Origin of the sequence: Lactobacillus amylolyticus DSM 11664 (genome assembly GCF_000178475.1) — a bacterium.
In the GTDB taxonomy this organism is placed as follows: domain Bacteria; phylum Bacillota; class Bacilli; order Lactobacillales; family Lactobacillaceae; genus Lactobacillus; species Lactobacillus amylolyticus.
In genome coordinates, this window is the sequence record NZ_ADNY01000010.1 from 1 (window position 1) to 46553 (window position 46553).

The window sequence follows — 46553 nt, forward strand, 5'->3', positions numbered from 1 at the left end:
CTAATATAATTAGAAGATTAGGAACCGGAAATATTTATTTAGGCATGAATTTATATTCAGGAGAGCAAGTTATTATTAAGGAAGCCAGATTGGGTTCTACTCCTACTACAACTAATTGTAGGTATAGATTATGGGATTTGAAAAAGAATGAATTTAACTTGCTTAATAATAGATATTTCCAAAAAAATATTAATCTTCCGAAACCTGAAGATATTTTTCACTACAAGGATTCATTCTTTATTATTGAGAAAAAAATTAATGGTATTACACTTAGAAAGTTTATATCTCAAAATCCACTTTTAGTTACTAAAAAGTATAAAGGAAACTTTTCAAACTATAATAGACATTTGAAAAATATTATTGAAAATATTTTGCTGCTTATTTTTTCGATACATCAAGCAGGATATATTATGAATGACATATCTGATGATAATTTTTTAATAGATTTAACTACAGATAAAGTAAGCGTAATTGATATTGAGTCAATTTCAAAGATGGAAGAAAACAAATATAGGGATGTAGAAACAGCAAGATATATTCTAAGAAAGCCAGAAAACTTGACAGACATAAATGCGGACTATTATAAATTATCGTTATTATTTTTATATTTAATATTTGGTAAAATTAATGAATTTCTTGTTGATGAGCACTTCTTTGAAAAAAGATTCCAGCTATTAAAAGATAAAATGTCAACAATTCAAAAAGATGTTGTAAATTTTTCTCTTTGGTTATATAAAAAATCAAAAAATAATTTTGTAGATCTTAATACTGAAAAAATAATTATTAATAAATTTAAATTTAGAAAATTTGATGAAGAAGCTTTAGATAATAGAAATTTATCAACGTCTGAAATTTTAACGCAAATAAAAAAGTATTATATACATAAATTTAATCTAAAATTTGATGATAAGTTTAAAGGTACAAATTATCTAGGTGATTTAACTAAATATACTTTAACTTACGGAATATTAGGCTCAATGATTTTGGGTAAGAAGCTGGCTTGGATTAGTGAAGTTAATTTAAAAGAGTTAATTCAAAAAGTTCATATAGAAATAAATAAAAATGTTGAAAAAAATCAATTAAATAATGGCCTCTTTTTTGGTTTGGCAGGGGCTGCCTTATTTGACTATTATATGGATATACCTTTTGAAGATAATGTGTATTTATTTAAATTAATTAATAGAATAAATAGCGAAACTAATACTTCTTTTGCCAATGGACTAGCTGGTATTATATATGCATTGCAAGAAATGAGTAAAAATAAAGGATATCCAGACTTTAAAGAAATAATAGATTCTATTAGTTTGAGCCATAAAGAGCCTAATAATAATGATGAAGGATTCGAATATGGAGATATTGGATGGGCATATATTTTATTGCGTGAATATAAGGTTAGTTCAAAAACTTTTTATTTGAATGTAGCAAGCAAAATTTTAAAACGATCAACTAGTAAATACCTAAATGAGAAGCCTTTTATGGGAATTTCCTATAACTCTAAATTGTGGCCAAATATTCGCTGTCCATATTTTATGTATGGATCTGCTGGTTTAATTTATGTTTTATCACTATTTTACAATATGACTGGCCAATTTAATTGGAAGATAATGGAAAAATATTTAACCTCGTTAAATCAACCATACGCCTATAATTATGGATTTAATAACGGTGCTGCAGGAATATTATACGTGTTAATAAAAATAAAGGAACAAAAGGATATTCCTGGAAATATTAGTCAAAAAATTAATAGTATGATTTTAAATTATAAAAGAATGCTATTATTTCACTATCAAAATAAAAATGAAGTATTAGGTTGGCCTACAGATGGACAAATAGATTTTGCAGATGATATTGGTTCTGGCACACTAGGAATATATCTAGTATTAAGAAAATTAATATAGAAAAGGGGGGCAGTTTCAATGAGACTTAACTTCTTTAAATATCTTTATCCACATAAGAAATTACTATGGTTTGGCATTATTATTGCTGGTGGATTGACTTCATTAGATGGGATTGTCTCTCCATACATTATTGGGACTTTAACCAATATTTTAATGGCAAAACACTTTAATCGAGTTCCGCAAATTTTAGTATTGTACTTGGTTTTGTTTTTAATAATTACAATTAGTTATTGGATTTGGCAATTATTATGGGCTAAGGCGAGGCAAGCTGCTAATTTACGAATGCGCGCAGATGTTTTCGACCACTTTTTAGATAGTCCTAGTACTGAACGAATCGAAAAGGTAAATAACTTCGTTAATGTTGATGTTAAACAAATTGAAGGACAATATGTCAATTCAGTTGTTAATTTAGTTTATTGTATCGAACAAGCTGTCTTTTCGTTAATCTACGTTATTAGTATTAATGGTATTGTTTCTATGGCATTTCTGATTTGTGGGTTATTGCCTTTTTTGGTTCCGCGGTTTACCCGTAATTGGGTTGAAGGTAGTTCCGAAATTTGGAACAAGAGCTATGAGGATTATAATTTAACTTTAAATGAAGCCTTACGAGGATTTCCAGTAATTAAGCATTTTAATGTTAGTGATATTTTTAAAAAACGTGTTAATCAAAAATTAGCTAGAGAAGAAAACAAATACTGGCAAATGTCTTATTGCTCAAGTACTGCCAGTTTTTGCTCACAGCTTAGTTATGCTCTTTCTTCAATTGCAGCATTAAGCGTAGGAGTACTTTTTGTAGTAAATGGTCAAGTAAATGTTGGAGAATTAATTTCACTATTTCTTGCTTCAGATCGCTTAACTAGTCCAATTATTACTATTTCACAGGTTTTTAATCAGCTGAATACAACTACACCATTGATAAAAGAAAACAGTATACTTAATAGCAAACAGATTGCGATTAATAATTTAACTATTGCTAGCCAAAACAGCATTATTAATTTTCAAAATTGTCAATTGGGTTACCAAAATCAGGCCTTATTAAAAAATGTTGATTTTACAATTAATCCCCATGAAAAAGTCCTAATTGTAGGTCGTTCAGGTATTGGGAAATCTACCTTATTTAAAACTTTATTAAATGAAATTCCATTAATAAGTGGGACAATTAAGGTAGCACCTAATGTTGCAAATAATTTTGGCGTGGTAGGACAGGAGAGTTATATTTTTTCTGATACTTTGCGGTTTAACTTAACTTTAGGCCGTAAAATAGCGGATGAAAAGTTGATTACAATATTAAAAAAAGTTGATTTAGAAAAATTTGCTAGACTAAAGGCACTAGATCAAAAACTAGGAAAAAGTGGTCTTAGTCTGTCTGGTGGTGAGCGAAGAAAAATTGAATTGGCGAGAGCTTTACTTGCTAAAAAAGAAATTCTGCTAGTTGATGAAGGCTTATCTGGACTTGATAAAAAAAGCAGTCAAAAGATTTTTGACTTAATTATGACTTTTCCAGGCACAGTTTTGGAAATTGAACATATAATTGGAAAAGAGCAGAGCATGCAGTATGATCAGTTAATTGATCTGAATCAAAAGCAGTATCAAGTAGAGTAGAGCTATTGATGAAGGTAAAAGTGCAAGTTATGACAATTGGTGAGGCTTTAAGAAGAAAACGCAAGCAGCTTGGCTTAAGCCAAACTGAAATGGCATCAAATGTAATCTCAACAGCTTTTTATTCTAAAGTTGAGCGTGATGAATACGATCTTGATACGATGAAATTGATTAAGATGTTGATGATTCATCAAATTGATCCAATCGAATTCATGAAAGAAATTATTCCAAAGAAGAAGGATGATGATCTTTATAGTCATGATGATCTGCATCGAAGAATTCTAGAAGCGTTTGCTGATCAAGATCTTAAAAGAATCAAAGCAATCCAAAATTATTGTGAAATGCATAAGATAGAAGATTTGTATGATCAAACGGTTTTTTTAGAAGCTGCTTTAAAAAAGGATCTTAAAATTATTTCAGATGAAATGAAGGAGAAAGTCAAAAATTCACTTTTCCAAAAAGAAAACTGGAATGATGATTATTTGTTTACGCTGACAAATTCTTTGGCAGCGTTTGATATTGAAACTTCCAGTGAACTAGTTCATAAGGCTCTAAAAAAATACTCTAAGAAAGAACAATTAACAAAAAAATATTGTCTATTTGCTATCATCAATTTGTGTTAATTATCTTTCATTAGTTTATTTTAATCATAGTCGAACGGCTGTAAGGGATGAAGCAATTTCTTTCTTGCAAGCGCTTCCTGAGCAGCCAGAAAATTGTTTTGCAAAAATTATGGCGAATTATTATGAAGCGATGTTTAATAATGATCAGTTAAAGATAAATTCAATTTTAACTTTTATGGAAAAGAATAATTTGAAGAAATTAGCTAAGCGTATAACTATTGATTAGAGTAAAATTTGAAAAGAGATGCTAATTACTATGATTCCATGGCCAACAACTTATTAAATAGAAAATATATAATATTTTCTCTGTTTTTTAACAAATGATAAAAGAGGACTACGTCCTCTTTTTTGGAATAAAAAACTGTTAACAACTTATCATAGAGATAAGGCATCAACAGGAAAAATTATAGAGCCATAATTATTTGATTTAAACAGTAATTATCCGCTTTTTTAATTAACAACCTTAAAGGTATATCGGCAATTGAAAACTGTCAAATAGTTTGTGTAAATAGATCTTTGATTTATTTGTTAGTCAAAGTAAGATTCCAATGTATCCTACACTTGGCCAAAGCCCTTATGGATTCGGTTGAAGTAGTTGTAGCTCATTACCTGAATACTAATAAAAGTATTAAGCAACTGATTAACTGTAGTTTGAATTTCAAACACATTAACTTTGTCTTGATTAAATAGTGCTTGAGTAATATTTTGGGTAAAATCATTCATCTTTGCCCAAACTATTTTACGGTCTCAGAATACCTAATATAATAGGTATATATTTTATAAAAACTTTAATGATAATTAATGTATTTGCCATTGTTTTACTTTTTGGATATAATTATTGACGAAAGGATAAATCCTAATGAGCGGTCGACTCATAGTCAATCTGATATTTCAATAGGACATAAGGGCCTAACGGGTTGCAAGAACCAAAGCAATCTTGATACATATATTGGACATAAGGGCCAAGCGGGTGGCAGACACCAAAATAAACCGACCAAAATGAGCTTGCACTTAGTGCAAGCTCATTTTTTTTGGAGAGAATAATGAAAAGAAATTATAGAAAATTAAAATCAACAGAATATATTTCTGTAAAACGTCATATGAATGATATTTATGAAGTAGCTGAATTTTATAAAAAATATTCATTAATAAAAAAGTTACTTTTTATTCAAAAAATACAACTATTACAGTAATTGCATCTGCATCTAATTTTATGCATTTATGTGGACTTCTTTATTCAAGAGGAAGCAAAAATTTCTTTAAAGATGTAATAGACAGAAAAGTTGATTTATCAAAAATTTTAGTAAAAACAGACGGTACGACGTTTCAAAAATCAAAAGTTTTAAATTCGTTCCCTGAATTAATTAGTAACAATGCCAGATTAACCAAAAGGGGCAAGTTTTTATTTCTCGACTACAATCAATTTTAAATTTACATAGAATGAAAAAATTTGATAAGGGAAAGACCATTATAAAAATAGTATCTCAAGAATTTAACTCTGATAAATCTATAGTGTTATTTAGCAGAAAATAATTTAAAGTGCAACTCGAAAGAAAAAATCTATTTTATAAATACTTTAATCCTAGTGTTAATCATTTTTGTAATGTTTAAAGTAGAATGTTACTAAAATTTTAAAACCTACCACATAAATACACATACTCTAATCGAGTATGTGTATTAAAATCAATAAAAATATTTATCTGTAAATACTGGTCTATAAAACAAGGAAGGTATAGTTAAAAGATATTTTATTAATTCAAACCAAGTTAAGTATGGTTAATATTAATAATTTTCCTGTAAAATTTTGGTCTGGGCAAATAGGGAAAACAGACCAAATTGCTTTTAAAATAAAGATAAGGAAGGTAAATATATGAACAATTATTCTACTCATCGTTCAGATGTCTTTATTAGCAAAAAAATGTCTTACTGTTTGCGCCATAATCCAGAAAAATATGGCCTAAAGCTTGATGAATACGGTTCTGTTGATTTACAAAAATTCTTGAATGCAATGAACAAGATGCACCATTTTCAGCCAAAATTAACTGAGATGAAAATTCGGGAAATTATGAATTTTAGTGATAAAGAACGATTTGAAATAAAAAATGGGAAAATCTGTGCTTTATATGGCCATTCTATTCCTATCAAAAGAAAGCAGGCAATACCGCCAGATATTTTATATCATGGTACGACGCATTCCTTTTTGTCTAGCATTATGAAAGAGGGACTTTTACCAATGGGCAGACAATATGTTAATTTGTCGACTGATATTGAAATGGCCGAGTCTGTTGGTAAAAGACGCGATAACCATCCGGTTATTTTAAAAATTAATGCTAAACAAGCAGTGAAAGATGGAATTAAATTTTATATTGGCAATAATGAAGTGTGGCTTTGTGATCATGTGCCGACCAAGTATTTAACTCTGTAAAATTCAATAAGAAGAATTAAGAAGTAGGAATAATTAATGAAAATAATTTATCGTACAGTAAAAAAAGCCGATTTACCAACGATTATTGATCTTGAATCAGCAGCTTTTCATATGAATAAAGAAATGACTGAAAAAGACATGATCGGCAGAATTGAGAACTATCCTGATACTTTTTTAGTTGCAGAAGATGAAGAGACTGGAAAAATTGTTGGTCATACTTTTGGTCCAGCTTTTGCCAAGCGTTACATCGAAGATAAGCTTTATTTTAAAAATCATCCTAATCGCGCTGAAGACAAATACCAAATGATCTTGTCAATTGTAGTTGCTCCCGAATATCGCCATCGGGGAATTGCTTCACATTTGTTGGATAAAATGACGGAAATTGCTAAGAGTCAGGGTAGAGTGGCAATTTCTTTAACTTGTTACCGTGAACTTTTTCCATTTTATGAGAGCAATGGTTTTGTCAATGAAGGTAAAACACATGATTTGCCTGATCCTGATGGAAAACAAAGTTACAATATGTTGAGAGAAGTTTAAAGAAAAAGGATAAGCTTATGTTTCCAGATTAATTTCACTGCCACAAACACAGACAATTATTGATGGGATGAGTGCTGCTGGAGTTTCGATTGATGATACCAATGTGATTGTTCAATTAAAACGCGGATGGCAGTATATTCTACAAGGATCCAAGCCGTCACTATTCACTTAGCAAAATGAGAAAGATTGATAATTATGTTGCCAAACACAGATTGCTCTCAGTAAGTGAATCACAAAAGAATGGCTTTTCATTTGATCAATCATTTTATTGGGAATATGAAAATTCAAGAACAGGCGGTTTGACCCGCAAAGGCAATACTTTGACTTTCAGCAATGTTTACTGCATCGAACAATTTAGAAAATAAAACAATTAGAAGAAAGAAGCAGCTCAACTAAATAAAGTTGAACTGCTTCTTTTGACCATTGCATGTGAGCAAAAGATTTATGTTTGTCAATATCATCAAATTAAATATGTTTCGCTCTTCAAATACCACTTCTTAACTACAGCCGTGAGCAGAATGTAAAGCATTAATAAAATCGCAACGATCCCTAAATAGTAAACAGGAATAGCTCCAAATTTCATCGCATGTGCAATTGAATTAATGAATGGCAAAACTGTTCCAATAAGGGCCGCGCCAATCGTAGCAAAAGTAACCACAGGAGCAGCATGCTGACTAATGAATGGAACCTTAGGATCTCTCAAAGCGTGAATGACCATTTCCTGCGTCCAAAGAGATTCAATAAACCATCCAGTCCAGAAGATGGAACTGAAAATTATTTTCTGCATTGCATTCGCATTTGCAAAACTTGTTCCAACAGCGTGCGGACAAACCACAAAGAATAGTAAAGCGAAGGTAATAATATCAAAAATTGAAGAGGTAGGGCCGAAGAAAAACATAAATTTAAGCAGCGTCTTCGTGCTCCATTTTCGTGGAACAGACAAGTATTTTTCATTCATCGTGTCAAACGGAATAGCTAAACAACTTGTTCCGTAGATCAAGTCCAAAATTAACAATTGCAGTGGCAACATTGGCAAAAATGGCAAGAGTGATGATGCAACCAAAATGGATAAAATATTGCCGAAATTGGAGGAAAGGGTAATCTTAATATATTTCATGGTGTTGCCAAAGATCTGCCGGCCAATGCGGACTCCTTTTTCAAGAATTCGTAAATCCTTGTGCAGCAAAATAATATCAGCTGACTGCTTAGCAATGTCGACTGCAGTATCAACAGAAATAGCAACATCGGCTGACTTCATTGCTGGAGCATCATTGATGCCATCGCCCATATATGCAACTGTGTGGCCATTTTCTTTGAGTAAATCAATAATCTTAGCCTTTAGTTCAGGTGCCAGCTTAACGAAGATATTGCATTCTTCCACCATCTTTTTCATTTCTTCATCGGTTTTATTTTCAAAATCGCTACCTTGATAAACTTTATCAACATTGAGTCCAACTTTTGAACCGACATTGCGAGTTACTTCTTGGTTATCACCTGTTAAAATTTTGACAGTGATACCGTCATTTTTGAGATTAGTCAATGCTTCTTTAGCCGTTTCCTTAGGTGGATCAAGGAAAGCTAAGAATCCTGCTAAAGTTAAATTGTTTTCATCTTCAACGCTAAATTCGCCAACTGGAGCGGGATTTTTCTTATAACCGAGCATGACAACGCGCAAGCCATCATTATTGAGATCTTTGATTTTTTGCAAAATATCTTGACGAATTTTGTCATTTAATGGTTTGATTTGGTTATCGATTTCAACTTGGCTTGAACAAGCAAGCATTTCTTCGGCAGCGCCTTTAGTAACTAATAAATGTTCATGATCTTTATTCATCACCACAACACTCATCCGACGACGCTTGAAATCAAATGGAATTTCATCAATCTTTTGGTAGTTTGCTTTAATTTTTGCGGTATCGATTTCGTTTTTGGCCGCATCGATAATTGCTTTATCGATCAGATCTTTCATCCCTGTTTGATAATGACTGTTCAAATAGGAAAGACCTAGGACCTTTTTAGTCTCTTTTAAACTAAGATCATAGTGTCGCTCTAGGACAACCTTATCTTGAGTCAAAGTACCAGTTTTATCGGTACAAAGAATGTCTGCGGAACCGAAGTTCTGAATTGAATTCATTCTTTTAACAATCGTGCCGTGCTTGGACATTTCGATTGAACCCTTGACCAAGTTGCTGGTAACAATAACAGGCAACATTTCTGGAGTAAGGCCAACAGCAATAGCAATCGCAAAAATTAAAGCGTTGAGCCAATTTCCTTTAGTTAAAACGTTAATAATAAAAACTAACGGAGCGATTATTGCCGTCATTAGCAGCAAAATTTTTGAAATGTTTTTAATGCCGACGTCAAAAGTAGTCTCTTTAACTTTATTGTTGGAAATGCTTTTGGCTAATTTACCAAAAACGGTCTGTTCTCCTGTAGCAAACACAACGCCGGTGCCAGAACCTGAAACGATGACAGTTCCTTCGTATAAAATATTTGGATAATCTAAATAAGTTTTAGAATCAGGCTTTGGCTTTTTATCGGCCATTTTTTCAACCGGATTTGATTCACCGTTCAAAGAACTTGATGAACAAAAGAGATCTTTGCTGCGAATTAAGCGCATGTCAGCAGGAACCAAATCGCCCGCAGCTAAGTTGATCACATCGCCGATAACGACATCCTTTGTAGGTAATTCTTGATTCTTCCCATCACGGCGAATATTAGTCGTGACGGAAATCATCTTGAGCAAGGATTCAACAGCGTTATTGGTTTTGACATTTTGAATAAAACTCGTCAAACCGGAAATAACAATCATGGTTAGCATGATGATAACAGTGCTTAAGTCTTTTTGATCATTTGGAACTAAGAGATAATTAGTGAAAAAAGACAAAGTTGCAAGAATCACTAACACGATAGTGAATGGGGTTAGAAATGATTCGACTAGATAATGAAGGGTCGTATGCTTTTGTTTATTAGCAATTTCATTAGGGCCATACTTTTCTAATCGCGCTCTCGCTTCACTAGATGTAAGGCCGTTAACAGATGTATGCAGTTTAGTTAAAACAGTATTTTTGTCTGCTAATGACATTTCTTGCATAAACTTGGTATCCGGAGTTATTTTTCTGGATTGGTTGATCTTTAACATTATCAATTCTCCTTATAAAAAATACTCGGCAAATAAACAAAAAAGCTGGTGCATGCACTGCACCAGCTTCACCAAGCGATTTTTACTCGTCGTTCAGTTTTAACACTACGTGACGTAAATTGGTTAAATTAGCTGACTGAGAAAAGCCTTGTATCGACCATTCTTGTTTTACTCGTTGGCATCTCTAGATGTTGCTGGGCATCAGCATATGTTCACGTAGGAGTCTCACCTAACAGTTCATTTGCTTTGCTATTCAATTTTCAGTGACTATCCTAAAGCTCTGAATTTAGTGTGTTAATTTACTTAACACACTCATATATTTTATATCGATTTGGTAAAGATTAAGTAAAGATTAAGTAAAGAATAAGTAAAGACTGTGAAACGATTGAGTGAATAGGCACTATTTTTTGTCATCGTTGCTTTATTCTTTTGTCACTCCTGCCTTGACAATTCTACTTCCAAAAGTTGCACAAGAATTTAAAAATGCGACTTTTTATAGTGCTTTTTATATCTGCTTTATAATTGGTTTTATAGCTGGTTCGATTATGACAGAAAAAATGAAAGTGAAAGTAAAGACAATAAGTATTACTTGGTTACTAAGTGCTTTACCGGTTTTATTGATGCTTTTTTTAACTAAAAATTGGTTTGGATTTAGTTTATTGATTTTTTCTTTTGGTTTTATTACAAACATTCATAATATTTTATCCGAATCTATGATTCAAATAGTTTCAGATGATCAAATATTAGGTAGAATTTTAACTACAATTCGAACAAGTACATCTATTGGTGGCCCAATAGAATAAAAAAGCATATTGAATATGAACTGAGACCTAAAAGTGAGACACTTTATATGTTTAAAATAAACTTGAGTAAGTTTATATGAATAGCGTCAGGAGAAAATCACATGAAAACAAATGATCAATTTACTGACTGGGCTGTTGAGTTACAGAGTATTGCGCAGAATGGTCTTAAGTACAGCCATGATGTTTTTGATCGTGAACGTTATCAGCAAGTTCGTGAAATTGCCGCGCAAATGATGGAAATCAAAACAGGGATGTCGATCAAGCAAGTCAAAACTTTGTTTTGTGGTGATGAAGGATATCAAACACCCAAAATTGAAACACGGGCGGCTATTTTTAAAGATGATAAAATTCTGCTTGTGCATGAAAAACTTACGGACGATTGGTCAATGCCAGGAGGGTGGTGTGAAGCTAATCTTTCGACTGAGGAAAATTGCATTAAAGAAGCAAAGGAAGAATCAGGCAGGGATGTTAAACCTGTTTTGTTGATTGCTTTGCAGGATAGAAATAAGCATAATAAACCAATTCTAGCTACAGGAATAATGAAGGCCTTTTATTTGTGCCAAGTAATAGGTGGAGAGTTTGAAGAAAATGATGAGACAAGTGATTGCCGTTATTTTGCTTTAGATAATTTGCCTAAACTTTCGATTGATCGTAATACTCCTGAACAAATAAAGATGTGCTATGAAGCGTCTAAGGATAATCATTGGAGAACAAAATTTGATTAAGAAACAAAAATGCAAGCATTTTATTGCTTGCATTTTTAATTATTTATCTGTTTTTTGCTTGTGTCGGCCCATTTTTTCGTTTCATTTAATCTACGTTGTAATTCTTTTTGGATGAAATTCAATGCATCGCTGCCTAACAAAAGCTGCTTTGGATAATCATCTTTTTGAATTTCTTCATAGATGACTTCGCCGGCCTTCATTGGATCACCAGGAACGTTTAAATCTGCAGGAATATTCTTCTTGCAATCCAATTCATTATCGCCAGAATACTTTTGCTGATCGTAATCTTTAACTTTGTCCTTTGTTTCTTCCAAGCTAGCATAAAAGTCAGTTTGGAAACCGCCAGGTTCAACGATCATCACCTTAATGTTAAATGGAGCAATTTCTCTTTCCAAAGCATCAGAAATTGACTCTAAAGCTGCCTTGGTAGCTGCGTAAAAACTGGAGCCCGTGCTGCCGCGAACAGCATCGACAGATGAAATATTGATAATCGCACCTTTTTTAAGAGTCCACATTTTTGGCAGAACTGCTTGAGTTAAGTCGACTGGCCCAAAGAGGTTGGTATCAAAAACCTTTCTGATTTCGTGATATTTTCCTTCTTCTACGGCGGCGAGGTAGCCATAACCTGCGTTGTTGACCAAAATATCAATGTGATCCAGGTCTTGAACATAAGTCATAAACTTTTTCATCGAGTCCGTGTCGGTTAGATCCAATTGCTTGGGGATGCAACGATCTGGGTATTGGTCAACGAGACTTTGCAATTTCTCTGTCTTGCGGGAAGTTACAATCACCTTTTCACCGTGCTTCAATGCGGCTAATGCGATTCCAGTTGATGCTCCAGTAATAATTCATGTTTTCATATTTATACGTTTTCTATTTTTTATCGAATCCAGCTATATCACTATAAGAAAAATGATAGTCCAGTTTTATGTTAAATGCTCGTTCAAATGCCTGCTTTTTTTGTAAATAATCCTTTTCTCTCATATCTTTTGCATTTTGAATGATCGATTTGTTAGCGTCGGGATAAATGGTTGGCAGAATATGCACGATTTTTTCGGTTTTATAAAAGTCGCGGTGGAACCATTCTTTTGACTTGCGTGGACGAATCTCGACAAAACAGGAGATAATAGGTACCTGCAGCTTAGCAGCATAATAGTAGGCTCCTTTTTGAAGAGGGCGGGGCTTGCAGTAGTTGAACCACATTTCCTGTTCTGGATAAACGAGCACCCATGCTTTTTTCTGAAAAACTTCTTTGATTTTGTTCGGCAAAGTGTGTCCCAAATAGTGCAGATCATGATTGATCGGAATAGTATCGGCATTGCGAACAATCAGTCCTATCGGGAAAAGCATGACTAAGTTGGTATCATTGATAATAAAAAACAAACGCCGATGCTGCCTCATGGCTAATTTTTTGATGGGCAACACGTCAAGTTGGTTGTAATGATTGCTAGTAATAAAGGCGTGCTCAGAGTGTGGCAAATTTTCTAAACCGCGAAATTGTACATCAGTAGAAAAAATGGGGGTGATCAAATTGAAAACTCCACGCAGCAAATAATTAAAGAAAAGATAAGGCGCCTTGTCCTTATTTGCCCAAAACTTGCGAATCAGGGCGTTGCTCTGTTCTTTGCTTAAAACCGGGTCGCCTATTTCCGCTTTTTTATGAAATTTTTTCTGCTCGGCGTTGCTTTTTATTTTCTCAATTACTTGTCGTCGATGACGGGCGATAATCATGCATTTCTACCTTCTTACTAAACTTATAATCATTATAGCGTATTTACTGTAAACATTTTGCTAATAGCGCTTTCATGATAAAATGAAAACCATAGGAAGAGGGAAATCTATGAAAGAAAATATTGAAAAATGTTGGCAGGACAGCCTTATCGTCCTGGAAAAGATGAAAGAATGTGATGTGTGGTCCGAATGTTTCCTTAATTACACCACTCCATCCCTTGATGTATCAACAACGCAATCCAAGAATGCAAGCTGATGGTAAGGTCGATACTGTTGAATATGGTGCGCCGATTACGATTGGCGATAACTGCTGGCTTGCAAGCAACATAACTGTTTGTCCAGGAGTAACGATTGGCAATGGCTGCGTTATTGGCGCAGGTGCCTTGGTTACTAAAGATGTACCGGATAATTCTTTGGTTGTTGGCGTGCCAGGCAGAGTGGTTAGAAAAATAACCGAAAAAGATCGGTTGAATAATTATCCATATTAATTTTTATAAAACATACTTTATAAAAATGCCTAAAAATGGAAAACATTAAAGTATGTTTTAAAGAATTTAACCAAAAAACGTCTTAGCTTATGCTAAGGCGTTTATTTTTTTAATTTTAGTATTAATCCAAATCAAGTTGAACGGTCCAACCATATTTGTCAGGCAAATCCCCAACTTGAATTCCAAATAGAGTGTTATAAAGCTTTTGAGTCAATGGACCAGCTTCCGTTTCACTGTGGAAGATATGCTTTTTACCCTTATAAGTTAAAGAACCAACTGGTGAAATAACTGCGGCTGTCCCCATCGCACCAGCTTCTTCGAATTTATCTACTTCATCTACTGGAATCTTGGTTTCAATTGGATTCATCCCAAGGTCTTTGGCTACCTTCAAAATTGAGTATTTCGTGATTGAAGGCAAAATTGAATCAGATTTTGGAGTTTGGAATTGACCATCCTTAGTAATGCCATAGAAGTTAGCACCACCAAATTCATCAATGTACTTGTGCTGAGCTGGATCCAAATACAAACAATCAGCGAAGCCTTCTTTTTTAGCTAAAAGAGAAGGCAACAAACTTCCCGCATAGTTGCCGGCCGTCTTGGCTTGACCAGTTCCAAATGGAGCGGCACGGTCGTATTCGCTTACTGTGTAAGGCATTGGCTTCAAGCCTTTAACATAGGAACCAACTGGCGTTGCATAAACACGGAAAATATAATTTTCGGCAGGAGCTACACCTGTCAAAGGTGAAACACCCATCATGAATGGACGAATATACAAAGTTGCTCCTGTTCCATAAGGCGGAATGAATTCTTGGTTGGCCTTAACGACAGCTTTGACTGCTTTCAAAAATTCTTCTTCTGGATAAGGTTCCATCAACAATCTCTTAGCGGAATTCACCATTCGTTTGGCGTTTTGGTCTGGACGGAACAAGTTAACGCCGCCGTCTTTTCTGCGATAAGCTTTAAGGCCTTCGAATACTTCTTGGCCATAGTGCAGCTCTTCGGCCGCCTCGTTAAAAGTTAAAGTAGAATCTTGGGTCAAATGACCGCCTTGCCATTTTCCGTCCTTAAAAGTATCAGTCCAGCGATAGGGCAAGTCATGGTAATGAAAGCCTAAGTTATTCCAATCAAGATCTGATAATTTTGTTTTAGTCATAATAAGACCTCCTTAATGCGTTTTAGAATTTGATAAAATCAATAGTTAAAAATATATGATTTGTCAATTAAATTTATAACCAGATAAAATAGTAAAAATATAATATATGTGTTGAAATACGTTACTATATGCTATTGTAAAGCAATAAAATAGAATTAAAGTCTTAAATACACACTTAAGAAAAGAGTTCTAATTATGAAAATAGCATGTTATGGCGTTCGACCATTGGAAAAACCATATTTTGAAAATTTAAATAAAATAAAACTACCAATTGAAATTAATCGAAGAATATTTAACCCGAGATGATGCGGAAATGGCGCAAGATTGCGATGCCGTTCTCATACGGGGAAATTGTCTGTGTGATGCTGAGAATTTGAAGAAATTCAAGTCTTACGGTATAAATTGGGTCTTCACCAGAACTGTAGGCTACAACCATTTTGATCTGCAAGCGGCCAAGAAACTTGGCATTTCCATTGCACGTGTTCCTAATTATTCACCGTTTGCTGTAGCAAATCTGGCCTTTACTTTGGGTGAGAATCTGGTACACCATGTTGCTGAAGCTAGTTATGAGGTACATTTGGGCGATTTCATAATGCATCCCCAATATTTTGCGACAGAATTTAATCGTCTAACAATCGGTATCTTCGGCGCTGGCAAAATCGGTGTCGCAGAAGCTAAATTATGGGACGGAATTGGGTACTTGCATATGATCCATTTCCATCTGATCATGCTAAGCAGTACGTTAATTTTGTCTCTCAGGATGAATTGCTCCAAAAGAGCGATGTTGTCTCTGTTCATGTGTCATATTTTCTTAAAAAGATGAAAACATCGGCTTATTTGGTTAATACCGCGCGTGGCGAACTAGCTGATACCCAAGCAATCGCTGATGCGATTAGAAGTGGCGAAATTGCGGGCTATGGCGGCGATGTAATTGTTGATGAAAAGCACCTCGTTGGCAAAAAGTTTGAGTCAATCGGACAGGAACCTGATGCGGCAGTTAGAGAATTAATGAGTCTTTATCCTAAAGTTTTGATGACACCGCATATGGGTTCATTTACTAAACCAGCACTCGAAGATATGATTTCTATTTCATACGAAAACTTTCATGAAATGCAGACAAAAGGCAATTGTAAATTTTTACTTAAATAATCAGATTCTTTGGTGATAAGAGTGGTATTTGCTACTATAAATGTCTTATAATGTGATTAATGAAAGTGATTTAAAAGAGGTGCAAATATTATGAAAAAGAACAAATGGATCTTAGGTGCTGGAATTGGCACTCTTGCTTTGGCAGCTTGTGCTGTAGTAAAAGGAGTTCTTGATAAACACAAAGACGAAGGTTTAAACGATCAAGAAGTTCCTAGCATTGAAGCTGGAGATGAAACAGAAGATCGTGGTGTAGCTCCAGTTGAAGATGTTTCTGCTCAAAACGATGATGAAGTTAAGAATCTTAAGGCAGATGCAATTAATCACGGTTATCAACCAATTAAGTATTAATCAGAATTAATATATAAAAAGCAGTCAGGAGAAGGCTTGAGCGCCTCTTTTGGCTGCTTATTTTGTTACCGATAACAATGATTTTTGTGTTGAAAGCGTTTAACAAAGGTCTATTATTTTACACTGTAAGCGCTTGAAGGTTAAAGGAGATAAAATGACGTAAAAACAGAAGAAGGCAGGCGTCAAACATGAAGATCTTTTTGTCAGCACGAAACTTTGGCCTTCTTCATATGGTGATCCAAACGCTGTTGATTCTGCACTTGACCGTTTAGGCCTCGACTACATTGATTTGCTTTTCCTTCACCAACCATCAGACGATTGGAAGATAGCTTACCGTAAAGAAATAATGTATCTTTCATCTATGAGTCTTTATCATAATTACCTTCATAACAAAGGCATGGTTCGTGAGAATCATGCCTTTATTTTGGGCTTAAGTTAATTAAAAAGACTAGCAAACCGAATTGTTAAATTCCGTTGTAAAAAATTTTATGACAATTGTAAATGCAGTTCTTTATGCAGTTTCTCAACCAGACACTGTTGATGTTTCTGAATTAGCCGTTAGACCTGCAGTCGAAGATTAAAAATTGCTGTACATTCTGCGTATAGCTCCATGCTCTTTTTCTAATTTATTCTAGATAAAATCCACCATATACTAACTATGTAATCGGATGAAGGAAAACAAAAAAGGAGCGAAAACTTATGAAACACAAAACTTTTAAAAAGTTTTTGGTAGCAGGTTTAGGAGTGCTAGCTGCTGCTTCATTATTTAGTTTTGGCAAGAGTCCAAATCAAGTTCAAGCAGCAAAGAAATCATCAAGCAGTTTGGTAATTTAATTTTCAAAAACTGGTAATACTGAACGTGCTGCTAAAAGAATTCAAAAGGAGACAGATGCAAGAATTTTAAGAATCACACCGAAGATACCTTATCCTAATGATTATGACGAAACTACTCGTGTGGCCCAACGTCAAATTCAACAAAACATTCACCCAGCAATTAAAACCAAGTTGCCAAGTATCAAGCGTTACAAGCACATTTACATTGACTTTCCAACCTGGTGGATGCAACCACTAATGATCATTCACACTTTGTTTGATCGCTATAACTTCCGTGGTAAGACAATTGTCCCATTTACTACTAGCATGTCTACTCCAATGCTTTACATTCGTCAAATGGCTCAACCATACAATGCAACAGTATTGAACGGATACAGATATACTGGCAGCAACACTGGTTTAAGAAATTGGCTGCAAGGCTTAAACTTAATTAAGTAATATTAAATATGAAAAATAGTTCAGTTCTATTGATTTGTTAGAGCTGAACTATTTTTCATAAATAAAAAGGCATCGAATGCATAATGTTATAATTTATAAAAAGAAGTCAGGTGAAAAGTATTATTCGTGATTTGAACCGTTTATCAATTGCAAAACTGGTTTGATGATGATAATTTAGGTGACTGGAAAAAAGAATAAGAGGGTACTCACATGTTCCCTGGGAACAAAAAAGTGCCGTCTTCACAAACTTTCATAGTACTTGTATTATTTGAAGTGTAAAGAATAACAAGTATATTATGAAAGGCTTTTATTATGAAAGAAACAAAATTAGGAAAAACTACTTTAAATATTTCTGCTATGGGTTTGGGTATCATGCGGATGTGTGATAAAACCCCAGAAGAAGCTGCCGCAGCTATTGATACTGCTTACGAAAATGGCATTAATTTTATCGATTCTGCTGACATTTATGGCCAAGGCAAGTCGGAAGAGGTTTTTGATCAAGCATTGAAATTAAGCAAGGTTAACCGCGAAGATCTTTTTATCCAATCAAAGGTTGGAATTGTTGTAAGTCCAGAAAGAAGCCATGGCTCAAGAGTTTTTGGTGGCAGATATGAGTTTACTAAAGACTATATTTTGAATGCTGTTGATGGCGTCTTGGATAGAATGGATATAGATTACCTTGATTCATTGCTTCTTCACCGTCCTGATTTTTTGATGGATTTGGAAGGAGTCAAAGAAGCATTTGATATTTTGCAAGCAGAGGGTAAAGTAAGATTCTTCGGTGTTTCTAACTTCAATGTTGAACAATTCAAGATGATGCAAGATGTTGTGAGCCAACCTTTAATGTTTGACCAATTGCAATTTGGATTGATGCACACAGGGATGATTGACACTGGTTTTAATACCAATGTGACAGGAACAGTTGATGCAAACCATGCCCAAGGCTTGATGGAATTCTTAAGAAGAAAGCATGTTACTCTGCAAGCTTGGTCACCATTCCAATATGGTCAATTCGAAGGTACCTTCATTAATAATCCTAAATTCCCAGAATTAAATGATGAATTAGAAAACTTAGCTAATAAATATCGAGTAGGTAAAAATGCAATTGCTGCCGCTTGGATTTTGGCATGGCCTGGTCAAGTACAAATGATCATGGGAACAATGACACCTGCACATATTGCGGATTCCGCAAAGGGTGCTGATATCAAACTGACTCGTCAAGAATGGTATGACTTATACATGGCTGCAGGACATAAATTGCCATAAATAACTAAAAGTTATGGTCTTGCCTATAATCTAAATATTTTCTCTTCAAATCTTTCTGATTTAAAATAAGTAACTGAAAAGAAAAATAGTTGAAAGGAGCCATTTATGAATCAACATCCAGACTTTTTATTAAACAAAATCAATGGTCCAAAAGATTTGAAAAAGTTAAATCTTGATCAAATGAATCAACTGGCTAAAGAAATTCGAACTTTGATTCTTGAAAAAGATGCTGCTGAAGGTGGACACCTTGGACCAGACTTGGGAATTGTTGAAGCTACCATTGCTTATCATTACGTCTTCGACGCACCAAAAGATAAGATCATTTGGGATGTTTCTCACCAAACTTATCCGCACAAGATGTTGACAGGCAGGGCCCTTGCTTGGCTTGATCCTGATCATTATCAAGATGTAACACCATACAGCAATCCTGACGAAAGCCCATATGATTACTATGCTGTTGGTCATACTTCAACTTCAATTTCGCTTGCTACAGGAATGGCAAAAGCGCGCGATTTAATGGGCAAGCATGAAAATATTATGGCATTAATCGGTGATGGCTCAATGACAGGTGGTATGGCATACGAAGGCTTGAACAACGCCGCCATTGAAAAACACAATCTTGTCGTTGTGGTTAATGACAACCAAATGTCCATCGATAAAAACGTTGGTGGTTTGGTTACCGCTTTAAAGAAATTGCGCGATTCTAATGGTGAAACCAAAGAAAATCCGTTCACTGCAATGGGCTTTGACTACCGCTATGTCGCAGATGGCAACAATATCAAGGATATGATTGATGCTTTCAAAGCTGTTAAAGATGTTGATCATCCAATTTTGCTTCATATTAATACCTTGAAGGGTAAGGGCTATCAACCTGCAATCGATAACGAAGAAGCGCACCACTGGGTAATGCCATTTGACTTGAAAACTGATAAGCCAACAAGTCCTGCGCCAGAGGGACCAACTGCAAATTCAGTTGCCCTTGACGAAGTAATTAAACATATTAATAGTGGTGAAAATATTATGGCCATCAATGCCGCTATTCCAGGTGTTTTTGGCCTTGATAAGATCAAAAACGAATATCCTGATCACTACACTGATGTTGGAATTGCGGAACAAGAGTCTGTTGGCTTTGCTGCTGGTGCTGCTAAAGAAGGAGCAACCCCTGTTTTATTTGAGAACTCAACCTTCTTACAACGTGCGTTTGACCAATTATCACACGATGTTGCTGCCAACGATTTGCCTGTTGTCATGATGGTTGCCGGCGGTGGAATTTCTGGTACTTCCAAGACCCACTTAGGAATATTCGATCAAGTCATGATTTCCAATTTGCCAAACTGGATTTATTTAGCCCCAACAACTTTAAATGAAGAAAAGGCTATGATGGAATGGGCAATTAAGCAGCGCAAGCATCCGGTTGCAATTAAAATGCCGACAAAAGCAGTGCCTGAAGGCAAACAAGTTGAAGCAAATTATGATGAAATTAAATACCAAGTTAAGAAAGGCAAAGATGTTGCAATTCTTGCTTTGGGTGATTTCTATAGTTTAGGTGAAAAAGTTGCCGACAAGCTTGGTGCTACCTTAGTAAATCCTGTTTCCGCCAATATTTTAGATATGAACACTTTGGATCAATTAGCAGCTGATCATGAGGTTATCGTAACTTTTGAAGATAATTCTCTTGATGGTGGTTTTGGTGAAAAAGTTGCTAGTTACCTAGGAGCTAAGACCAAGGTATTAAACTTTGGACAAAAACGCGTTTATACTGATCAAATTCCACTCGAACAAATCTATAAAGATAATCATTTAACAGTTGATCAAATTGTAGAAGATATCAAGAATGTTCTCTAAATAATTACAAGATCCCTGACAGGCATTGTCAGGGATCTTTTGTATCTAATAAGACTTTTTCAAAAATGCCCTTACATAAAATAACTTATGTTATATAATAAAAGCGTCAAGAGGGATAGGATCCCAAGAGATAAATTGATATAAATGATTAATAGATATAGAGGTATTTAAAATGAGAAAGTTAGTTAAGATTGTTTCCAGCGTTGTTGTAGCATTAAGTTTCGCAAGTTTGGGTGCCCAAACAGTAAACGCTGACACGGTTGCGGGTAATTTAACTGATCGAATTTCTAAATATACCTTAACTTTTATTGGCGGAGTCTTGAGTTTAATAGGTATTTTAGGTTATGTTTTTTCTCCAAATCCCAACTTATTGATGCTATTTCGTTTAATTAATGGTTCTGGTTTTGTCTTGTGTACTGTCTGCATGGCTACTTGGCTCCATTTGTTTCTATTAACGTCTATCAGATAATTGGCTATCGAATGACCTTGTGCTTATCAGCTGCTGCCAATTTGCTGATGATAATTTTAATTCAATTTATTGGCAATCGCGCCAAACCCGTTGTTAACGTAAAGAATAACAAGCATTCCCTTAAGATTATTCAAAAAGATGCTTTGCCGGTAGCTGCAATTATTTGTTTAATGTCAATTCCTTACTTTGCTACTCAAGCAGATATCGTTTCTTGTGTAGCAGAAAGACATTTGCATATTGCCATCGGTTCTTACTTCTTAATTTATGCGATTGTCTTGTTCATTATTAGAATTTCTCTTAAAAGTCTTTTTTTGGCGGCCTTATTGCCGACTACTTACCATTAAGCTGGTTTTATCCCATTATGTTGGTTTTAATTCCATTCATTATTATTTTGTATTTGATTAACGAAGAAAAATTAAATGAAGCAGTTAAAAAGCACTAGTCTGGTCAAAAAGATAGGTTTCGCCATAAAATAGATTTGTAGAAAAAAGATACTGAAGCAGACATTCGAGGGGATGCCTGCTTTTTGTCTTATAATTAAATCATCAAAATAAAGGAGAAAATAAATGGTAAAACGCTGCTCTTGGGGTAATACTGATGATTTGCTGTATCGTAACTATCACGATCAGGAATGGGGAAAGCTCAACCTAAATGAAAAATATTTATATGAGATGCTGGTCTTAGAAAGTTTTCAGTCAGGATTATCGTGGTCGACGATTCTGCACAAGCGGGAAAATTTTAGAAAAGATTTTGCGGAATTTGATGTAAATAAAGTGGTCCAATTTAATGATGATGATTTTCAAAGATTGATGCAGGATGCAGGAATTATCCGCAATAGGCTGAAGATTAATGCGGCGATTAACAATGCACAAGTTCTTGTTAAATGGCATCAAGAAGGTAAAAATTTTGCCGCTTTTTTAACTGAATTTATTCCTAAGCCAATTGATCATCATTTTAAGGCTGAAATTGATATGCCCGCCAAAGATGAATTATCAACTCAAATTTCGAAAACGATGAAAAAAGCTGGCTTTAAGTTCGTTGGACCAACAACTGTTTATTCCTTCTTACAAGCAGTTGGATTGATTAATGATCATATTGAGGCTTGTGATTTTAAATAAAGTATAAAGCAGTAAGTATTTTAACCTACTGTTTTACTTTATTTCATTAAATATTGGCTAGAGTATACTCAAGGTGTTTATAATTTAACTGGTAATATTGTAATCGTTAGATAGAAGACAAAAAATGCTATTAAAACTAGACCATATATCTTACAAAGTTAAAAAGAAGAAAATTCTCCATAATATTTCTTTTTCTTTGAAGAAACACGATTTTTTAACACTCACGGGCCCATCAGGTTGCGGTAAAAGCACGATTTTGAAATTAGTTGCATCCCTGATTTCCCCCACGACAGGTACGATTTTTTATCAAGATCGGGATATCGCCGAAATTGATCCAATTCAGTATCGCAGAAAAGTTTCATATTGCTTTCAGCAGCCTCTTCTTTTTGGAAAAACAGTCAATGATAATCTCTCTTTTCCTTTTGAAATCCGTAAACAAAATATGGATATGACAAGAATTGACCAATTGCTGAGGTTGGTTGATCTTGATCATTCATATTTGGACAAGAAAAAAGAAGAGTTATCTGGTGGTGAAAAGCAAAGAGTGGCACTTATTCGTAATCTATTGTTTATGCCAAAAATCCTTTTGCTAGATGAAGTTACAACGGGTTTAGATGATCAAAGCAAAGAAATCGTTCACCATTTAATTAATGATTGTCATGAAAAAGGAACGACGATTTTGCAGGTAACGCACGATCAAGAGGAGCTGCATTCTGCAAGCAAATTGATGAAGATGACGAAAGAGGGTACCTTAGCATGAAATCATTAGCTGTTAGCAATTGGTCGCTTCTTTTAGCATTCGCCTTAGTTCTTGTTTCAATCGCTATTAGTGCCAAAGAAAAGTTAGGCTTAACTAAGGACATCTTAATTAGTGTTGTAAGAGCAATTATTCAGTTGATAATTGTTGGTTATATTTTGAAATTTATCCTGCATGCCAACAATCTGATTTTGACAATTGTTTCTACCACAGTGATCATCTTCAATGCTTCGTGGAATGCCAATCAGCGTGATCCAAATTCAAAGCGCAAAATATGGAATTCAGTCATCGCAATTTTGGTTGGGACTTATATAACATTAGGAATTTTGGTGCTATCTGGAACTATCAAACCGACGCCAATGCAAGTCATTCCAATTACCGGTATGATTGCGGGAAATGAAATGGTAGCGGTTGGTCTTTGTTATAAGGCTTTAAACGACAGTTTCCATGATTTGCAGCAACAAATTCTTGAAAGACTGGCATTAGGCAGTGATATTAAAACGGCATGCTTTCCTATTTTAAGAAGAAGTATCAAAACAGCAATGCAGCCGACGATTGATTCAGCCAAAACCGTTGGATTAGTCAACTTGCCTGGGATGATGTCAGGATTAATTTTTGCTGGTGTTAACCCAATTTACGCTATCAAGTATCAGATTATGATTACCTTTATGCTTTTATCAGCGACAAGTTTAGGTGCGGTAATTGCTGGTTATTTAGCATATCGGAATTACTTTAATGAAAGAAAACAGTTGGAGTTGGGTTAAAATGCAGAAATATACGCGATTAGCAACGAAAAATGATATATCAAATATTATGTTAAGTATTGACGATGCGATAGCCTTTTTAAAACAATCAGGTTCAACTCAGTGGCAAAATGGTTATCCAAATCAAAAGGTGATAGAAGAAGATATTGCTAATAAAAATGGATATGTTTTCGTAGTTGGCAATCAAATTGCAAGTTATGCGGCAGTCATCGAAGGCATTGAACCAACTTACCAAAAAATAGATGGTTCTTGGCATAATGAACGTGATCCGTACGCAACCACTCACCGTATTTGCTTTTCTTCTAATTATCAAGGGCAAGGTTTAGCGAAGATTTTTATTTCAAATATTGTTTCGCTTGAACTTAGCCGCGGAATTAGAAATTTACGTGTTGATACTCATCGCTTAAATATTCCGATGCAAACATTGGCCGAGCATAATGGTTTTAAATATCGGGGCATTATTCAATGCAATGATGAAGTAGATCCGGATCGTTCGGCATATGAATTAAATTTATAGTGCTTTTTATTTGAATCTATGTCTCAAGAGTGTATGCTGTTTAGTTAAAATACTAGAAAGGACATGGTTACAAATGAAGTTTATTAACACCAAAACGAAAATGATTATCAATGGCTTATTAACTTTAACCGGTTTAGCCATGTTGTTTTCAGGATTAATTATTCAAATGAATGAAGCAAGCAATTTTGACGCTGGTCAAAGACTTGCTACCGCAGGCCCAACACTTGCACTAATTATTGTTAGTGTAATGATGGTCATCGGTTTTGGGATGGCCTTTTTTAATAGCTGGGCAATCATGAACAACCATCATGCTAAACATGTTGTTAAAGCTGTATAATTGATAAACTAATAATAAAAGAAAAGAGAGTGATTTTTGATCACTCTCTTTTTTTACTTTTTGAGCAGCAATAATAATTGTACCGGCGACTTCACTTGCACCAATCCGAGAATTTCACGAACTTGATATCTTTTGGTTTCTTTAACTGACAATTCGCGGATTTTATTGGCAAAATTAATGTCGCCATTTGAAGAAAGGAGAATCGTACCTTCTTCCTTAACCGTGTCACAATAATCGATTAGATATTTAAATTCTTTTTGGGCTAATGCGACATTTGTCTCATTGGTTAGTGGGCTTGAAACTTGGGTTACATTTTGATAATCTTGATCATTTATCTTTTTCAAGCCTGCTAGAATTTCATTTTCTATTTCGTTAAGAACTTCGTCTTTATCTAAATAATAATGATAAAAAGTTCTGGTGCTAACTTCTGATTTCGCAATAATATCTTTGTTTAAAATATTTGCTAATGGTTTTTCTTTAATGCAGTTAAGCAAAGCCATTTTAATTTTATTCTTGGTTACAACACTTCTGACGTCCATTAGAATGCCTCACTATAACTTGATACTAAAAGTAGAGTTTAGTAGTTTTTTCGCTTCTTTAACAGAAATCATATCGGTAAAATCAAGCCAGTTAAGAATGAAGACCAACTTTCTGTCAACATAAGAATTCAATTCGGTTTCTGCTAATGCAACACTGAGAGAAATCTCTCGTCCCTCAGTCTATCTTTGGTATTCAGATATTAACCCTGAAAAAACAGTAGAGATTTTGAATTATTTGAAAAAGCAGCAAGACCAGCGGCAAATTTTTTATCCAATTTACAGTAAGGAAGAAATTGCCGCTAATCCTGAAAAGGCAGATACGGGTTTATATTTCTTTAAAGGCAAAAAAGTGCACCTTTTACCGTTAATAATGCGGGCGGAGGCTTTTATTATGTAGCGGTAATGCATGATAGTTTTCCGCATGCGTTAGAATTAAGCAAACGTAGCTATAATGCTTTTGCTCTGATTTATCGTCCAGATGATCCTTATAATGACTTGGCGCGAGCATTAGCCTTTATTTATGATCATGCAGACGAATTAGAGATTTATCGCGATCATTACTCATTATGGGGTGGTTCAGCTGGTGCCAGAATGGCGGCAATGCTTGACGCTACGACGCTACACGGGAAGAGACAACATTCCTTAAGCCGACATTGTAATTATGGAATACACCGGATATATGCGCGTGGATCATTTCGATGCACCAACTTATGTTGCCGTTGGCGATAATGACTGGATTGCAAATTGGCAAACGATGAAGCAGCGCTTGTTTTATCTAGAAAAACTAGGCATTCCAACTGAATTTCATATTTATTCTGGTCTCAGTCACGGTTTCGGATTGGGAACCGATACGGTAGCTGAAGGCTGGATCAATGATGCGATTCGTTTTTGGCAAAACAATATGCAAAAATAGTAAAAAAAGTTCTGATGAACTAATCATCAGGACTTTTTTGTTGCTAGTTATTTTTAATATAGTTAATACCATCGGCTGCAGGAGCAACGGATTTATCAAAATAGTAGTCAAAAATTTTATTTTTATTTTTTAAAAGCTTACATTTACAGTTTAATAGGATTCAGCATTTTCTATACGAACCAGCAGCTTGTTGACAATTTAAAATTATGTAATATAATTTGTACAGCAAATAGTTAGATATTCAAACTATTTGCAATGCGAAATAAAAGAGGTGAAATCATTGGAACTAAATGCCGTAGAAATCAAACGGCTAACAGGGCGTAAATCGCCGTTAACTCTTCTGGATAGTGCGGAAATTGATGATGATTCATTAACTGGTCTTGCCAGTGTAACTATGAGTCAAAGCTTTTTTCAAGGACACTTTCCAGGAAATCCGGTTATGCCAGGGGTGCTAATTATTGAAACAATGGAGCAGACCTGCGAAGTAATGTTCAAACATAAGCATCCGGATCTAAAGTTAAGCCAAATTAAAAAAGCACGTTTTAGAGAAATGGTAAAACCCGGAGATCAATTAGAAATTAAAATTAATCGAATAGATAAAGATGAATTTTGTTTTAAGACAGAAGCATATCTTAAAGATAAGTTAGCTTGCAGTGCCGAGTTAACCTTTGCAGCAGTCAAATAAGCCAGTTTTGTTTTATAATTTAGTTTAGCTAAATATTCGAATATCTAATTAAAAGGAACTGGATTATGAAACGCTTATATAAAGAAATTAATGACGCACTTTACAACACTTATTACGGTATTAACCGGATCGAAGAAGAAGAATTAAAAAAGAGTCGCTTTAAGGATTTAACGGTTAAAGAAATGCATGCAATTGATGCAATTACCATGTATGATCATTTAACTGTTTCTCAAGTGGCTGAAAAGCTCCATTTGTCACGAGCAACAGTGACTTCAACAGTCGATCGATTAGTACGCAAAGGGTATGCGGAGAGAATTCGTGATAAAAAAGATCGTCGAGTAGTTCGTCTTGCTTTAACAGACAAAGGTCGCGTACTTTGTCGTGCTTATCATGCTTATCACAACATGATGGTGAAGAGCTTTTTGCAAAACATGAATGATGATGACTTGCAAACAATCTATCACGCATTTAAAAACTTAGAAGAATTCGTCAATTCACATTAGATTGGATTGAAAAACGTGGAAGATGTTGAATTCACAGCTGCTAGTTATGCCGTACCTGATCAAATAATTAGCAATGATCAGTTGACGCAGTTCATGGATACTTCTGATGAATGGATTAGCAAGCGAACCGGCATCAAAAGAAGACATGTCAGCAATACAGAAAATACATCTGATTTAGCATTGAAAGCCGCAGAAAAGACTCTTGCAAAAGCGAATGTTGCTGGTGAAGATTTGAATTTGATTATTGTAGCCACAATGTCACCGGATAATATGACGCCGAGCACGGCAGCTATCGTTCAAGGAAAATTAGGGGCAAAAAATGCAGTTGCCTTTGATATCTCAGCTGCTTGTTCCGGTTTTTCATATGGAATTGCGGTTGCACGCAGCATGATGCTAGCTAACGGCTGGCAAAATGCAATCGTGATTGGGGCAGAGGTATTGTCAAAATTGCTTGACTGGCATGATCGCAGCACAGCTGTTTTATTTGGCGATGGAGCAGGGGCAGTGCTTCTGACTCATAGTTCTGAGCAGCATTTGCTCGGTCAGGATTTGGAAACATTTGGCGATTTGGGTGACAAACTTGTTGCTGGGCATAGCGAAGTTGAACATGACTTTTTGAAAAACAAGCATCAGCTTTCGACTTTTACCATGGCTGGACGTGAAGTCTATCGTTTTGCTACACATCAAGTTCCCAGCTCGATCATTAAAGCTGCGGTTCAATCAAAAATTGATCTAGATGAGATTGATCACTTTTTGCTGCATCAGGCTAACAAGAGAATTATTGAACAAGTGGCACGCAAACTGCATCAGCCACTTGTAAAATTCCCAATTAATATTGCTGAATATGGTAATACAGCAGCGGCTAGCGAAGCAATTTTGCTAGCAGAATGTATTCAAAAGAAAATTATTAAGAAAAATGATGTTGTTGCTTTAAGCGGTTTTGGCGGAGGCCTAACCGTTGCAACGTTGATATTTAGATTTTAAAAAGAAGGTTAAATTATGACTAAAGAAGAAATTTTAAAAGATGTTCAAGATATTGCTCAAGATGAATTAGATGTTGAACCAGAAAAAATTACAATGGACACTAACATCAAAGAAGATTTAGATGCTGACAGCTTAGATTTGTTTGAAATTTTAAATGAACTTGAAGACAAATATGACATTGAATTGGATGCTGATGATTCAATTCAAACAATCAGTCAATTGGTTGACTTTGTACAAGCTCAAATGGAAAAGCAAAAATAATGAAGTTTGCAGTTCTATTTAGTGGTCAAGGTGCGCAAAAAGCTGGGATGGGTCTAGATTTACTAGCTGATTCGCTTTTTGCAGAGACTATTGATGAAGCAAGTAGTGCCAGTGGTCAAAATATCGTAGCTGATTTCAAAAGTGAAAATGATGAACTTAAAAAAACAGTTCACGTTCAGCCTGCCTTGGTATCCTTTGAAGCCGGCATTTATCGCATGCTCATGCGTGATCTTCCTGAATTGAATATTGCTGGCATGGTTGGGCTTTCACTTGGTGAATACGGTGCAATGTTTGCTAGCAGTGCACTTTCGCTTAAAGAGACGATCTCCCTTGTTAGTGATCGCGCAAAATACATGCAAATATACGCTGATCGAGTTGCTAGCGGAATGGCTGCTTTAATCAAACCAAATTGGTCAAAAGTCAAAGCAATCTTGTCTAAGCTGCAAGAAGATGGAGAGCAAGTTTATTTATCAAACTTTAACTCACCAAAGCAAGTGGTCATCGGTGGTGAAAAGAATGCCGTTGCTGCTGCAGTAAAAGAAATCAATGATCAAGTTGCAGCTAAACGGGCTTTACTCTTGCGCGTTAACGGTGCCTTCCATACTCCTTTGTTTAATGAAGCCAGCAAGAAGATGCATGATCGTTTAGCTAATGTAGACTTTGCCAAAAACAAGATTATGGTCATTTCAAATACTACGGCTAAGCCTTTTGATGGAAATTGGAAAGAAATCATGGAGAAGCAGCTAGCTGTTCCAACGCATTTTTGTGCTTGTCTGCAATATTTAATTGATCATGAGCACATCGATGCAACGTTGGAAATCGGACCAGGCAAGACGCTATCAAGTTTTGCTCACCAAATCGACCGCGACTTAGAAAGCTATCGCATTGGCAATTTAAAAGAATATCAAGAATTCGTTGAGGCAATACATGAAACTGAAAAATAAAGTAGTTTTGATTACCGGCTCTACTCGCGGAATTGGCAAAAGCATGGCGTTAGCCTTCGCAAAAAAGGGAGCAAAGGTAATTATCAATGGTCGCCATCCAGACCTTGACCCCGAATTTCAAGAAGCACTTTCTGATTTGTCCGCTGATTACCAATATTTATCCGCAGATTTAATGCAAAGCAATTTGAAAGATTTTGCAAAAACAGCTTGGGATTTATATGGCAAAATTGATATTTTGGTTAACAATGCTGGAATTAATCGCGACAAAATGCTGATTGGCATGCGTGATGATGATTTTGACCAAGTAATTGATCTTGACTTGCGCGTCCCATTTTTCTTGACTAAAGCAATTATCAAAAAAATGAATCGTGAGCGCAGCGGCTGCATTATCAATATGACAAGTATCGTTGGGATTCATGGCAATGCCGGGCAAGCAAATTATGCTGCAGCAAAAGCTGGATTGATCGGCTTTACAAAGGCAGCAGCGCGTGAAGCAGCCTTGCGTCATATTCGCGTTAATGCAATTGCACCAGGCATGATCGATACGGATATGACGGAAAAGCTGTCCGACCGTGTAAAAGAGAATATTTTGAAGCAGATACCATTAGCACGTCTGGGTCAAACCGACGAAATAGCTAAGACTGCTATTTTTTTGGCTCAAAATGACTATATTACTGGGCAAACCATTGTGGTTGACGGCGGAATGACGATATAGGAGAAAATGATGCAAAGAGTTGTTATTACAGGAATGGGAGCAATTGCTCCTAATGGAAACGGCTTAAAAAAATTTGTCAAAAATACTTTGGACGGCAAAGTTGGAATTAAGCTAATTTCAAAATTCGATGCAAAAGAAACCGGAATTACAGTAGCAGGTGAAATTGATGATTTTGATCCAGCTGATTTTGTTGGCAAAAAAGAAGCCAGAAGGATGGATCTTTACTCGCAATACGCAATTCAAACAGCAAGTGAAGCCGTTGAAATGGCCGGGATCGATTCTGACAATACTAAGCCTGAAGATTTAGGCGCAATTTTTGGTACAGGCATTGGTGGTTTAACGACGATTGAAAAACAAGTCATTCGGATGCATGACAAAGGTCCTAGACGAGTTTCGCCTTTCTTTATTCCGATGGCAATCGCTAATATGGCTGCCGGTAATATTTCGATTCGCTTTAATGCCAAAAATATTTCAACTTCAATTGTCACTGCTTGTGCATCAGGTACTAATTCTATCGGTGAAGCTTATAGACAAATTGCTGAAGGACGTGCCCAAGCAATGATCGCTGGCGGTTCTGAAGCAACTGTTAATGAAACTGCGATTTCTGGTTTTGCCGCTTTGACCGCTTTATCAAAAAATACTGATCCTGAACATGCCTCTTTGCCTTTTGACCAGGACAGAAACGGCTTTGTTTTAGGAGAAGGCAGTGGCGCAATGGTTCTTGAAAGTTTGGAACATGCGCAAGCACGCGATGCAAAAATATTAGGCGAAATTGTTGGTTACGGTACTACAAGCGATGCTTACCACATCACTTCCCCGGATCCAGATGGTGAAGGCGCCGCACGAGCAATGCAGATGGCAATTGATGAAGCGAAGATTAAGCCGGATCAAGTTGGCTATATCAATGCGCATGGTACTGCAACTCATGCTAATGACAGTAGTGAAAGCAAAGCGATTAACAAAGTTTTCGGTGATGACAGTTCAGTTCTGGTTTCATCAACCAAAGGCATGACAGGTCACTTGCTTGGTGCAGCCGGTGCAATCGAAGCCGTAATCACTGTAGCAAGTTTAAATGAGAATAAGTTTCCTGCAAATGTCGGCTGCTTTAAGCAGGATCCAGACTGCAAGATCAATTTGGTTAATAAAGAAAATCAAAATTTTGAGACCGAATATGCCATTTCAAACTCGTTTGGATTTGGTGGTCATAATGCTGTTTTGGCCTTTAAGAAGTGGAGTGAGAATTAATGGATTTACAAACAATTTCTAGCTTAATGAAGCAGTTTGAAGATTCTGAAATGCGAGAATTAAAAATTGACGATGGTGATTTCCACCTTTATTTAAGCAAAAACAAGCAGAATCATTCAGACAAGCAAGCTCCAATTTCAGTTCCAGTTCAAACTGCACAAGAAAATACAAAGGCAGTAGAAGAAGAGAGCAAAGAAGAGAAAACTGAAGATCAAGGCAAGGCTGTTAAGGCACCAATCGTTGGGATTGTTTACCTGCAGGCTAAGCCAGGTCAACCAGCATTGGTTCATGTTGGTGATCATGTTAAAAAAGGACAGACTGTCTGCATCATTGAAGCAATGAAGATGATGACTGAAATTAAAAGCAATTTAACAGGAACGGTTACTGCTATTAACGTCGAAAACGAAGATTTAGTCGAAGTTGATCAACCATTGATCACAGTAAAGGAAGATTAAGATGACGGAATTAAAGATTGACGAAATTCAAAAAATCATTCCCCATCGCTACCCGATGCTGCTGATCGATCGCGTCATTGATTTGGTTCCTGGCAAAAAAGCTGAAGCAATTCACTGCGTTTCATTCAGCGAAGCTTTTGTTCAAGCCAGTTCTGATACTGATCCAGTTTTCCCATCGCCATTAATTGTTGAAGCAATGGCCCAAACTGGTGCTGTAGCTTTGCTAAAAACGCCGGATTTTGCTGGCAAAACCGCCTATTTCGGTGGCATTCAAAAGGCGGTCTTCAAGGGCCAAGCTCGTCCAGGTGATCAATTGCTTTTAAAAACGGAATTAACCAAAATCAGACGCAACATTGGCGTTGGTCAAGGCGTGGCTTTAGTAAATAATCAAGTAATTGCAGAAGCAGAATTAACCTTCATGATTGGTTAGGTGATTGAATGTTTAATAAGGTTTTAGTTGCTAATCGTGGTGAAATTGCGGTTAGAATCATTCGTTCTTTAAAAGAAATGGGCATTAAGACTGTAGCGATTTATTCGACAGCTGACCGTGACAGTTTGCATGTGCAGCTTGCTGATGAAGCAGTATGTGTTGGTGGTCCGCAGCCTGCAGAGTCATATTTGAATATTAAAAATATTTTGGCTGCTGCTGTTGGTACTGGTGCACAGGCTATTCATCCCGGCTATGGCTTTCTTTCAGAAAGTGCAGAATTTGCGAAAATGTGCAGCGATTGTGGTCTTGCTTTTATCGGTCCTAAGGCTGAAACCATTGATCTGATGGGCAACAAGGAACATGCACGACAAATGATGATCAAGAATCATGTTCCTGTCACACCAGGCAGCACCGGTTTTATCAATTCAGCTGAGGAAGCAAAGCAAATTGCTGCTAAAATCGGCTATCCTGTTTTGCTTAAGGCCGCAGCTGGTGGTGGCGGAAAAGGAATTCGTCAAGTTGCTAAACCTGAAGAAATGGCTACAGCTTTAGCCTCTGCCCAAAGTGAGGCTAAGACTGACTTTGGCGACGATAGAATGTATCTTGAAAAAGTTATGCAAAATGTAAAGCATATTGAGGTGCAGATTTTTAGGGACTCATTCGGCAACACCGTTTATTTCCCTGAACGTGATTGTTCATTGCAAAGAAATAAGCAAAAAGTGCTGGAAGAAAGTCCATGTGATTTAATTACCGATCAAGAACGAAGCAAGTTAGGAAAGATCGCCGTTCAAGCCGCAGAAGCTGCTGACTATGTCAACACAGGGACGATTGAATTCTTGATGGATCAAGATCATAATTTCTACTTTATGGAAATGAATACCAGAATTCAGGTTGAACACACTATAACTGAAATGGTTACTGGTGTTGATTTGGTCAAGGCACAAATCAAGGTAGCCGCTGGTGAAAAGCTGCCATTCAGTCAAACTGATTTAAAGGCAAAGGGACACGCAATTGAATGCCGAATCAACGCTGAAAATCCAGCTAATGATTTCATGCCATCAGTAGGCCGCGTTGACTATCTTTACTTGCCAGTTGGCAACCCAGGGATGAGAATTGATTCAGCTTTGTATCAAGGTGAAGTAATTTCACCATTTTATGACTCAATGATCGCGAAAGTTGTTGCTTTTGGAAAAACTCGCAGCGAAGCAATCGCCAAAATGCGCCGTTTATTAAAAGAAATGGTAATTCGCGGTATCAATACCAACCAAGAATTTCACTTAGCAATTCTTGCAGATCCTGGTTTTGTAAAAGGTGAATTCACTAATACATACTTAGAGCAAAAATTCTTGCCGCAATGGAAGGAGCACTTGCATGGTCAAGCTATTTCAGCATAAGAATACTTTGACTGAAAAGCACGTCAAAGCAAACAAGAGCGCAGATGACCGGGTTCCCGATGGCTTAATTAAAAAATGTCCGAAGTGTGGTCATGAAATATTTGCCAACCAATTAGATCAATATGCAACATGCCCCGAATGTGATTATGGTTTTCGAATTTCCGCAAAAAAACGAAGCAAGTGGCTGCTTGATGACTTTGAGGAATGGGATAGTGAAATTTCTCCATCTGATCCATTGCATTTTCCAAATTATGATCAAAAAATTGCTAAAGCTAAAAAAGCTAGCGGTTTAAATGAAGCCGTAATGACTGGTTTAGCAACAATCCAAGGTCAGCAATTTGCGCTAGGCATCATGGATCCAACTTTCATTATGGGTTCACTCGGACAAATGACCGGTGAAAAATTAAGTCGATTGTTTGAAAAAGCAACGGAGAAAAAATTGCCGGTTGTCCTTTTCACAGCTTCAGGTGGTGCGCGCATGCAAGAAGGGATTCTTTCTTTAATGCAGATGGCAAAAGTTACAAATGCAGTAGCTAAGCATTCTCAAGCCGGACTTTTGTATATAGTGGTTTTAACTGATCCAACTACTGGCGGGGTCACGGCCAGTTTTGCTAATGAGGGCGACATTATTTTAGCCGAACCACATGCGATGGTTGGATTTGCTGGTCGACGCGTGATTGAGCAAACGATTCATGAAAAATTGGCAGCTGACATGCAAGATGCTGAAAATGTGTTAAAGCACGGCTTCATTGATCATATTGTTAAACGTCAGGATGAAAAGAAAACTTTAGCTTGGCTACTTCAGTTTGGTGGTGAAAATAATGACTGAGACAGCAATGGATATTGTAAAAGCAGCTAGAGATGAGAAACATATTTCTGGTCACGAAATTCGGCAGCGCTTGTTTCCCGACTTTTTTGAACTGCATGGGGATCGCTTGAGTGGCGATGATCCGGCAATTGTAAGTGGGCTAGCTACTTTTCATGGTCAAACTGTAACTGTAATTACAACTAGTCGTGGTCACAGCTTAAACGAAAGAATACAAAAACATTTTGGCCAACCTGAACCTACCGGCTATCGCAAGGCTTGTCGTTTGGTAAAAAACGCGGCCAAATTTCATCGTCCAGTTATTTTGTTCGTTGATACGGCCGGCGCCTATCCAGGAAAAAGTGCTGAGGAAAATGGTCAGGGACAAGCAATTGCCCAAAACCTGCTGCAAATTGGCCAAGCTAAAACGCCAATTATTACCATCATGTATGGTGAAGGCGGTTCTGGCGGAGCCTTGGCATTGGCTTGCGGCGATGAGGTTTGGATGATGAAAAACAGTATTTATTCTGTTTTGTCACCAGAAGGTTTTGCTTCGATTTTATGGAAAGATGCTAAAAAAGCAGTTCAAGCAGCAGACGTAATGAAATTGACGCCGCAGGATTTGCTCAAATTTAAGGTAATTGAAGGAATCATTGATGAACCTGAAGATCATCAGCAAGTATGCGATGAAATTGATGATGTGCTGCAAAAAGAATTGAAAAAGCTGCAGAGCCTATCGGATACGGAACTGTTGGCAAGACGCTACGAGAGATACAGAAAGTTTTAGGTGAAAAAATGAGCGGTATTTTAGACGGAAAAAAGATCCTTGTCATGGGAGTTGCAAATAATCGTTCCATTGCTTGGGGATGTGCGCAAGCGATGGCAAAACAGGGTGCGGAAGTCATTTATACTTACCAAAATGAAAGACTTAAGAAATTTATTTCTAAACTGGTGACTGATGAAGATCGGTTAATCGAATGTGATGTTTCCAGTGATGACAGTCTTGAAGCTGCCTTTGGCGAAGTTGCAAAGCGTTTTGGCAAAATTGATGGTATTGTCCATGCGATTGCTTTTGCTAAAAAAGAAGAATTAGGCGGTTCAATTCTCAATTCAACCCGGGATGGCTTCAGTCAAGCGCTTGACGTATCAGCTTATTCACTGCTTGCTGTGGCTAAAGAAGGGGTCAAGATTTTGAATAATCCTTCCAGTATTGTCACTTTGACATACATGGGCAGTGATCGAGCATTGCCAAACTACAACACAATGGGTATTGCAAAAGCCGCACTTGAATCAGCTATGCGTTATTTAGCCCGTGATTTGGGTGAAAAAGGCATCCGCGTTAATGCGATTTCGGCTGGGGCAATGAGAACGCTCGCCGTATCTGGTATAAAAGGTCATGCTGACTTGCTTAAAATTTCTCAGAGCGAAACAGTTGATGGCGTCAATGTCACTAAAGAAGAGGTGGGCAACACTTGTGCCTTCTTAATGAGTGATTTGGCTACCGGCTTGACTGGTGATGTAATTTTCGTTGATAAAGGCGTTCACTTAAGATAAAATGCAAGTTTTTCATTTTGAGCAGGTATCTTCAACTCAGGATTTAGCGAAAGAATATCTTAAGAATAATCCGAATGGAATTGCTGCTGCCTTTGTCGCAGACAGTCAGACTAATGGTTATGGCAAACAAGGAAGAGATTTCTATTCTCCTGCCAAAACTGGCATGTACTTTAGTATTGCATTGCCAAAATTTGACCTTGATTCTGCTAAGGCAGGACTGATGACGCCTTTTATTGCCGTAAAAATTGTTGAAGTCTTGCAAAAACTTTTCCCCAATAAATCATTCAAATTAAAATGGGTGAATGACATCTATCTGAATCAGCGCAAGATCGCGGGCATTTTAGTTGAAAAAGTTGCCGTTGGCTTAGTGGTTGGCTTCGGCATCAACCTTACCACTACAAAATTTCCAAAGGCTATTGCAAAAAAGGCTGGCAGCATTGACCAAAGTTTTGACCGTGAAAAACTTGAGCAGTTTTTAATTAAAAATGTCTTGTTTGCAGTTCAGAACTATGATCAAATTGATTTTTTGGATGAGTATCGCAAATTGTCTTGCGTAATTGGGCGTCAGGTCAGCCTGCATCAAGGGCAAAAAAGATATGCAGGTCTCGTTGTAAACATAGATGACCAAGGTTGCCTGCTTGTAGATATTCAACATCGGCTGCTCCATTTTTCCAGCGGCGAAATCGATAAGGTAGATTTAGAAAAATAAGTGTTTTTAATTGCCATTCACATCTAAACTTGGTATCTTATCTGTAAGAACAAATAATCGTTAAAAAAGCAGCAATTGTTCAGCAATGAAACAAAAATGCTGCAAATAATCAAAAATGAAAGCGCACTAAATACTATTAGTGCGCTATTTTTATGAAATCGACATTGCGAAACATTAGAAGAATCCTATAATACCGGGCTTTATCGTCAATTCATAATTTAATCCACACATATTGTTCGAAAAGAGCGTCCGCTCTTGAAAAATGCTTTTAAAATAGTTGATAATAATTAGTATGAATGCACAACGAATTTTACGAAATGTCTTCGGCTACAAAGTTTTTCGCTCTGGACAGGAAAAAGTCATCAATTTAGTTTTACAACGTCAAAATGTCCTTGCCGTGATGCCTACAGGTGCAGGCAAATCACTGTGCTATCAGATACCAGCACTTTTAAATTCCGGAGTCACTTTGGTTATTTCACCGTTGATCTCTTTAATGAAAGATCAAATCGATTCTCTTCACCAAAACGGGATTGAGGCTGCGGCTTTGAATTCAGCCACTCCACAAGAAGAAGTTAATCCGATTTTGCGCCAGGCGTATGAGGGTAAAATCAAACTTCTTTATATGACGCCTGAACGCTTAGCTATGGATTATTTTCGCTATCAACTCAATTTTATCGATGTGTCCTTGGTAGCTGTTGATGAAGCACACTGTATCTCACAATGGGGTCATGATTTTCGCCCCGCTTATCGGCAAATCTTGGATGGCATCAATTCATTAAAATCTAAGCCCAATATTTTGGCTTTGACTGCAACCGCTACGCCGGCTGTTCAAGATGATATTGCCAAGCAATTGAATATTAAAAAAGAAAACTACGTTGTTACTTCTTTCGTAAGACCGAATTTAAGTTTTCAGGTTGTCAATTCATCCAAAGATAATAATCTTTATATTTATGATTATATTAAGGCTCACGTCAATCAGGCAGGAATTGTTTACACCAATACCCGTAAACGCGTTGGAGAAATAACTGCCTACTTGCAGAGAAAAGGTATTTCCGCAGCTTCTTATCATGGCGGTATGGCTACTGAAGATCGCGACTGCATTCAAGATGATTTTCAATTTGATCGTTTACAGGTAATCGTCGCTACTAATGCTTTTGGCATGGGGATAGATAAAAGCAATGTTCGTTTTGTTATCCATGCAAATAGTGCTCGCAACATTGAAAGCTACTATCAAGAAGCAGGACGGGCCGGTCGTGATGGCGATCCCTGCAGTGCGATTTTGCTATATCATCCTGGGGATCTGGCTACTTATCGCTGGTTCATTGATCAATCCGATGCAAATGATGACTATAAAAAGGTTCAGTACCGCAAATTAGCCGCAATCACGCAATATGCAAATACTTCTGAATGCTTGCAGCAATTCATTGTGCGTTATTTTGGCCAAGATTGTGCACCATGCGGTAAATGTTCCAACTGTACGGACAAAAGGAAATTGGTTGATGTAACCAAAGAAGCGCGTGAAATTATCGGCACGGTTTATGAACTTGATGGGCGTTTTGGCAAAAACATCATAGCGCAGGCAGTAACGGGTTCTAAAAGTCAAAAGATGAAACAGATACAGGCTGAAAAATTGCAGTATTTTGGCAGTTTGAAGATGAGGCAAAATGAGGCCTTAAGTCTGATCAATTATTTGATTGCCAATGGCTTCCTGGAAGTAGAGGGGGATCAATACCCATTAGTACATGTAACCAATCCGGGATGGGACGTGCTTGATGGTAAGCGTCAGGTTTTCCGTAAAGGTGAAATTAGACCGATTGCTGCCAAAGGAGAGGCTGAATCCAGTTTATACAAATTGCTGAAGGCAAAACGATTGGAATTGGCACAAAAACAGCATGTTCCAGCCTTCATGATTTTTTCTGATCATAGTTTACATGATATGACTACTAAAAATCCACAGACAGAAAGCCAGTTTTTGGAAGTCAGTGGTGTAGGGCAGGCCAAGATGAAAAAATATGGCAAGATTATGCTAGAAACGATTAAAGCTTACAACGATAAACAAAGATAAAAGAAACCCGAATAAATCGGGTTTTTTTTAGCCCAGATAATATTTTTTATATTCATTTCGACACTGAGTTGGTGTTTTATGTTTCCAGTTCTTAAAGTTGCGATTTAATACGCGTGAACTGGGAAATCCCACTTCATTGGCGATATATTCAATTGGTTTAATAAAAGCTGCCGGGCATGCAATAGACGAGTGAGCTTCAGGTAAGCGCCCAAGGGCATTTGATTGCTTTGTTTAAGCTGATTGTTAAGCGTAACTTGGGAAACGCCAAATGGGACCTTGCTTAACTCTGCAAGCAAAATTTTACCTTCTACTAAAAAGGCAGTTAAAAAAGCACTGGATAACGGCGTTAAAGTTGTTATTTGTTCCGGTCGGCCGCTGGCTGGCCTTCGTCCATATATGGATGAATTGGGAATAAAGGGCAAAGATCAATATGCAGTTACTCTTAATGGAGCTATTGTCAGAAATGCGGATGACGAAATTTTGCCCAAAGACTTAGTCTCGAATCGAGATTATCGTCGGTTGACCGCCTTTGCTAAAGAAAATCATGTGCCATTCAATGTCGTGGATTCTGATTCAAAAATTATTACGGCTGATCATGATGTTGACTTTATGGAATTAGTGCAGTCTTGGGAGAATAAAGCTGGAATGCTGATTCGTCAGCCGGATGAGATGCCAGATGATTGAGATCAAACGAGACCGTGATCACTTATTCAAAGGCGGATACTAATCCATGATCTGATCAAGAACCAGCTAAATCCAAAATGTCAGTGCACTGGCTCTTGATGACAATAACAGTGGCGGCAGTCACAAATAATTTACTGTTTTTTCTTGCCTTAATAAATAGGACTTATTAAAATTAAGGGTAAGAACAGCGTTTTCAAAACAGGCATTCATCGAATGTCTGCTTTTGTTTTATCGAGGAACATCGTGGGAAAAAATAAGACATACATCTGGGCATTAATTGAATTTACTAATGGCAATAAGGAATGGTACTGCATCAGTCGCGTTCTGCGTCAAAGCATTCTGATCGAGCGTGAACATAATCGTTACTGGAAGAAAAAGATGATCGGCAATTATATTACCGTTTCTACTACCGAATACGTGATGAATCGGACTCATCTAACAATTGGCAAAATTACCAAAATGAGTGTCTCACATCATGGCACGCACAAGTGGAATTGGACCCGCAACCAGTTTGTAACGCCGGAACATCTGCTTGATTTTAGGGATGCATACAACTATCTGAAGCATGATTATAGCTGGTACAATCGTTTTTCCATTTGGATTGCACTCAACTACTGGCATAATGAGCTGCTGCAAAAGCGGATTAAACAGATGAAAAAGCAAATTGGCCGCAGCCGGTGGCAGATAAATGAGCTAAAAAGAAGGGCAAAAAAGAGAATGTATTAGTAAATATTATCTATTTATATATGTCTAAAAGAGGAGGTCGTATATAAACTCTCCTCTTTTTTGCGTGAAAATTGTGTGAAAATATGGTATCATTTTGTTATTTTAAAAATTTTTGCCAGAGCTTTTATAATACAAAGCCTTGATATGCTTGCCCTAAATCAAGCCTTAAGCAAGTGCCTAAAAAATAATTAATAACATGAGGTTATTTTATTTTGAAAAAAAGTGTTATATTAGACGTGAAGAGAAAATGATAGAGTATTTCAAGAGAGTATACGAGATAGAATCGAGATAAGTGATTATGTTATCAAAGAAGAATCCACAATTAAAGTTAAATCAAGAAGCGGAACGTCGTTCACGTTTTAGCATTAGAAAGTTAAGCATTGGCGCTGCTTCAGTAATGATTGGCTGTTTTCTTTATTTAGGTGGCAACAGTGCAGTTGCTTCAGCTGATGAAGCTCCTGCTGACCAAGGAGACTTGAGTGCAATTACAACTAAGCCTTATGCTGTTTTATTTCAAGTTTTCCAGAAAACACTACCAGCAAAAATCAAAACAAAGAAGCCATAACGCGGACTATTCACTACAATGTTCCAGAAGGCGAGAACTCAATTAGTGATCAAGTTCAAAGTGCAACATTTGTTCAGGATGTAACGACCGACTTGATGACTGGTAAAGTTACAACAGGTGAGTGGCAACCAGCTTCCTTTGATGCAATCGACCTTACTCAAATTCCAGATTGGACCTCATTAGTTGATGGTAAAGAAACCAAGCAACTTCCAGCCGTTGACTTAAAGTATGGTGATAAGAGCATCACCGTTGAGGTAACTTTCACTAAGACTGAAAATAAGGAAGCAACTAGAACCATTCATTACCAAGTTACTGAAGGACAAGCTGCTAAGGATGATACGGTTCAAACAGTTGCCTTCCAAAGAACGGTTTCAACTGATGAAAATGGTAAGACTAATTACGGTGCTTGAACTCCAGCCCAACCAAAGACTGCTAAGACAATTGCTCCAGTCAGCCAAAAGACTAATAAGGAAAACAAGCGAGAATCTGCTAAATTAGTCAAGACTGCTGCTAAGAACTCAACTGATAAGGCTAATAAGTTAGAAAAACAAGCTTTGCCACAAACTGGTGAAAAGAAATCCGAATTTGGTTTGATTGGTCTTGCACTTGTATCAGCTGCCGCTTTAATTGTATTGGCTGTAGATCGTGAACGCAACTAATATTCATAACTGAAAGCAAAAGAGGTACTTCAAATGAAGCATCTCTTTTTATCATTTATATTTAATATTGATATTTACTTTTAATGAATTATCACCTAAACTATAAAAAGAGAAAGGAGCATCCTCTCATGACAAAATATTTCCAACAAACTCTAAAAAGCGATTCCGATGCTTCAGAATATATTTTTATTTCTGATATTCATGGCAACCTTGAAACATTGTCTTTGATCGATCAGGCTTTGGCTGATCACCCGGAGGCTCAGCTAGTAACTGGTGGTGATTATGTCGATGGGCGTGATCATATTAAAGATGTTTTAGAATATTTAATGAAGAAAAAAGAACAAGGTGCCATTATTATCAAAGGTAATCATGAACAGATGCTCCTCAATTTTGCCAATCACGAAGAACATCAAGACGGCATTTGGTTTTACAATGGTGGTAAAGAAACGCTGAAACAGCTTTTTGGCAAAGTAGCCAGTCCTGAAGAAATTCAAAACAGCAAATACTATGAATTTCTTTCTTCCTTGCCTATGATGTATGAAACGCCAAATTATATCTTCGTTCATGCCGGCGTGCGTTCAGACGAACACTACGATGATCCATCAGCCTATGCTCACGTGCTTGATGTCCGCCACCATCATTATACTTATGATTTTTATCGGATTTGGGCTCGGCAAAATTACTGGTATTCAGATCAAGAGCAGAAGATTTTTGCGCATAATCAAACTGGCAAGACGATCGTGACAGGCCATACGCCCACGGCCAGAATCAGTGGTCAATATGATAATGGGAAAACGATCAACAGCTCAGCTTTGAATCCGGTCAAAGAGATAAAATATGATAATGAACCAGGTCGAATTTTCACTGATGGTGGTTCACACTCAGATCCCAAGCTGTACCCACACAATGACGGCAATGTAGTTGTATTGGACCAAGCGGGAAAAATTAAACAGGTTTATAATTACGAAAATACTTTAAAGTAAATTAAAAGGCACCTAACTTAAGTGAAGTTAAGTGCCTTTTTTTATAAGGAAAAATAAAAAGTATAGAATAAAATTTAAGAATGTAAGAATAAATGTTAAAAAATAAGAGTAATAGAATGTTATAGAAATTGTATATAGAGTATATAGAATATAGAGTATAAATGTTTTGAAATAAGAATGTAGAGAATTTTAGTTCTTCTTAGCTGGAACTTTTACTAACTTTGCCTCCTTTGAAGTCTTCATTAACAATACGCTGATACCAATGATCGCAGGTAATCCGATTAAAAGTAAACCCATGTAAATCATCCTTTCTTTTTGGATTGTCTATAGATTAGCCCCTAATTGTGAACTTTTTGTGTCTATTTTCTAAGCATCTGTTAAACATTTTTAGCGATTTTTTTAAGACAGCGGATTTCTTTTTGCGTTGAGGCCTTAACTGTCAACGTTTTAGCATAGTTGCGGTAGTCGCTGCGCATTTGTTTAAGTTCTGCTGGATGTTCATACCAGTAATTGATTTTCTTTGCTAAGGCTTGATCGTCGTCAAAAGGGAAAAGATTATCTTTGCCTAAAGCATAATCAGCCGTGGCGGAGAGCTTACTGTCAGCAATTACCGGAACACAACCAGCTGCAAAGGCCTCCATGCATGCCATGCCTTCAACTTCAACGTCAGCACAGTGAACAACTAGATCACAATTAGTTAGAGTTTGGCGCAGCTTTTCTGGTGTGAAAAATCTTAGTTCTGTTGCGCAAGAGAGCTTAGCTGCGAGTTTCTCATATTCTTGTTGCAGTGGCCCTTTTCCCGCGAAAATCACTCTTAATTCATTAGCATGTTTACAGTGTTGCAAAGCTTTGAATAAAGTGGCTTGATGCTTTTCTTCAGAATAGCGTCCAATACAAATAATAGTAAAAGGATTACCGATTTTTTCCTTGTGCGGATTATTGATAAAAGCTTCACTGATCCCGTTGGAAATGACTTGCAGCGGTTGTTTAAAATGATACTGCTCCATTAAGTTTCTCAGCTTTTTGCTAGGACAAAAAATCATTTGACAATTTCTATAAGAGACATATTTGAAAAAATACATAAAGAAGGAATTGAAGAAACGATAATTTAAGTGCAGTGGTTCTGTTATATTTCCTGGGAAAATATGCAAGGTGCCTGCTACTGGCTTGCCATGCCTTTTAGCTAAGGCTGCTGCTCGCCAGGAAAGAGGGAAGGGCGTCTCAATTAGCACAAGATCTGCCCATGAAATCGCCTTTAGCAGAACTTTCTTTTGTGGCCGAGCCATATGGAAACTTTCTTTTGCAATGATTTTTCTAAAAAAGGGCACAATTAGTTCTTTAACAGGATAATCTGCTTTTGAGTTGGTCGAAACGATGCGAACTTCATGTCCCATTTGTTGAAATTCACTGACAAAACGTTGGGTCGAAATGCAAAGACCATTGCTTTGATTAAAATAATCATCAATAACGACTAGTATTTTCATAGGTGCAACCTTTTATAAATAATGTTCTATACTCTCAACTTGATAATGGATCAATTTAGCTGTAAGCTAGGGGCAGGCCATATAATACTTGGAGGAGTATAGAATGTTTAAAAACTAATATTGCAGTTGTTTTAGCAACTGCTGTTTTGAGTACGACTTTTTTAACAGCTAAAGTCAATGCGGATACAGTTTCATCTGAACCATCATCTGCTATTTCAAATAATACCAGTAATGATAGTCAAAATGAAACTAAACAAGTTGAAAATATTAACTATTTTAAGTCTAATCCTAGAATCATTGAAATAAAGAAGAGTACCAATTTGTATCGTGATACTGCTTTAACGCAAAAGGCAGCTACAGGCGATGTTAATGAAAAGACTTGGCTTAAATTAGGCTTTTCTAAAAAATCATGGTTTGGCATCGATTCATATGTAGCACCTTTGGGAGCTCAAGCTTGGCAAGGTCGAAGCGCTCATATCAATGCCATGATCAACTAAGCATATAAATATATGGGTAAACCATGGCTTGCAGGTTGTTCTTCTAGCCCTAACTACGGTGTTGATTGTTCCGGCCTTGTCATGCAAGAATTATATGCAGGTGGAATTAGTTTGATCCCAACAATCTCAATTGGACATGCTCATCCAGGCAATGAATGGAATTCACGCAACTTATGGGCAGACAGACATTTAAAGAGAGTTCCATATTCCGCTCCTAGCCGCGGTGATTTGGTATTTTACTACCAACCAGGTACCAACACAATTTGGCACATTGCAATTTTAATCAGCAGAAACCGTGTAATTGAAAGTTGGCCACCACGTGTAATGGTTCAACCAATCGTTAATGGACAACGAAATATCATTACAGGTATTAAAAGGCCATTTATTTAAGGCATAATAAAAGTACGTTTGTTAGAACATACTTTTTTATTTTGAGAGATAAAAACAATGATCAAAAACAAATTTAAATATTTAATTGCAAGTGCAGCATTAATGGCAGCATTTTTATCAGCACCATTAGCTCATGCTGACGAAACAAGCAGTAATTCAAGTAGCAGCCAAAACCAATCAAGCGCGGTTGCTAACAGTAGTTCAAGCAGCAGTACGAGTACTGATCAAAACAATAGTGAAGCGGACAAGCAATCAAGCTCATCTTCTTCAAGCAGCAATACAAGTACGAGCAGTAGTTCAACTAGTTCTAGTTCTTCGAAGCAATCATCAACTGCGACAACTGCCAAGAAAAAGACTAAAACTACCAAGACTACTACTAAAGTTTGGAAAACCATTAATGGTAAAAAATATTATCTAGTTAATGGTAAAAAGACTACGGGTTATAAAAAGATTGGTAACTACTGGTATGTCTTCATCAAGAAGGGCGTTGTTTTAACCGGCGTTAGAAAGATTCCAAATAAATCGACTTACGGTTACTTCAACGCAGCTGGTCACAGACAATTTAAAAATACTAAAACCAGCAAAGCCTACTACTGGATCAATAAATCTGGTACCATTACCGGCATTAAAAACTATGCTAAAGTAATTTCACAATTGCCAGAAATGCCGACCGGATGTGAAATTACTGCAGTGACAATGATGATCAACTTTGCCGGAGTTAAAGTTACCAAGCAGCAAGCTGCCAAAGTAATGCATTACAGCAGCAATCCTAATAAAGGATTCATCGGTTCACCTTATAAAAAATGGCCAGGTGGCTATTGGGTAGCACAAAACGGAATTAAGTCAGTGGTTAAGCACTACTTAGGTACGAGCCAAGTAATGACGGGAGCAAGCATGACTTCAATTAAAAAGAAATTGTTGCGGTCACACTGCGTTGTTATGTGGGTAGGAATGTTCGATGGAATTTCCAACCATGCTATTACTTTAACTGGCTACCATAATGGCTTGATTTACTTTATGGATCCTTGGACAGGTACCAAGCGCAGCATCAAAGAATCGACATTAAAAGTTCACTGGGCATTAGATGCTCACCGAGCATTAAGCTATTAAAATTAAAAGAGCGAGGCTAAAAGCTTCGTTCTTTTTTTACTGTTTTTTGCTAGTGTTATAATTGCATTATAACACTAGGCAATGATGACAAGAATGGCTTTAAATCAGCACTTTAAAGCAACTAAAAAATCAGCTAATGTTATAATAAAATATAAGGACATAATAACATCACACTATTTTTAGCGAATCTTAGGAGATGAATGCTTTTTGAAACAAAACGTAAAACCAATAATAATAGAGAGTAAAAAGAGTTTAAATTTATTGTTTAACATTTGAGGTCCTTTCATT

49 protein-coding genes, 8 pseudogenes and 1 riboswitch are annotated in these 46553 nt (G+C 36.5%); of the genes and pseudogenes, 50 read left to right on the top strand and 7 right to left on the bottom strand.

What is annotated here, in order from left to right; genetic code table 11:
- The 3 genes from HMPREF0493_RS00790 to HMPREF0493_RS00805 form a co-directional block, all read left to right on the top strand.
- On the top strand, positions 1-1898 hold a 1898-nt coding region (locus tag HMPREF0493_RS00790), incomplete at its 5' end, for a lanthionine synthetase LanC family protein (protein WP_006351327.1).
- An 18-nt stretch (positions 1899-1916) separates the two neighbouring features.
- The gene (locus HMPREF0493_RS00800; RefSeq protein WP_006351328.1) at positions 1917-3500 is read left to right on the top strand and encodes an ATP-binding cassette domain-containing protein; all 1584 of its coding nucleotides are present in this window, start codon (positions 1917-1919) and stop codon (positions 3498-3500) included.
- Between the two features lie 8 nt (positions 3501-3508).
- Positions 3509-4120 carry a helix-turn-helix domain-containing protein gene (locus HMPREF0493_RS00805; protein WP_006351329.1) on the top strand — a complete coding sequence of 204 codons (612 nt, stop codon included), beginning with the start codon at positions 3509-3511 and terminating at the stop codon, positions 4118-4120.
- A 555-nt stretch (positions 4121-4675) separates the two neighbouring features.
- Here HMPREF0493_RS00805 and HMPREF0493_RS08540 read toward each other — a convergent pair.
- Complete coding sequence (locus tag HMPREF0493_RS08540) at positions 4676-4843, bottom strand: hypothetical protein (protein ID WP_006351331.1); 168 nt, start codon at positions 4841-4843, stop codon at positions 4676-4678.
- Between the two features lie 421 nt (positions 4844-5264).
- Here HMPREF0493_RS08540 and HMPREF0493_RS09305 point away from each other — a divergent pair, with 421 nt between their 5' ends.
- The 5 genes and pseudogenes from HMPREF0493_RS09305 to HMPREF0493_RS00830 all read left to right on the top strand — a co-directional run bounded on the left by HMPREF0493_RS09305 (position 5265) and on the right by HMPREF0493_RS00830 (position 7447).
- Positions 5265-5549: a PBECR4 domain-containing protein gene (locus HMPREF0493_RS09305; protein WP_428829109.1), complete on the top strand. Its 285-nt coding sequence runs from the start codon at positions 5265-5267 to the stop codon at positions 5547-5549.
- 441 nt (positions 5550-5990) lie between these two features.
- Entirely contained in the window at positions 5991-6545 is a 555-nt protein-coding gene (locus HMPREF0493_RS00820) for an RNA 2'-phosphotransferase (RefSeq protein WP_006351335.1), read from the top strand.
- 36 nt (positions 6546-6581) lie between these two features.
- Positions 6582-7082, top strand: coding sequence for a GNAT family N-acetyltransferase (locus tag HMPREF0493_RS00825; protein ID WP_006351336.1), 501 nt, complete (start codon positions 6582-6584; stop codon positions 7080-7082).
- A 34-nt stretch (positions 7083-7116) separates the two neighbouring features.
- A pseudogene (locus HMPREF0493_RS09310) lies at positions 7117-7239 on the top strand (Fic family protein); the annotation flags it as partial.
- Positions 7240-7258: 19 nt separating this feature from the next.
- The gene (locus HMPREF0493_RS00830; RefSeq protein WP_006351337.1) at positions 7259-7447 is read left to right on the top strand and encodes a hypothetical protein; all 189 of its coding nucleotides are present in this window, start codon (positions 7259-7261) and stop codon (positions 7445-7447) included.
- Between the two features lie 95 nt (positions 7448-7542).
- Here HMPREF0493_RS00830 and mgtA read toward each other — a convergent pair whose 3' ends face one another.
- Positions 7543-10224: a magnesium-translocating P-type ATPase gene (gene mgtA, locus HMPREF0493_RS00835; RefSeq protein WP_006351338.1), complete on the bottom strand. Its 2682-nt coding sequence runs from the start codon at positions 10222-10224 to the stop codon at positions 7543-7545.
- Positions 10225-10301: 77 nt separating this feature from the next.
- A riboswitch (M-box (ykoK) riboswitch) is annotated at positions 10302-10468 on the bottom strand.
- A gap of 163 nt (positions 10469-10631) precedes the next feature.
- Between mgtA and HMPREF0493_RS00840 the strand changes: the two genes are divergently transcribed.
- Positions 10632-11027: an MFS transporter gene (locus tag HMPREF0493_RS00840; protein ID WP_050776627.1), complete on the top strand. Its 396-nt coding sequence runs from the start codon at positions 10632-10634 to the stop codon at positions 11025-11027.
- Between the two features lie 101 nt (positions 11028-11128).
- On the top strand, positions 11129-11752 hold the full coding sequence (locus HMPREF0493_RS00845) for an NUDIX hydrolase N-terminal domain-containing protein (protein WP_006351340.1): 624 nt from the start codon (positions 11129-11131) through the stop codon (positions 11750-11752).
- A gap of 35 nt (positions 11753-11787) precedes the next feature.
- On the opposite strand, the gene HMPREF0493_RS00850 is transcribed toward HMPREF0493_RS00845, so the two are convergent.
- Together HMPREF0493_RS00850 and HMPREF0493_RS00855 are read right to left on the bottom strand one after the other, a co-directional pair.
- Positions 11788-12600, bottom strand: coding sequence for an SDR family NAD(P)-dependent oxidoreductase (locus tag HMPREF0493_RS00850; protein ID WP_081451940.1), 813 nt, complete (start codon positions 12598-12600; stop codon positions 11788-11790).
- Between the two features lie 25 nt (positions 12601-12625).
- Entirely contained in the window at positions 12626-13483 is an 858-nt protein-coding gene (locus tag HMPREF0493_RS00855) for a lysophospholipid acyltransferase family protein (RefSeq protein WP_006351342.1), read from the bottom strand.
- A 170-nt stretch (positions 13484-13653) separates the two neighbouring features.
- Between HMPREF0493_RS00855 and HMPREF0493_RS00860 the strand changes: the two are divergent.
- A pseudogene (locus HMPREF0493_RS00860) lies at positions 13654-13971 on the top strand (DapH/DapD/GlmU-related protein); the annotation flags it as partial.
- Between the two features lie 121 nt (positions 13972-14092).
- Here the strand turns inward: HMPREF0493_RS00860 and HMPREF0493_RS00865 are convergent.
- Positions 14093-15124, bottom strand: a complete 1032-nt coding sequence (locus tag HMPREF0493_RS00865) for a branched-chain amino acid aminotransferase (RefSeq protein ID WP_006351345.1) — start codon at positions 15122-15124, stop codon at positions 14093-14095.
- A 195-nt stretch (positions 15125-15319) separates the two neighbouring features.
- Here HMPREF0493_RS00865 and HMPREF0493_RS00870 point away from each other — a divergent pair.
- The 14 genes and pseudogenes from HMPREF0493_RS00870 (at position 15320) to HMPREF0493_RS00920 (ending at position 24966) form a co-directional block, all read left to right on the top strand.
- Positions 15320-16273: pseudogene (locus HMPREF0493_RS00870) on the top strand (NAD(P)-dependent oxidoreductase).
- A gap of 90 nt (positions 16274-16363) precedes the next feature.
- Positions 16364-16621 carry a hypothetical protein gene (locus tag HMPREF0493_RS00875; protein WP_006351348.1) on the top strand — a complete coding sequence of 86 codons (258 nt, stop codon included), beginning with the start codon at positions 16364-16366 and terminating at the stop codon, positions 16619-16621.
- Between the two features lie 187 nt (positions 16622-16808).
- Positions 16809-17060 (top strand): annotated as a pseudogene (locus tag HMPREF0493_RS08905) (aldo/keto reductase); the annotation flags it as partial.
- A gap of 260 nt (positions 17061-17320) precedes the next feature.
- Positions 17321-17455 carry a hypothetical protein gene (locus HMPREF0493_RS09165; RefSeq protein ID WP_006351350.1) on the top strand — a complete coding sequence of 45 codons (135 nt, stop codon included), beginning with the start codon at positions 17321-17323 and terminating at the stop codon, positions 17453-17455.
- Positions 17456-17467: 12 nt separating this feature from the next.
- Positions 17468-17893, top strand: a pseudogene (locus HMPREF0493_RS07995) (flavodoxin); the annotation flags it as partial.
- Between the two features lie 312 nt (positions 17894-18205).
- Positions 18206-19159, top strand: coding sequence for an aldo/keto reductase (locus HMPREF0493_RS00885; protein ID WP_006351352.1), 954 nt, complete (start codon positions 18206-18208; stop codon positions 19157-19159).
- 105 nt (positions 19160-19264) lie between these two features.
- Complete coding sequence (locus HMPREF0493_RS00890; protein WP_006351353.1) at positions 19265-21004, top strand: 1-deoxy-D-xylulose-5-phosphate synthase; 1740 nt, start codon at positions 19265-19267, stop codon at positions 21002-21004.
- A gap of 172 nt (positions 21005-21176) precedes the next feature.
- Positions 21177-21473, top strand: coding sequence for a hypothetical protein (locus tag HMPREF0493_RS08000; protein WP_006351354.1), 297 nt, complete (start codon positions 21177-21179; stop codon positions 21471-21473).
- On the top strand, positions 21437-21817 hold the full coding sequence (locus tag HMPREF0493_RS08005; RefSeq protein ID WP_153188379.1) for an MFS transporter: 381 nt from the start codon (positions 21437-21439) through the stop codon (positions 21815-21817). Before HMPREF0493_RS08000 ends, HMPREF0493_RS08005 begins: the two co-directional genes overlap by 37 nt.
- 222 nt (positions 21818-22039) lie before the next feature.
- Entirely contained in the window at positions 22040-22591 is a 552-nt protein-coding gene (locus HMPREF0493_RS00900; protein WP_006351356.1) for a DNA-3-methyladenine glycosylase I, read from the top strand.
- A 124-nt stretch (positions 22592-22715) separates the two neighbouring features.
- Positions 22716-23351 (top strand): ABC transporter ATP-binding protein, encoded by a 636-nt coding sequence (locus HMPREF0493_RS00905; protein WP_006351357.1) that lies wholly within the window; start codon positions 22716-22718, stop codon positions 23349-23351.
- Complete coding sequence (locus tag HMPREF0493_RS00910; RefSeq protein WP_006351358.1) at positions 23348-24112, top strand: ABC transporter permease; 765 nt, start codon at positions 23348-23350, stop codon at positions 24110-24112. The genes HMPREF0493_RS00905 and HMPREF0493_RS00910 overlap by 4 nt, the downstream gene beginning before the upstream one ends.
- Before the next feature lies 1 nt (position 24113).
- Positions 24114-24629: a GNAT family N-acetyltransferase gene (locus tag HMPREF0493_RS00915; RefSeq protein ID WP_040456766.1), complete on the top strand. Its 516-nt coding sequence runs from the start codon at positions 24114-24116 to the stop codon at positions 24627-24629.
- Positions 24630-24702: 73 nt separating this feature from the next.
- Positions 24703-24966 (top strand): hypothetical protein, encoded by a 264-nt coding sequence (locus HMPREF0493_RS00920; RefSeq protein ID WP_006351360.1) that lies wholly within the window; start codon positions 24703-24705, stop codon positions 24964-24966.
- A 53-nt stretch (positions 24967-25019) separates the two neighbouring features.
- Here HMPREF0493_RS00920 and HMPREF0493_RS00925 read toward each other — a convergent pair whose 3' ends face one another.
- Entirely contained in the window at positions 25020-25505 is a 486-nt protein-coding gene (locus HMPREF0493_RS00925) for a TetR/AcrR family transcriptional regulator (RefSeq protein WP_006351361.1), read from the bottom strand.
- A 366-nt stretch (positions 25506-25871) separates the two neighbouring features.
- Here HMPREF0493_RS00925 and HMPREF0493_RS09315 point away from each other — a divergent pair.
- The 23 genes and pseudogenes from HMPREF0493_RS09315 to HMPREF0493_RS01035 form a co-directional block, all read left to right on the top strand.
- Positions 25872-26234: pseudogene (locus tag HMPREF0493_RS09315) on the top strand (alpha/beta hydrolase); the annotation flags it as partial.
- A complete protein-coding gene (locus tag HMPREF0493_RS08010) occupies positions 26167-26418 on the top strand; it encodes an alpha/beta hydrolase family protein (protein WP_006351364.1) in 252 nt (83 codons plus the stop codon). The pseudogene HMPREF0493_RS09315 and the gene HMPREF0493_RS08010, both read left to right, overlap by 68 nt.
- Before the next feature lie 280 nt (positions 26419-26698).
- Complete coding sequence (locus HMPREF0493_RS00935; protein ID WP_040456768.1) at positions 26699-27103, top strand: ApeI family dehydratase; 405 nt, start codon at positions 26699-26701, stop codon at positions 27101-27103.
- Positions 27104-27168: 65 nt separating this feature from the next.
- Positions 27169-27606: a MarR family winged helix-turn-helix transcriptional regulator gene (locus HMPREF0493_RS00940; protein WP_006351366.1), complete on the top strand. Its 438-nt coding sequence runs from the start codon at positions 27169-27171 to the stop codon at positions 27604-27606.
- Positions 27607-27621: 15 nt separating this feature from the next.
- A complete protein-coding gene (locus HMPREF0493_RS00945) occupies positions 27622-28590 on the top strand; it encodes a beta-ketoacyl-ACP synthase III (RefSeq protein ID WP_006351367.1) in 969 nt (322 codons plus the stop codon).
- Between the two features lie 15 nt (positions 28591-28605).
- A complete protein-coding gene (locus tag HMPREF0493_RS00950) occupies positions 28606-28851 on the top strand; it encodes an acyl carrier protein (RefSeq protein ID WP_006351368.1) in 246 nt (81 codons plus the stop codon).
- Positions 28851-29795: an ACP S-malonyltransferase gene (locus HMPREF0493_RS00955; RefSeq protein WP_006351369.1), complete on the top strand. Its 945-nt coding sequence runs from the start codon at positions 28851-28853 to the stop codon at positions 29793-29795. Before HMPREF0493_RS00950 ends, HMPREF0493_RS00955 begins: the two co-directional genes overlap by 1 nt.
- The gene (locus tag HMPREF0493_RS00960; protein WP_006351370.1) at positions 29779-30510 is read left to right on the top strand and encodes a 3-oxoacyl-ACP reductase family protein; all 732 of its coding nucleotides are present in this window, start codon (positions 29779-29781) and stop codon (positions 30508-30510) included. The genes HMPREF0493_RS00955 and HMPREF0493_RS00960 overlap by 17 nt, the downstream gene beginning before the upstream one ends.
- Positions 30511-30519: 9 nt before the next feature.
- Positions 30520-31755: a beta-ketoacyl-ACP synthase II gene (fabF, locus tag HMPREF0493_RS00965; RefSeq protein ID WP_040456772.1), complete on the top strand. Its 1236-nt coding sequence runs from the start codon at positions 30520-30522 to the stop codon at positions 31753-31755.
- Entirely contained in the window at positions 31755-32210 is a 456-nt protein-coding gene (gene accB, locus HMPREF0493_RS00970) for an acetyl-CoA carboxylase biotin carboxyl carrier protein (protein WP_006351372.1), read from the top strand. Before fabF ends, accB begins: the two co-directional genes overlap by 1 nt.
- Before the next feature lies 1 nt (position 32211).
- Entirely contained in the window at positions 32212-32640 is a 429-nt protein-coding gene (fabZ, locus tag HMPREF0493_RS00975; protein WP_006351373.1) for a 3-hydroxyacyl-ACP dehydratase FabZ, read from the top strand.
- Positions 32641-32648: 8 nt separating this feature from the next.
- A complete protein-coding gene (gene accC, locus HMPREF0493_RS00980; RefSeq protein ID WP_006351374.1) occupies positions 32649-34034 on the top strand; it encodes an acetyl-CoA carboxylase biotin carboxylase subunit in 1386 nt (461 codons plus the stop codon).
- The gene (accD, locus tag HMPREF0493_RS00985) at positions 34012-34863 is read left to right on the top strand and encodes an acetyl-CoA carboxylase, carboxyltransferase subunit beta (RefSeq protein ID WP_006351375.1); all 852 of its coding nucleotides are present in this window, start codon (positions 34012-34014) and stop codon (positions 34861-34863) included. The genes accC and accD overlap by 23 nt, the downstream gene beginning before the upstream one ends.
- Positions 34856-35626, top strand: a complete 771-nt coding sequence (accA, locus tag HMPREF0493_RS00990; protein WP_006351376.1) for an acetyl-CoA carboxylase carboxyltransferase subunit alpha — start codon at positions 34856-34858, stop codon at positions 35624-35626. Before accD ends, accA begins: the two co-directional genes overlap by 8 nt.
- Positions 35627-35634: 8 nt before the next feature.
- The gene (gene fabI / locus HMPREF0493_RS00995; protein WP_006351377.1) at positions 35635-36393 is read left to right on the top strand and encodes an enoyl-ACP reductase FabI; all 759 of its coding nucleotides are present in this window, start codon (positions 35635-35637) and stop codon (positions 36391-36393) included.
- Between the two features lies 1 nt (position 36394).
- A complete protein-coding gene (locus tag HMPREF0493_RS01000; protein WP_006351378.1) occupies positions 36395-37102 on the top strand; it encodes a biotin--[acetyl-CoA-carboxylase] ligase in 708 nt (235 codons plus the stop codon).
- Between the two features lie 292 nt (positions 37103-37394).
- Positions 37395-39167, top strand: a complete 1773-nt coding sequence (recQ, locus tag HMPREF0493_RS01005; RefSeq protein WP_006351379.1) for a DNA helicase RecQ — start codon at positions 37395-37397, stop codon at positions 39165-39167.
- A gap of 240 nt (positions 39168-39407) precedes the next feature.
- Positions 39408-39848 (top strand): annotated as a pseudogene (locus tag HMPREF0493_RS01010) (HAD hydrolase family protein); the annotation flags it as partial.
- A gap of 216 nt (positions 39849-40064) precedes the next feature.
- On the top strand, positions 40065-40577 hold the full coding sequence (locus HMPREF0493_RS01015) for a DUF7679 family protein (protein WP_006351381.1): 513 nt from the start codon (positions 40065-40067) through the stop codon (positions 40575-40577).
- 298 nt (positions 40578-40875) lie between these two features.
- Positions 40876-41142, top strand: coding sequence for a YSIRK-type signal peptide-containing protein (locus HMPREF0493_RS01020; protein ID WP_006351382.1), 267 nt, complete (start codon positions 40876-40878; stop codon positions 41140-41142).
- An 8-nt stretch (positions 41143-41150) separates the two neighbouring features.
- Entirely contained in the window at positions 41151-41552 is a 402-nt protein-coding gene (locus HMPREF0493_RS01025) for a mucin-binding protein (protein WP_228117010.1), read from the top strand.
- A gap of 144 nt (positions 41553-41696) precedes the next feature.
- The gene (locus HMPREF0493_RS08910) at positions 41697-41801 is read left to right on the top strand and encodes an LPXTG cell wall anchor domain-containing protein (RefSeq protein ID WP_228117002.1); all 105 of its coding nucleotides are present in this window, start codon (positions 41697-41699) and stop codon (positions 41799-41801) included.
- Positions 41802-41929: 128 nt separating this feature from the next.
- A complete protein-coding gene (locus HMPREF0493_RS01035; protein ID WP_040456781.1) occupies positions 41930-42784 on the top strand; it encodes a metallophosphoesterase family protein in 855 nt (284 codons plus the stop codon).
- Positions 42785-43161: 377 nt separating this feature from the next.
- On the opposite strand, the gene HMPREF0493_RS01040 is transcribed toward HMPREF0493_RS01035, so the two are convergent.
- Entirely contained in the window at positions 43162-44268 is a 1107-nt protein-coding gene (locus HMPREF0493_RS01040) for a glycosyltransferase (RefSeq protein ID WP_006351386.1), read from the bottom strand.
- 353 nt (positions 44269-44621) lie between these two features.
- Here HMPREF0493_RS01040 and HMPREF0493_RS09235 point away from each other — a divergent pair.
- Together HMPREF0493_RS09235 and HMPREF0493_RS01050 are read left to right on the top strand one after the other, a co-directional pair.
- A pseudogene (locus HMPREF0493_RS09235) lies at positions 44622-45155 on the top strand (C40 family peptidase); the annotation flags it as partial.
- Positions 45156-45212: 57 nt separating this feature from the next.
- Positions 45213-46265 (top strand): C39 family peptidase, encoded by a 1053-nt coding sequence (locus tag HMPREF0493_RS01050; protein WP_006351389.1) that lies wholly within the window; start codon positions 45213-45215, stop codon positions 46263-46265.
- Positions 46266-46553: the final 288 nt, after the last annotated feature.

Bases quoted from the DNA above. Each gene is read 5' to 3' on its own strand.
- HMPREF0493_RS00800 (WP_006351328.1), top strand. From the start codon at position 1,917: ATGAGACTTAACTTCTTTAAATATCTTTATCCACATAAGAAATTACTA.
- HMPREF0493_RS00805 (WP_006351329.1), top strand. From the start codon at position 3,509: ATGAAGGTAAAAGTGCAAGTTATGACAATTGGTGAGGCTTTAAGAAGA.
- HMPREF0493_RS08540 (WP_006351331.1), bottom strand. From the start codon at position 4,843: ATGAATGATTTTACCCAAAATATTACTCAAGCACTATTTAATCAAGAC.
- HMPREF0493_RS00820 (WP_006351335.1), top strand. From the start codon at position 5,991: ATGAACAATTATTCTACTCATCGTTCAGATGTCTTTATTAGCAAAAAA.
- HMPREF0493_RS00825 (WP_006351336.1), top strand. From the start codon at position 6,582: ATGAAAATAATTTATCGTACAGTAAAAAAAGCCGATTTACCAACGATT.
- HMPREF0493_RS00830 (WP_006351337.1), top strand. From the start codon at position 7,259: ATGAGAAAGATTGATAATTATGTTGCCAAACACAGATTGCTCTCAGTA.
- mgtA (WP_006351338.1), bottom strand. From the start codon at position 10,224: ATGTTAAAGATCAACCAATCCAGAAAAATAACTCCGGATACCAAGTTT.
- HMPREF0493_RS00845 (WP_006351340.1), top strand. From the start codon at position 11,129: ATGAAAACAAATGATCAATTTACTGACTGGGCTGTTGAGTTACAGAGT.
- HMPREF0493_RS00855 (WP_006351342.1), bottom strand. From the start codon at position 13,483: ATGATTATCGCCCGTCATCGACGACAAGTAATTGAGAAAATAAAAAGC.
- HMPREF0493_RS00865 (WP_006351345.1), bottom strand. From the start codon at position 15,124: ATGACTAAAACAAAATTATCAGATCTTGATTGGAATAACTTAGGCTTT.
- HMPREF0493_RS00875 (WP_006351348.1), top strand. From the start codon at position 16,364: ATGAAAAAGAACAAATGGATCTTAGGTGCTGGAATTGGCACTCTTGCT.
- HMPREF0493_RS09165 (WP_006351350.1), top strand. From the start codon at position 17,321: ATGAAACACAAAACTTTTAAAAAGTTTTTGGTAGCAGGTTTAGGAGTG.
- HMPREF0493_RS00885 (WP_006351352.1), top strand. From the start codon at position 18,206: ATGAAAGAAACAAAATTAGGAAAAACTACTTTAAATATTTCTGCTATG.
- HMPREF0493_RS00890 (WP_006351353.1), top strand. From the start codon at position 19,265: ATGAATCAACATCCAGACTTTTTATTAAACAAAATCAATGGTCCAAAA.
- HMPREF0493_RS08000 (WP_006351354.1), top strand. From the start codon at position 21,177: ATGAGAAAGTTAGTTAAGATTGTTTCCAGCGTTGTTGTAGCATTAAGT.
- HMPREF0493_RS00900 (WP_006351356.1), top strand. From the start codon at position 22,040: ATGGTAAAACGCTGCTCTTGGGGTAATACTGATGATTTGCTGTATCGT.
- HMPREF0493_RS00905 (WP_006351357.1), top strand. From the start codon at position 22,716: ATGCTATTAAAACTAGACCATATATCTTACAAAGTTAAAAAGAAGAAA.
- HMPREF0493_RS00910 (WP_006351358.1), top strand. From the start codon at position 23,348: ATGAAATCATTAGCTGTTAGCAATTGGTCGCTTCTTTTAGCATTCGCC.
- HMPREF0493_RS00915 (WP_040456766.1), top strand. From the start codon at position 24,114: ATGCAGAAATATACGCGATTAGCAACGAAAAATGATATATCAAATATT.
- HMPREF0493_RS00920 (WP_006351360.1), top strand. From the start codon at position 24,703: ATGAAGTTTATTAACACCAAAACGAAAATGATTATCAATGGCTTATTA.
- HMPREF0493_RS00925 (WP_006351361.1), bottom strand. From the start codon at position 25,505: ATGGACGTCAGAAGTGTTGTAACCAAGAATAAAATTAAAATGGCTTTG.
- HMPREF0493_RS08010 (WP_006351364.1), top strand. From the start codon at position 26,167: ATGGAATACACCGGATATATGCGCGTGGATCATTTCGATGCACCAACT.
- HMPREF0493_RS00940 (WP_006351366.1), top strand. From the start codon at position 27,169: ATGAAACGCTTATATAAAGAAATTAATGACGCACTTTACAACACTTAT.
- HMPREF0493_RS00950 (WP_006351368.1), top strand. From the start codon at position 28,606: ATGACTAAAGAAGAAATTTTAAAAGATGTTCAAGATATTGCTCAAGAT.
- HMPREF0493_RS00955 (WP_006351369.1), top strand. From the start codon at position 28,851: ATGAAGTTTGCAGTTCTATTTAGTGGTCAAGGTGCGCAAAAAGCTGGG.
- HMPREF0493_RS00960 (WP_006351370.1), top strand. From the start codon at position 29,779: ATGAAACTGAAAAATAAAGTAGTTTTGATTACCGGCTCTACTCGCGGA.
- fabF (WP_040456772.1), top strand. From the start codon at position 30,520: ATGCAAAGAGTTGTTATTACAGGAATGGGAGCAATTGCTCCTAATGGA.
- accB (WP_006351372.1), top strand. From the start codon at position 31,755: ATGGATTTACAAACAATTTCTAGCTTAATGAAGCAGTTTGAAGATTCT.
- fabZ (WP_006351373.1), top strand. From the start codon at position 32,212: ATGACGGAATTAAAGATTGACGAAATTCAAAAAATCATTCCCCATCGC.
- accC (WP_006351374.1), top strand. From the start codon at position 32,649: ATGTTTAATAAGGTTTTAGTTGCTAATCGTGGTGAAATTGCGGTTAGA.
- accD (WP_006351375.1), top strand. From the start codon at position 34,012: ATGGTCAAGCTATTTCAGCATAAGAATACTTTGACTGAAAAGCACGTC.
- accA (WP_006351376.1), top strand. From the start codon at position 34,856: ATGACTGAGACAGCAATGGATATTGTAAAAGCAGCTAGAGATGAGAAA.
- fabI (WP_006351377.1), top strand. From the start codon at position 35,635: ATGAGCGGTATTTTAGACGGAAAAAAGATCCTTGTCATGGGAGTTGCA.
- HMPREF0493_RS01000 (WP_006351378.1), top strand. From the start codon at position 36,395: ATGCAAGTTTTTCATTTTGAGCAGGTATCTTCAACTCAGGATTTAGCG.
- recQ (WP_006351379.1), top strand. From the start codon at position 37,395: ATGAATGCACAACGAATTTTACGAAATGTCTTCGGCTACAAAGTTTTT.
- HMPREF0493_RS01015 (WP_006351381.1), top strand. From the start codon at position 40,065: ATGTCTGCTTTTGTTTTATCGAGGAACATCGTGGGAAAAAATAAGACA.
- HMPREF0493_RS01020 (WP_006351382.1), top strand. From the start codon at position 40,876: ATGTTATCAAAGAAGAATCCACAATTAAAGTTAAATCAAGAAGCGGAA.
- HMPREF0493_RS01035 (WP_040456781.1), top strand. From the start codon at position 41,930: ATGACAAAATATTTCCAACAAACTCTAAAAAGCGATTCCGATGCTTCA.
- HMPREF0493_RS01040 (WP_006351386.1), bottom strand. From the start codon at position 44,268: ATGAAAATACTAGTCGTTATTGATGATTATTTTAATCAAAGCAATGGT.
- HMPREF0493_RS01050 (WP_006351389.1), top strand. From the start codon at position 45,213: ATGATCAAAAACAAATTTAAATATTTAATTGCAAGTGCAGCATTAATG.